At 48.8% G+C, this 57,671-nt stretch carries 50 protein-coding genes (1 of these 50 cut by a window edge); 28 read left to right on the plus strand and 22 right to left on the minus strand.

All coding sequences use genetic code 11. The features are described from left to right. Positions 1–40: 40 nt before the first annotated feature. Positions 41–1,027: a D-2-hydroxyacid dehydrogenase gene (locus tag ACES2G_RS06360; protein WP_374001592.1), complete on the minus strand. Its 987-nt coding sequence runs from the start codon at positions 1,025–1,027 to the stop codon at positions 41–43. Next, positions 1,024–2,190, minus strand: coding sequence for an alanine--glyoxylate aminotransferase family protein (locus tag ACES2G_RS06365; protein ID WP_347359598.1), 1,167 nt, complete (start codon positions 2,188–2,190; stop codon positions 1,024–1,026). The genes ACES2G_RS06360 and ACES2G_RS06365 overlap by 4 nt, the downstream gene beginning before the upstream one ends. A gap of 44 nt (positions 2,191–2,234) precedes the next feature. Here ACES2G_RS06365 and ACES2G_RS06370 point away from each other — a divergent pair, with 44 nt between their 5' ends. Genes ACES2G_RS06370 through ACES2G_RS06380 form a run of 3 tightly spaced genes read left to right on the plus strand, consistent with a single transcriptional unit; the run spans position 2,235 to position 4,173 of the window. Then, entirely contained in the window at positions 2,235–2,816 is a 582-nt protein-coding gene (locus tag ACES2G_RS06370) for an LptE family protein (RefSeq protein ID WP_347359597.1), read from the plus strand. A gap of 28 nt (positions 2,817–2,844) precedes the next feature. Next, positions 2,845–3,858, plus strand: a complete 1,014-nt coding sequence (holA, locus tag ACES2G_RS06375) for a DNA polymerase III subunit delta (protein ID WP_347359596.1) — start codon at positions 2,845–2,847, stop codon at positions 3,856–3,858. A gap of 45 nt (positions 3,859–3,903) precedes the next feature. Then, a complete protein-coding gene (locus ACES2G_RS06380) occupies positions 3,904–4,173 on the plus strand; it encodes a PilZ domain-containing protein (RefSeq protein ID WP_374001595.1) in 270 nt (89 codons plus the stop codon). 112 nt (positions 4,174–4,285) lie between these two features. Here the strand turns inward: ACES2G_RS06380 and rpsT are convergent, their stop codons facing one another. Beyond that, complete coding sequence (gene rpsT / locus ACES2G_RS06385) at positions 4,286–4,549, minus strand: 30S ribosomal protein S20 (protein WP_374001596.1); 264 nt, start codon at positions 4,547–4,549, stop codon at positions 4,286–4,288. A 116-nt stretch (positions 4,550–4,665) separates the two neighbouring features. Between rpsT and murJ the strand changes: the two genes are divergently transcribed. Beyond that, the gene (gene murJ / locus ACES2G_RS06390; protein WP_374001597.1) at positions 4,666–6,174 is read left to right on the plus strand and encodes a murein biosynthesis integral membrane protein MurJ; all 1,509 of its coding nucleotides are present in this window, start codon (positions 4,666–4,668) and stop codon (positions 6,172–6,174) included. Here the strand turns inward: murJ and ACES2G_RS06395 are convergent. The 14 genes from ACES2G_RS06395 to mazG form a co-directional block, all read right to left on the minus strand. Further along, a complete protein-coding gene (locus ACES2G_RS06395) occupies positions 6,146–7,804 on the minus strand; it encodes a methyl-accepting chemotaxis protein (RefSeq protein ID WP_374001598.1) in 1,659 nt (552 codons plus the stop codon). The genes murJ and ACES2G_RS06395 overlap by 29 nt on opposite strands. A 178-nt stretch (positions 7,805–7,982) precedes the next feature. Beyond that, entirely contained in the window at positions 7,983–9,635 is a 1,653-nt protein-coding gene (locus ACES2G_RS06400) for a methyl-accepting chemotaxis protein (protein ID WP_374001599.1), read from the minus strand. A 188-nt stretch (positions 9,636–9,823) separates the two neighbouring features. Further along, the gene (locus ACES2G_RS06405; RefSeq protein ID WP_374001600.1) at positions 9,824–10,471 is read right to left on the minus strand and encodes a hypothetical protein; all 648 of its coding nucleotides are present in this window, start codon (positions 10,469–10,471) and stop codon (positions 9,824–9,826) included. Between the two features lie 16 nt (positions 10,472–10,487). Continuing rightward, positions 10,488–12,608 (minus strand): tetratricopeptide repeat protein, encoded by a 2,121-nt coding sequence (locus tag ACES2G_RS06410; protein ID WP_374001601.1) that lies wholly within the window; start codon positions 12,606–12,608, stop codon positions 10,488–10,490. Positions 12,609–12,631: 23 nt separating this feature from the next. Next, positions 12,632–13,402, minus strand: a complete 771-nt coding sequence (locus ACES2G_RS06415) for an outer membrane beta-barrel domain-containing protein (protein ID WP_374001602.1) — start codon at positions 13,400–13,402, stop codon at positions 12,632–12,634. Positions 13,403–13,417: 15 nt separating this feature from the next. Beyond that, complete coding sequence (locus ACES2G_RS06420; RefSeq protein WP_347357571.1) at positions 13,418–14,887, minus strand: AgmX/PglI C-terminal domain-containing protein; 1,470 nt, start codon at positions 14,885–14,887, stop codon at positions 13,418–13,420. 16 nt (positions 14,888–14,903) lie between these two features. After that, positions 14,904–15,152, minus strand: a complete 249-nt coding sequence (locus ACES2G_RS06425; protein ID WP_284606461.1) for a hypothetical protein — start codon at positions 15,150–15,152, stop codon at positions 14,904–14,906. A 14-nt stretch (positions 15,153–15,166) separates the two neighbouring features. Beyond that, positions 15,167–18,880, minus strand: a complete 3,714-nt coding sequence (locus ACES2G_RS06430) for a tetratricopeptide repeat protein (RefSeq protein WP_374001603.1) — start codon at positions 18,878–18,880, stop codon at positions 15,167–15,169. Between the two features lie 4 nt (positions 18,881–18,884). Next, positions 18,885–19,388 (minus strand): biopolymer transporter ExbD, encoded by a 504-nt coding sequence (locus ACES2G_RS06435; RefSeq protein WP_347357573.1) that lies wholly within the window; start codon positions 19,386–19,388, stop codon positions 18,885–18,887. A 3-nt stretch (positions 19,389–19,391) separates the two neighbouring features. Beyond that, entirely contained in the window at positions 19,392–19,934 is a 543-nt protein-coding gene (locus ACES2G_RS06440; RefSeq protein ID WP_347357574.1) for a biopolymer transporter ExbD, read from the minus strand. Positions 19,935–19,986: 52 nt separating this feature from the next. Further along, positions 19,987–20,694, minus strand: a complete 708-nt coding sequence (locus ACES2G_RS06445) for a MotA/TolQ/ExbB proton channel family protein (RefSeq protein ID WP_347357575.1) — start codon at positions 20,692–20,694, stop codon at positions 19,987–19,989. Next, positions 20,669–21,286: a PilZ domain-containing protein gene (locus tag ACES2G_RS06450; RefSeq protein ID WP_347357576.1), complete on the minus strand. Its 618-nt coding sequence runs from the start codon at positions 21,284–21,286 to the stop codon at positions 20,669–20,671. Before ACES2G_RS06450 ends, ACES2G_RS06445 begins: the two co-directional genes overlap by 26 nt. A gap of 11 nt (positions 21,287–21,297) precedes the next feature. After that, positions 21,298–22,344: a hypothetical protein gene (locus tag ACES2G_RS06455; protein WP_347357577.1), complete on the minus strand. Its 1,047-nt coding sequence runs from the start codon at positions 22,342–22,344 to the stop codon at positions 21,298–21,300. Positions 22,345–22,680: 336 nt separating this feature from the next. Beyond that, positions 22,681–23,499, minus strand: a complete 819-nt coding sequence (gene mazG, locus ACES2G_RS06460) for a nucleoside triphosphate pyrophosphohydrolase (protein WP_347357578.1) — start codon at positions 23,497–23,499, stop codon at positions 22,681–22,683. Positions 23,500–23,600: 101 nt separating this feature from the next. Here mazG and ACES2G_RS06465 point away from each other — a divergent pair, with 101 nt between their 5' ends. The 14 genes from ACES2G_RS06465 (at position 23,601) to ACES2G_RS06530 (ending at position 39,024) form a co-directional block, all read left to right on the plus strand. Next, the gene (locus tag ACES2G_RS06465) at positions 23,601–26,015 is read left to right on the plus strand and encodes an HDIG domain-containing metalloprotein (protein WP_347357579.1); all 2,415 of its coding nucleotides are present in this window, start codon (positions 23,601–23,603) and stop codon (positions 26,013–26,015) included. A 2-nt stretch (positions 26,016–26,017) separates the two neighbouring features. Next, complete coding sequence (gene ybeY / locus ACES2G_RS06470) at positions 26,018–26,470, plus strand: rRNA maturation RNase YbeY (protein WP_374001604.1); 453 nt, start codon at positions 26,018–26,020, stop codon at positions 26,468–26,470. A 279-nt stretch (positions 26,471–26,749) separates the two neighbouring features. Further along, positions 26,750–27,881 (plus strand): peptide chain release factor 2 gene (gene prfB, locus ACES2G_RS06475; protein WP_347357581.1). Its coding sequence is split into 2 segments (ribosomal slippage): positions 26,750–26,830 and positions 26,832–27,881, totalling 1,131 coding nucleotides; the frame shifts between segments, so codons are not numbered across the junction. Then, complete coding sequence (locus tag ACES2G_RS06480) at positions 27,878–29,107, plus strand: ABC transporter permease (protein WP_347357582.1); 1,230 nt, start codon at positions 27,878–27,880, stop codon at positions 29,105–29,107. The genes prfB and ACES2G_RS06480 overlap by 4 nt, the downstream gene beginning before the upstream one ends. Beyond that, entirely contained in the window at positions 29,100–29,783 is a 684-nt protein-coding gene (locus tag ACES2G_RS06485; protein WP_347357583.1) for an ABC transporter ATP-binding protein, read from the plus strand. The genes ACES2G_RS06480 and ACES2G_RS06485 overlap by 8 nt, the downstream gene beginning before the upstream one ends. A gap of 268 nt (positions 29,784–30,051) precedes the next feature. Further along, a complete protein-coding gene (bamA, locus tag ACES2G_RS06490; RefSeq protein ID WP_347357584.1) occupies positions 30,052–32,439 on the plus strand; it encodes an outer membrane protein assembly factor BamA in 2,388 nt (795 codons plus the stop codon). An 88-nt stretch (positions 32,440–32,527) separates the two neighbouring features. Continuing rightward, complete coding sequence (locus ACES2G_RS06495) at positions 32,528–33,028, plus strand: OmpH family outer membrane protein (RefSeq protein WP_347357585.1); 501 nt, start codon at positions 32,528–32,530, stop codon at positions 33,026–33,028. Positions 33,029–33,150: 122 nt separating this feature from the next. Beyond that, on the plus strand, positions 33,151–33,393 hold the full coding sequence (locus ACES2G_RS06500) for a hypothetical protein (RefSeq protein WP_374001605.1): 243 nt from the start codon (positions 33,151–33,153) through the stop codon (positions 33,391–33,393). Beyond that, positions 33,347–33,976 carry an acyl-ACP--UDP-N-acetylglucosamine O-acyltransferase gene (gene lpxA, locus ACES2G_RS06505; RefSeq protein ID WP_374001606.1) on the plus strand — a complete coding sequence of 210 codons (630 nt, stop codon included), beginning with the start codon at positions 33,347–33,349 and terminating at the stop codon, positions 33,974–33,976. Before ACES2G_RS06500 ends, lpxA begins: the two co-directional genes overlap by 47 nt. Further along, positions 33,969–34,898 carry a Gfo/Idh/MocA family protein gene (locus ACES2G_RS06510; protein WP_374001607.1) on the plus strand — a complete coding sequence of 310 codons (930 nt, stop codon included), beginning with the start codon at positions 33,969–33,971 and terminating at the stop codon, positions 34,896–34,898. Before lpxA ends, ACES2G_RS06510 begins: the two co-directional genes overlap by 8 nt. Beyond that, positions 34,898–36,046 (plus strand): lipid-A-disaccharide synthase, encoded by a 1,149-nt coding sequence (gene lpxB / locus ACES2G_RS06515; protein ID WP_347357588.1) that lies wholly within the window; start codon positions 34,898–34,900, stop codon positions 36,044–36,046. The genes ACES2G_RS06510 and lpxB overlap by 1 nt, the downstream gene beginning before the upstream one ends. After that, positions 36,046–37,065: a tetraacyldisaccharide 4'-kinase gene (gene lpxK / locus ACES2G_RS06520; RefSeq protein ID WP_374001608.1), complete on the plus strand. Its 1,020-nt coding sequence runs from the start codon at positions 36,046–36,048 to the stop codon at positions 37,063–37,065. The genes lpxB and lpxK overlap by 1 nt, the downstream gene beginning before the upstream one ends. Continuing rightward, the gene (locus tag ACES2G_RS06525) at positions 37,037–37,921 is read left to right on the plus strand and encodes a lysophospholipid acyltransferase family protein (protein WP_347357590.1); all 885 of its coding nucleotides are present in this window, start codon (positions 37,037–37,039) and stop codon (positions 37,919–37,921) included. Before lpxK ends, ACES2G_RS06525 begins: the two co-directional genes overlap by 29 nt. Continuing rightward, on the plus strand, positions 37,918–39,024 hold the full coding sequence (locus ACES2G_RS06530) for a DUF3108 domain-containing protein (protein WP_347357591.1): 1,107 nt from the start codon (positions 37,918–37,920) through the stop codon (positions 39,022–39,024). Before ACES2G_RS06525 ends, ACES2G_RS06530 begins: the two co-directional genes overlap by 4 nt. A gap of 42 nt (positions 39,025–39,066) precedes the next feature. On the opposite strand, the gene ACES2G_RS06535 is transcribed toward ACES2G_RS06530, so the two are convergent. Beyond that, complete coding sequence (locus tag ACES2G_RS06535; RefSeq protein ID WP_374001609.1) at positions 39,067–40,191, minus strand: cyclic nucleotide-binding domain-containing protein; 1,125 nt, start codon at positions 40,189–40,191, stop codon at positions 39,067–39,069. 258 nt (positions 40,192–40,449) lie between these two features. Between ACES2G_RS06535 and ACES2G_RS06540 the strand changes: the two genes are divergently transcribed. Together ACES2G_RS06540 and ACES2G_RS06545 are read left to right on the plus strand one after the other, a co-directional pair. After that, positions 40,450–41,436, plus strand: a complete 987-nt coding sequence (locus ACES2G_RS06540; RefSeq protein WP_374001610.1) for a glycosyltransferase family 9 protein — start codon at positions 40,450–40,452, stop codon at positions 41,434–41,436. Then, positions 41,369–42,460 carry a glycosyltransferase family 9 protein gene (locus ACES2G_RS06545; protein ID WP_374001611.1) on the plus strand — a complete coding sequence of 364 codons (1,092 nt, stop codon included), beginning with the start codon at positions 41,369–41,371 and terminating at the stop codon, positions 42,458–42,460. Before ACES2G_RS06540 ends, ACES2G_RS06545 begins: the two co-directional genes overlap by 68 nt. Here ACES2G_RS06545 and ACES2G_RS06550 read toward each other — a convergent pair. Together ACES2G_RS06550 and ACES2G_RS06555 are read right to left on the minus strand one after the other, a co-directional pair. After that, on the minus strand, positions 42,447–43,859 hold the full coding sequence (locus tag ACES2G_RS06550) for a sigma-54 dependent transcriptional regulator (RefSeq protein ID WP_347357595.1): 1,413 nt from the start codon (positions 43,857–43,859) through the stop codon (positions 42,447–42,449). The two genes, ACES2G_RS06545 and ACES2G_RS06550, sit on opposite strands and share 14 nt — an antisense overlap. Continuing rightward, entirely contained in the window at positions 43,856–45,724 is a 1,869-nt protein-coding gene (locus tag ACES2G_RS06555; RefSeq protein WP_374001612.1) for an ATP-binding protein, read from the minus strand. Before ACES2G_RS06555 ends, ACES2G_RS06550 begins: the two co-directional genes overlap by 4 nt. Before the next feature lie 128 nt (positions 45,725–45,852). Between ACES2G_RS06555 and ACES2G_RS06560 the strand changes: the two genes are divergently transcribed. The 8 genes from ACES2G_RS06560 to ACES2G_RS06595 all read left to right on the plus strand — a co-directional run bounded on the left by ACES2G_RS06560 (position 45,853) and on the right by ACES2G_RS06595 (position 55,236). After that, a complete protein-coding gene (locus tag ACES2G_RS06560) occupies positions 45,853–46,800 on the plus strand; it encodes a bifunctional riboflavin kinase/FAD synthetase (protein ID WP_347357625.1) in 948 nt (315 codons plus the stop codon). Continuing rightward, complete coding sequence (locus ACES2G_RS06565; RefSeq protein ID WP_347357597.1) at positions 46,778–47,614, plus strand: hypothetical protein; 837 nt, start codon at positions 46,778–46,780, stop codon at positions 47,612–47,614. Before ACES2G_RS06560 ends, ACES2G_RS06565 begins: the two co-directional genes overlap by 23 nt. A gap of 47 nt (positions 47,615–47,661) precedes the next feature. Further along, positions 47,662–49,362 (plus strand): type IV-A pilus assembly ATPase PilB, encoded by a 1,701-nt coding sequence (gene pilB, locus ACES2G_RS06570; protein ID WP_374001613.1) that lies wholly within the window; start codon positions 47,662–47,664, stop codon positions 49,360–49,362. Continuing rightward, complete coding sequence (locus tag ACES2G_RS06575) at positions 49,362–50,405, plus strand: twitching motility protein PilT (RefSeq protein ID WP_347357599.1); 1,044 nt, start codon at positions 49,362–49,364, stop codon at positions 50,403–50,405. The genes pilB and ACES2G_RS06575 overlap by 1 nt, the downstream gene beginning before the upstream one ends. 1 nt (position 50,406) lies before the next feature. Next, on the plus strand, positions 50,407–51,624 hold the full coding sequence (locus ACES2G_RS06580) for a type II secretion system F family protein (protein WP_374001614.1): 1,218 nt from the start codon (positions 50,407–50,409) through the stop codon (positions 51,622–51,624). Beyond that, on the plus strand, positions 51,625–53,202 hold the full coding sequence (locus ACES2G_RS06585; protein ID WP_347357601.1) for an ATP-binding protein: 1,578 nt from the start codon (positions 51,625–51,627) through the stop codon (positions 53,200–53,202). It abuts the gene before it with no gap. A gap of 38 nt (positions 53,203–53,240) precedes the next feature. Next, on the plus strand, positions 53,241–54,647 hold the full coding sequence (locus ACES2G_RS06590; protein ID WP_374001615.1) for a sigma-54-dependent transcriptional regulator: 1,407 nt from the start codon (positions 53,241–53,243) through the stop codon (positions 54,645–54,647). Between the two features lie 160 nt (positions 54,648–54,807). Continuing rightward, the gene (locus ACES2G_RS06595; RefSeq protein WP_347357603.1) at positions 54,808–55,236 is read left to right on the plus strand and encodes a ferritin-like domain-containing protein; all 429 of its coding nucleotides are present in this window, start codon (positions 54,808–54,810) and stop codon (positions 55,234–55,236) included. An 85-nt stretch (positions 55,237–55,321) separates the two neighbouring features. On the opposite strand, the gene ACES2G_RS06600 is transcribed toward ACES2G_RS06595, so the two are convergent. Further along, a complete protein-coding gene (locus tag ACES2G_RS06600; protein ID WP_374001616.1) occupies positions 55,322–55,714 on the minus strand; it encodes a hypothetical protein in 393 nt (130 codons plus the stop codon). A 104-nt stretch (positions 55,715–55,818) separates the two neighbouring features. Then, a protein-coding gene (locus tag ACES2G_RS06605; RefSeq protein ID WP_374001617.1) for a phosphatidylserine/phosphatidylglycerophosphate/cardiolipin synthase family protein crosses the window boundary here: on the minus strand, positions 55,819–57,671 show its 3' portion. The gene runs 349 nt beyond the window's last position; only the last 1,853 of its 2,202 coding nucleotides appear in the window; its start codon lies off the right edge, out of view — the gene reads right to left on this strand; it ends in the stop codon at positions 55,819–55,821.

The raw sequence follows: 57,671 nt of genomic DNA on the forward strand, positions 1-57,671 counted from the left end.
ACCCTAAAAATGTCTCTCAAACAGGGGGATTCAGGCAAGTTTATTCGCCCTTAAATGGAGCCGCCCCATACCATGGCGCCCTTGGTGGGAGGGTGTCAGAGGTCGAACCGTCCACAAAAAACGCCATAAGCTTATTAGCTGCAATCTGGGAGGCTTTAAAGAACGCGTCTTCTGTATTGGCTCCAATGTGCGGAGTCAAAACCACGTTCGGATATTTCAACAAATTTGAGTTTCTATGCAGCGGTTCTTTTTCAAAGACATCCAGCCCCACGGAACGCAGCCAGCCCTTTTCCAAGGCCTCGCACAGATCGTTTTCATTGATTACAGACCCCCGAGACGTATTAATCAGAACAATGCCCCGGTGGATGTATTCGAATTGCGAACGGTTGAGCATATGCTCTGTTTCCAGCGTTTTTGGCACATGGAAACTTAAAACATCAGCGGTCTTTAATACTTCCTCGTAACTTAAGCGCGGAATATGCAATCGTTCAAAGACGTCGTCTTCTTGATACGGGTCGTAGGCTACGACGTTCATGCCAAAGGCTTGCGCTAATTCCGCGACACGGGACCCTATGCGGCCCAAACCAACAATACCGTAAGTGCGGCCGGTCAGCTCCATGCCGGTGATAAGATCACGGTTCCAGTCGCCCGCTTTTACCATCTTGCTGGCTTGAGGAATGTTGTTCACACAATTTAAAACCAAACCCCAGGTCAATTGTGCGGCGGACTCAATGTTTGCAGTCGGGGTGTGCATCACCGTGACGCCCCATTTTTGAGTGGCGTCCAAGTCAATGTGATCAAAACCGCTGGTGCAAGTGACGATCAATTGCAGTTGTCTTGCTTTCTGTAAAAGCTCTTCATTGATTTTTGTGCGACTGCGAATGATCAGGGCATTGGCGCTGACCAAATGCTCCAGTGGCAAATGTTGGGGACTGTCGCTGCGAACCACTTCGAAATGGCTGTGTTGTTGCAAGTACAGATAGCTGTCATGAGCAAAGCGGTCCGTAATCAGAATCTTTTTCTTCATGGATTTTGCTCCAGCCAGTTTTTCGCCTCTGTCGTGATGTTGGAAATATGCTCCAGTGACATAAAGTCCGGGTCAAAGTGACGAAGTGTATGTCCCAGACATTCAATCAGGCGTACCATCTCGTGGTCCTGGATATAACCCATGTGACCCACGCGGATGATTTTTCCTTTGGCCTGATCCTGGCCGCCCATGATGGTGATGTTGTGAACTTCTTCCAGGTGCAGACGGATTTTTTGCCCATCCATTTGCGGAGGCACGGTCAATGCCGTGACAGAATCACTTGGTGACTTGGCATAAAGGACAAAGCCCAGCTTCTGTGCAAAGTGGCGTGTGAACTCGGCACGGCGATGAATGTCATGGAAAAGTTTATCCAAACCTTGCGTGGTAATCAGTGACAGCACCACATCCAGCGCGCGAATGATCGCGACGTTGGACGAAAAGAAAGTTTCCCCGGCCGAGTTGGCTTTTTTCTCTTTACGGATATCAAAATAATAGCGCGGGCATTTGGCGTCGGGAATAAATCTCCAGGCTTTCTTCGAGAAAGAAACAAACGCCATTCCCGTTGGTAGCATAAAGGCTTTTTGTGATCCGGCCACAATACCATCAATACCCCACGCATCCATCGGCAAAGGGTACGCACCCAAGGCTGTGATCGCATCCACCAGCAATAAAGTGTCGGGATAATTTTTTGTCACGGCAGCCAGTGCTTCAATCGGATGCGCCACCCCAGTGCTGGTTTCGCAGGCTTGGCAAAGAACGGCGCGAGTATCAGGATATTGTTTTAGAAGTTCTTCGATGTCGGAAACTTTGACGGCTTCGCCCCAAGCAACATTGTGAGTGATAACCGTTGCACCAAAGTATTGCGCCATATCAGCCCAGCGCTCGCCGAATTTGCCTGAAACAATGGCAATAACTTTGTCGCCCGGCGAAAGGGTGTTCACCAATAAGGTTTCCATCCCGCCAGAGCCGGTGGAGGTCAGAAGGAAGACATCCTGTTCCGTCTGAAAGACAACCTTGATGTCCGCTAAAACTTTTTTCAGGATCTTATCGAATTCCGGCGTGCGGTGGTGGATCATAGGAAGTGCCAGAGCTTTGCGCACCTCAGGATGAATGTTCACAGGCCCCGGAGCTAACAAACTGTAATCGTCTTGAAAAGTTGTCATTTTTCTTCCTTGATTCCTTGCTAATTTTATACTCAACTGGGCCCGTGGACGCAATATTTAAAGCTTTTCGCATCACTCTGATCTTGTCGCTGTTTCTCTCAGGATGTGCCTATCGTTTAGGCTCAGGCACGCGCAGCATCCCTGGTGGTTACAAGCAAATTTCGGTGCCGATCTTTAAAAACAAAACACAAGAGACGGGGATCGAGGTTTCTTTTACGAACTCTTTGATTCAGGAGTTTCAGCGTTCACGCATTGCCCGAATTGTGGACAATTCCCTTTCTGAAGTGGCGGTGATTGGGCAAATTGACAACGTTCAGTACCTCCCAGGCGCAAAGCGTGTGGCCGGGGACTCTTCCGCGCCCTATCTTCCCAATGGCACCGTCATTGCTTCAGAGTATCGTATTTTACTGACTGTCACCGTTAAAGTTGTGCGTCAGGCAGATGGGACAGAGCTTTGGAGTGGGTCCTTTAGCGGGGAAAGAACATACGCAGCTCCGCAAGTAACGCTGGCCGGTGTTAACTCTGTGAATCCTCTTTACAATCTTTCTGCGCGGAGGCAAAACATTGACCTCATGGCATTCGACATCATGGCTGAAGCCCATGATCGTATCACCGAGAATTTTTAAGTCGGTATAGCAAAAGGAACAGGCAACAGTGGCACTCATCGATGCGCAGAAATTTTATCGTGATCTTGAAAAAGGTCAGACTGCGCCACTGTACTTCCTTTTTGGTGAAGAACCTTATCTGCTGAATCAATCTGTTGAGCGTTTCAAATACGCGGTCCTTACTGAGGGCGCCGTGGACTTCAATTACAGTCTTTTCTATGCCAGCGATGCTGACGTGGTGGCTGTACGTGATGCGGTTGAAACCCTGCCGATGATGGCCGCGCGCCGCTTGGTGATCCTGAAAGAAGCGCAAGAGCTGACCGACAAAGAGTGGGCGGAACTAGAGCCTCTTTTTGAGTCCCCTGTGGATAGCACGGTCTTTGTGATTCTGGCTTCTCGTGTGGATAAGCGTAAAAAGCAGATCCGTTTGCTTTTGGATAAAGCCGACTGTGTCGAGTTTAAAAAGCCCTACGAAAATCAAATTCCTTCCTGGATCAACTACATTGCTCAATCCCTGGGTTTGACGATCAGTAATGATGCTATTTTGCTTTTGCATAAGCTGGTGGGTCATCATCTGACGGAAATCGAAGGGGAACTGAAAAAGCTGGGCGAGTACGTCGGCGAACGCCGTATCGAGATGGCGGATGTGGCGCAGGCCGTATCCCGTTCTAAGGAAGAAAACGTATTTGATTTTACCAAAGCCATTGGTGAAAACGACCGTGTGAAGGCGTTGGAGCTTTTGGTCCACCTGTTGGATCAGGGGCAGAACGAGATCGGGATCGTGTCTTTGGTGGCCCGTCACGTGCGTATCTTGCTAACTCTGAAAAGGGGCATGGAAGAAGGCCTGCATGGGGCGAAGCTCGCTCACTATGCGCAGGTACCGCCTTATTTCCTGGAAAGTTATTTGGATCAAGCCCGACTTTGGACTGCAAAAAAACTGGAACAGACCCTGGTGGTTTTGTCTGATACCGATAAGGCTTTGAAATCCTCACCATTGTCCAGTCACATCTGGCTGGAAAACCTGGTTCTGAAAACCTGCGGCACCCAGTACGCCGCTATCTAGTCCATTTGCTTTAGAATTTAATCCAAAAAACCGATAAGTGCCTTAATGAACAAGGCTGTCACGAATTCTCCATTTGAAGATAAAGGCTATTTCCGCCGCCAGTATCCGCGCCGTGCGATGAAACGCAAGGTGGGCATTCTGTGTGATGGGACGTACTTTGTCTGCGATTCAGGGGAAGTCGGTGAGGGCGGTATGTCCATTTTGTCGGACTATGTTCTGACCGAAGGGCATGAACTTGTTGTCAGCTTCCAAGTGCCCGGTGGGGACTTTGTTTTCCTGCGAGGGACGGTTCGATCAACGCAAAAAAGAGGGTGACCAAAGAGTCACCCACGGATTGAGCTTTAATCAAATTGCGTTTTCCACAAAAAGACAAATTCGCGCCTTTGTATCAGCGCGAACTCAAAACGAATCTTTTAATAACTAAGAACTACTTAGTTGCAGTAGCGCGTGTAGAAAGACGGCTGATTTTGCGAGAAGCCGTTTCTTTCTTGATAACGCCAGTTTTAGCAGCTTTCATTACTTGAGAAGTGAACTTCTTCAACAACTCAGGAAGAGCTTTCACATCTTTAGCTTCGATAGCTTTAACAAGTTTTTTCTCAGCTGTTTTTACAGTGCTTTTACGAGCGTTGTTAACAGCAGTTTTACGGATAGACTGACGAGCTCTTTTTGCTGCAGACTTATGATTTGCCAAGGGATAACCTCCACAGTAATCTTTTATAAACGAGTCAAAGGAATTAACATAGGGTGTCTCACGAAGCAAGCGGATTAAAAGAAGATCGCAAAAAGGTCCTTAAAAGGGCTTTTTCTATGGCCTCTGGGACCTTAACGAGCCGCATCTTGGGGCTTTTTAGGGATATAGCGCTGGGGGCTCTTTTTGATCGGGCGGTCACCGATGCGTGGACTGCCGCCTTCCGTCTTCCCAACCTTTTCCGTCGTCTTTTGGGGGAAGGCTCCCTGTCTGTGAGTTTTATTCCCGTTTTTATGCAAGCTCAAGCCGAAGACCCTTCTGGCGTTCGGGGCCGCAATCTGGTCAATTCGATTTACTCCCTGCTTTTGATTGTTCTGGGTGCCCTGACCTTGCTGGGGATTATCTATATCGAGCCGCTGTTCCGCCTGCTTTTGGCCGATGATTATGTTCTTGCTGCCGAAAAGTGGGAACTCACCCTGCGCATGGGGCGGATCATGTTTGGATTCGTTTTCTTTGTTTGTTCCTATGCTTTCTATATGGGGATTCTGAACGCCTTTGGCAGCTTTGGGCTTCCGGCGGCGGCCCCAGCCTTGTTGAATATCTCGATGCTCGTCTTTACATTTCTGCCTCCAGAATGGTTCCCAATGCATGGGGATGGGCTGGCGTGGGGAGTCCTGGTCGGAGGATTCTTGCAGGCTGCTTTGCTGTTGATGGCGTTAAAGGCGCGCAACTATCTGCCATCTTTGAGCTGGCAGTGGGGTGGTGAGGATGTGAAAGATGTCCTGCGCAGGCTGCTTCCGGGGCTTGTCGGGATGGGGCTTTTGCAGTTTTCCACGCTGGTGAACTTGTACTTTGCAAGCTCGCTGTACGAAGGTTCTATTTCCTATATCTACTGGGCCGATCGTCTGTTGGAACTGCCGCTTTCATTGATTTCAGTCAGCTTGGGGGCAGCGTTGTTACCGACACTCAGCGAGTTTGCCGCCAAAGGTTTGACAGAAAAATTCCGCGAAACTGCTGAAGAAAGCTTTCTGATGAATCTGTTTTTGGCCTGGCCTGCCGCTTTGGGGTTGTTCTTTCTGGCAGAGCCGATCATCGAGGTTTTGTTCCTGCGCGGAAAATTCACCGTGGCTGATGTGCAGGCGACCGCCGGGGTTTTAAAAATCTATGCTGTCAGTTTGTTGTTGGTGTCTTGCAGTCGGGTGCTGATGCCGTTGTATTATGCGGTGAAAAACACCTGGGCACCGATGTGTATGGCATTGGTGGCATTGGTAATCCATATTCTTCTGGCACCTCACTTCATGGATCGCTGGCAGTTGCCGGGGTTGATGTATTCCGGAGTGATTTCGGCCTTTGTCAATGCGGCCTTGTTGTTCGTGCTTCTGCCGAAGTTCAGTGTGGGGATGGCGCGCCGACGGATGCTGAAGACCTTTGTGAATTTTTCTGTGGCCGGGGTGGGGTTGGTGGCTTCGTTGCAGGTTTATGATTTGCTGATCGCCAAAATGGGAAAAGGGCTGCAAATACCAGCCCTTTTTGTTGCCATTGTATTGGCGGTGATTGTTTATTTTGGGATTGCGCAACGGCTAGGCTGCGCGGAAGTTTCTAAAATCCGTCGGTCGTCCCCACCTTAGCTCTGTCATCTTCATCAAATGGGATAATATCCTGGGATTCTTTTTTAGCCACTTTTTCCGGGGCTGCTTTCTTCTTTAAAGGGACGACATTGCTTTTGGCTTTGGCCTGCGCTGGAGCCGGAGCCGACTTTTTCTTTTTAGGCGTTTCGGTGTGGTGCTCTGAGGCCGCGATTTCTGCTTTTCCCATCACGGCATCATTTAATTCCACGGTCAGGTTCTGAGCGGTGACCGCCAGATTGTTGATCTCACCACTGGTTGCGGCGATTTCTTCGGCAGAGGCGGCATTGCTTTGCGAAGCCTGATCCAACTGATTCATAGCTTTGCCGATCTGTTGAATACCGGTGGTTTGCTCTGCGCTGGCAGCAGCGATTTCGTTATTCAGATCGGCGACTTTTTTGATAGAGTTGACGATATTGGACAGAGCCGTTCCGCTCTTGTCGGCAGTGGCACTGCCTTCTTCAATCTGGGATACCGAGTCCTTGATCAAAGAGGAAATATCCTTGGCGGAAGCCGCGCTTCGTTGAGCCAGGGTGCGAACCGCTTCGGCAACAACGGCAAAGCCTTTACCTTGTTCGCCAGCCCGAGCGGCTTCAACGGCCGCATTCAAGGCCAGCAAGTTTGTCTGGAAGGCAATGTCGTCGATGACATGAATGATTTCTTCGATTTTTTTAGAGGACTCGGAAATCTGGGTCATGGATGTGATCAGATTGTGAATCTCTTTTTCGCCTTGTTCTGCGGATTCGCGGGAAGACGCTGAAAGGGCCGCAGCCTGTTTGGCGTTGTCTGAATTCATTTGTACCATGGAAGTCATTTCTTCGAGGGCGGCCACAGTTTCTTCCAATGAAGCGGCTGCCTCAGTAGAAGATTGTGAAAGACTGTTACCAGCTTCGTTCAACTGCTCAACCGAGGAGGCCACCTGATTGCTTGCGGTGGTCAGGCGGTCTGCAATGGAGCCTACTGTTTTAGTGATACGCACGGCAATCCAGATAAGTGCGGCAAAGACAAACAGGGCCGTTATTGCAGAGACCGCATAGAGCAGGTTGGTCACATAGGCCTCAGTAGCGTCGGCCTCTTTGTTGCCCTCTTTAGCCATGGCGGAATAGATTTCCGTCACAGCGCCATTCCATTTGCGAACCTGGTTGCCAAGGACGACAAGTTCTCCATCAATCAACGCTTCGGCTTGTTTGATTTTTTGGATATCGCCGGTGCGGATCAGAGTGATCGCATCTTCCATCAGCTTATAGTACTGTGCAAAGTGAGGCTTGACCTCCTGATAAACTTTGTCCTCTTCAGGGGTGCGCGGTACTGGATCATAAGTTTCCTGGGCCTGACGAAGTTCCTTCAAACCGTCTTCGGCGGACTTCAGATAGCTGGTCATCTTTTCAGGTTCCGTGGAATGACCGATCGCAGCCCAGACGCCATAGAAATATTTATTCCGGGCCTGGCGCATTTCGCCCACGATTTCAAAAGTGGGGATGACCTGAGAGTTCGCTGTATGCAGGAGCTCCACCACCTTGGTAAGTCCATTGATGGATAAGCTGCCAAGGACGGTGAATCCGATCAGCGGCAAAATAGCGGCGATAAGAAGACGACCTTTGATTCCTCGAAACCAACTGGATAAAAAAGCCATAACAAGTTCCTTCAACCCGACAGGGTATTATATTTTTTTGACAGCTTTTTGTTCGGAACCTTTAATATCTCGTCAAAGTCCAGAAGTAAGAATGCGAATCCATTCGATGTTTCAACGCAAAAACCCCTCGAAGGTCGAGGGGCTTGTTAAATATCTGTTTATTTTGTCAGTGGTTTTCTTAGAAGCCTTCAGTGGTACCGACTTTTGCCCGGTCATCTTCATCAAATGGAATGACGTCTTGAGACTCGGACTTTTTCGCCTGTGGGGCTGATTTGGTTTTCATGGGAATGACGTTACTTTTCGCCGATTTTTTTGCAGTTGGTGTGGCTTTGGCTCTTTTGGTGGGGGCCGCTTCTTCGGATGGAAGGTCTGTTGATGAGCCCAGGATCACTGCATTGAGTTCCACGGTCAGATTCTGATTGGTGGCAGCCAGACTGTTGATTTCACCACTGGTTGCGGCGATCTCTTCCGCAGAGGCGGCATTGCTTTGTGCGGCCTGATCCAGCTGGTTCATAGCTTTGCTGATCTGTTGAATGCCGGTTGTTTGTTCAGAACTTGCGGCGGCGATCTCATTGTTCAAATCTGAAACCTTTTTAATGGAAGTCACAATGTTGGTCAGGACGGCACCGCTCTTGTCGGCGACTTCGCTTCCGGCATCGATTTGAGAGACGGAGTCCTTGATCAATGAAGAGATGTCTTTAGCCGAAGCTGCACTTCTTTGCGCCAGCGCGCGAACCGCTTCCGCCACGACGGCAAAGCCTTTACCTTGCTCTCCGGCACGAGCGGCTTCAACGGCCGCATTCAGGGCCAGCAAGTTTGTCTGGAAGGCAATGTCGTCGATGACAGAAATGATTTCTTCGATTTTTTTGGAGGATTGGGAGATCTCGGTCATAGAGTGAATCAGGGATTGGATCTCTTTTTCACCGTGTTCGGCAGAGTCACGGGAAGACGCTGACAGCGCAGCGGCTTGTTTGGCATTGTCTGAGTTCATCTGAACCATGGAACTCATTTCCTCAAGGGCGGCCACAGTTTCTTCCAAAGATGCGGCAGCTTCGGTAGAGGACTGAGACAGGGCATTTCCGGCTTCGTTCAGTTGTTCAACAGCCGCAGCAACCTGACCACCAGCCTGAGACAGGCGAGACGCGATAGAACTGACAGAGGAAGAGATTCTTGCGGCAATCCATAGCAGAATACCCAGAATCGTAAGAGTGGAAGCCAGGGTCACCAGTATTGTGAGAGTATTGATACGGGAGGAGGCGGCCGTCGCATTCTTTGCATCAATAGCGGCGGCCTCATTGTAATAGGCCGCGGAGGTTGAACTCATCTTATGCATAATGGTCCCGATTTCCCAAAGACGGCCATCCATTTGTGCCTGAGCTTTTTCAAAGGATTCCGGTGTGCCTTGGCTGACGAGTTCGATATTGGCGTTAAGCAGTTTCAGATACTCGTCACGCACGGCTTTGGCAGGTTCGAAAACTTTTTCCATTTCGGGAGTGAAAGGGGTAGAGGCATAGTCTTCAAAGGCTTTCTTGTACTGCTCTACGGATTCACGGGCGATCTTCAGCCGTTCTTCACGTTTTTCCGGATTCTTCATGCTCATGGCCGCGAAAAGTTGATAGCCATAGGAGTTGCGGGCTTGGCGCTGTTCTGCCAGGGCCTGCAAATTTGGAATGATATTGCCATGAGAGTTTTTTAGGTAGGATTCGAACTCATTCATTCCGGCATGTGAAATGGTATAGACGATCCCAAATCCGACAACTGGCAGTACCGCTGCGATTAACAGTTTACCTTTGATTCCTTTGAACCAGGAACTAATCCCCGTATTATTCATATGTGGCCTCTGATATTTTCAATGTGGTTAGGTTGCTTAACAAATTCAGAAAATATTTCGGAGCTTGTAGTAGTGGGGTGGAGTCCAGATTGTCGAACATATGTATTGTTCACAATAGCGGCGCAAAAAAAATGGGACCCTTCTGTTAAGAAGGAGTCCCTGGGTGGAATCAAAATTTATTCGTGAGTTTATTTTACTTCTGCCAAAGAATTATAGCTGTCGCTGATCTTTTGTTGTCTTTCAACTTCTTTACCCCAGCGTTTTACTTCGCCCTGATAGCCGCGTTGTTTGGCTTTCCATTCATTCTCTTCGCTGGCCAGACTGCGCAGTTTTTGGTTCACCTGTTCGTTCTGCTCTTTCAAAGTGCTTTGACGAGAACTCCAGATCTTCTTTTCTTCGCTAAGCTGGTTAAGCTGAAGTTGATAGTCGCTGACGTTCAACTCACGTTTTTTCTGGTTTTCCCTGATCTTGGCGATCATGGCTTCCAGTTCCTGAATCTTCGCGTTTTCCTGATTCAGTTTGCTCTGCTCATCGGCGATCAGGCTCTGAATTTCTTTTTCCTGGCCTGTCACGCGGCTCATGGCCTGATTATTCTCTTCAGCCTGTTGCAGAACCTGTTTTTGCTGGTTTTCCACCTGAGATTTGGCTTTACCCACTTCCACAAGGTTGGAATCCACAGTTTTCAGATTCTTTTCATACTCCTGAAGATTGGTCTTGGAGTTATTTAAATTGCCTTTGATCTTATCCAAACCCTCTTTGGCAGAGTTTTGTGCCAGAGATGTTGTTGAAAGGCTCATCATAATTGTCAAAGTCGTCATTACTTTAGTGAATTTCATCTTGAAAATCCTTTCCTTATTGTTCAGACAAACCGGCTACGTTGCCATCTTGAGCGCATACATTTTTCAGTGAAGAACGATAGTGACCCACTTCGTCCTCCCAGATTTCGCCTTTAAACTTCCAGTTCAGGCTTTTTTCCTTTTGAACCTTCAATTCTGGGCGGTCCTTTTCGTTGATTTCACCACCGGCCATTTGGTAGCGGATGTGCTCACCAGCACCGGAATAGAGCTCATACTGAAGGACATCATTCTGATCCAGGACCTTATCCAAGCCAGCCAGCATTTCGCCGAAACGGCTGTGCAGAGCTTGGGAAGCCTGAGCACGAAGAACTGTTTTCTCTTTATCGATACGAGCCAGACCCGTAGCACGAAGGTTTTTGATCGACGTACGGGCTTTCTTGGCGATGTGGTACTGGATGCGATAGCTCAGAAGTTTCTGCTCGGCTTTTTGGATTCTTGCAACGTCACTTTCTGAAGGGCTTTGACCTTTCAGACCTTTTTTGGCGTCAGCAAGCTCCTTGTTGGCTTCATTTTGTTTGGCAATCAACTCGCGTTCTTTTTTAACCAGGGTCAAAGCGATGCGGTTGAACTTAACAATTTCATCTTCATAAGCGTTGATTTGCTTTTGCACGCTCATGTAAGCCGGGTGACGGGCCAGTTCCACGATGAACGAGCGAGGCAGGCCGTCAACTTCTTTCAGATCCGAGTTCTTGATCCAGCTCTTCACTGTTTCATAATATGCGGAAGAGTCCTTGTGAGAAACCTTATAGTCCTCAAGTTTCTTTTTCCAAGGGGAGTACTTCTTTTTCATCTCGTTGAGCACCTGCACACCGTCACCATATTGGCACAGATTCAGGTAGCCCACCGTACGAACGACATAGGATTCCGGAGAGAAGGCATTTTTGAAGAAGTCCGTGTGCAAAGAGAACATGTTCCCCGCAGCCCCTTCATAGTCCTCGCCCAAAATTTGGGTCCAAGCACTTTCCACCATGGCTTGCAGCCACAAAGGATTGGACTTGTCCACTTTCAGATAGGACTGGAAAGCTTCTTTGTACTGGCTTTTTTGGAATTGCATGCGAGCCAGCGTCAAAGCACCGACAGAGCGCAACTGGGATGTCTTGTCCTGGTCTGTGGCCGCCATCAGCTTGTCCAGATAGATTGTGGCTTCTTCGACTTTACCCTGGCGATAGTTGAACAGGGCGTTGAGCAACAAGGCCTCTGGATAGCGCGGGGATTTTTCGCCGATAAAGATCAAAGCATCTTCCATCATGCCCAGTTGGCCCTTGTCAGAATAATACTTCGCGCGAGCGATCTGGTAGTCATCGTTTTTGGTGATGTCCATTTCGTACTTGATAACCAAAGGGTCAATAAGCGCGATGTCGGTCGTCTCCAAAACATTGATGTGTTGAACCAGGGCTTCCGTGGCTTTTTGCTGCCATTCTTTTGCTTTGGTTTCCTGAGCCACCTGAATCATATACTGGCGGAATTCAGAATTAAGTCCCAGTCCCTTGGCCGTCATCGCATAGTGGTACAAAGCCTCAATGCGGTGTTTGGGATCTTCGATAAGTTCCGAGAACAGGCCCATGGCCAGTTCATAGTTCTTCTGGATTTCCAGGAAGATCAAAGCCTGCAAAAGTTTGTAGTCATTGGGCTGCAGATCCTCAAGTTTGGTCAATTGAACCAAAGGGTCCTGAGTCACCGGGTCCATCACCGGGTTTAGAACTTTGACGTCCGGAATCTGCTTGAAAGCATCCGCATTGGTCAGGTTCTTTGCTGGTGCCACCACATCAGTGTAAGGCTTCAGGACAAAGTTGATAACAGCAGGTGATTCGCGACGGCGTGTTTCTTTGAGCGCGACTTCGCGGGAAGCGGGGAGGCGGAGAGGACTTAGAGAGGCCGCCTCCACTTCACGCTCTTCACCGACGTTAAGCAATGGAATATTTTTAACCTTGAAGACCTCCGTTTTTCCTTTGACCACGCGTTTTTGATAAACGTCGAAGGTCGGAACTAAACTGGATTTAACCTTAAGGCTGGCGTCCGCAGAACGGGCGCTCTTTTTTACTTTCAGGGCGGGCTCAGCAAAAGCGGAGCTGCCCAGGAAAGATAGTGCTACTAAAATATTAAGTGACTTACTCATAAATCCCCCCACCCTGGAGAAAATTAGTGCCAGTACGTGATACCAATCATCAATGATGTGTCGTTGATTGTTTCAGAGCCCAGGTTGCGTTGGCCTGTGACTGCCGGACCACCTGGAATTGGTGTCGTACCCGGAGCATAGTATTTCATTTTGTCCTGAGTGGACCACGTGTTCACAAGGTCCGCGCGGATCGCGAAGTGCTCAGAGAAGAAGATCTGCTGGAACACACCCAGTTTATAGGCAAAAGTGTTCTTGCTGACATTTCCTTCTTTTTGTGTGATTTCATAGTCCAAAGTTCCTGCTCCGACGGAAATCCCCATGTCGAAATAGATGATGGCTTTGTCAATCACACTCATTTTTGCATAGAAAGGCACCCAGATTCCGGAAAGGAAGTAGGAGGACTTAAAGATATTGTGATCGGGGATAACACCATAGGTGTCAACGAACTGGCCGACCGCATCGTTGTCCTTCATGCTGGCAGAGTTGTAGCTTGCTTCCAGACCCCAGCGTTCGTTGAAGAAATATCCCAGACTTCCGCTGGCGATAGTTCCGGTGCTGTAAGGGTCATTGAACGGGATACCAGCTGCTCCAGTCAGATAAAAGCGCTCTGCTTTTACGTAGCGACGGTTTTGCACGACGCTGAAGTCATCGTCTTTGGCCGCCCAGTATTTCTGTTCCAGTTTTTTGATGTCCAGCTTGTCGCTACCGCGTTGATCAGCTTTGCTGTCTGCCGCTTGTTGTGCGAATGCCTGCGATGCCGTCAAGATGAACATTAGAATTGTCTTCTTCAACATGATATTACCCCCGCCTTAGTTTGTACTCTTGAATAAGAATGGATATGTCACAAGCACGCGAGTTCCCCCCTGTGGAGCAGGAAACTTCCACGCGGCAACCCTATTCAATATACATCCCTCAACGGTTGCGTTCTTAAGTGTTGTGTCACCAATCAGTTGTTGTTCCACTTTGCCTGAAGGCCCAATGGTGAATTTAACTGCGACCTTACCGAACAAGTCCGGCTTGGCACTGAGTTGTCGTTCATAGCAATAAAGGATCTGCCCCAGTTGGGACTTGATGTATTGAGCGATGATCTCGCGATCCAAACCGCCAATAATTTCACTTTCCTCTTCGATCAGGCCGACACCGCCGGAACCAGTTCCGCCGGCAGCCAAGCCTCCCATGCTGGAGGCGCTTCCGCCACCACCACGACCAACGGTGGAAACACCACCGCCAGATCCAGTGCCTTCTCGACCCCAGTCACGACCAGAGCGTTCCATGCTGCCGACAGCAGCCAAGGCTCGTCCGGAAGCGCCGGAACCCGCCTTCACGCCATTGGCAATGACCACGTTGCCACTCTTTGCTGCTTGAGCGGAAACTTTTCCGATCAGTTGAGAGATGCGGCCACCAGAGATGGACTTCATCATCTGAGAAACTTTGCTGCCGCCACCCGTAGGCATTTGTGCCTGCTTTTGGTCGGCCGCTGCAGGAGCTTCTTTCACAACCACTTTTTGAGCAGGTGCAGATTCCGCTTTCTTGCGCTTTGGCTTAATTTCTGTTTTTACAATAATCTTTTGAGCTGTCTTTGGTGGTGTCGCAACAACTTCCAGATCCTGACTTTTTGGAGAGAAGATGCCGACTGTCACCAGCAAAAGAGCGGCGCCCAGAACAACAAACACACCTCTTTTGGAGTCTTCGTCCATCAGTTGGTCTGTGCTCAGGCGGGCCATGCGAGCCGCGTCCTCCAGGGACACAGTTCGTTGTTTGACTTCAAGATCACCCACCATTTGCTTGTGCCATTCCTGAGTGGGAACGCATGCCACTGCCGTCGGAGTCAGGGCAGAAGCGGGTTTGAATTTCTTATTCATCGGAAGGATCTTGGTTTCAAGAACCTGACCATTCTGCTTCACGATGTAAAGCTGGAACTGCTTGCCGGCTTCACGTTGTTCGCGACCGGCCTGTTCCAGGCGCAGATAAAGATCTGTTTCCTTGGCAACCGGAGTGAAGCTCAGGACGCAGTCACCAATGGTCAGTGACTTTTCCTCGTCCAGGCGCAAAGCAGGGGAGTTCTTGTTGGAAGCGCTGGAGTTCATGTCCAGATCGACATACCACCAAGCTCCATCGCGGAACTCAAACATGCCCTGGATGCCCTTGGAGTCTGGAGCGATGGAAATTACATCTGCCAGACGGGAGGACCCGAAGGTGTGAGTTTTATTATTGGATCTTAACTTCCAGGTTTTCGCAGTCCCATTTTTCAGGGATTGACGTACAATCAACGTGAGCATGTGACACCTCATCAAACTAGTTGTTCAAGTAGAGAGCTGATTCGCGGATGCGGCCATCCATATCTTTTTGCACATCGTAAAGAGGCATAAACTTGATACCTCTTTTTTGCACAAGATAGGCGCCGTCAGGGTTACGAATCGTTCCCTTAAGGTTCATCTCACCGAAATTTACTTCCTGGACTTTACGGACTGTTCTTTGTTTGGCAAAGGCAGTCGCTGCTCCCAAGAGAATGAAAGCGATCATCGCTGTGATGAAAGTTTTCACTTGTACCCTCCATACTACAAGTCTCCCGAGATAACGTGCTGACCGACTTTGTTTTGAGTTTTCAAATACTGTATTTTCTTACCTAACCAATCACGCATTTCCAATTGCTGACTGGCTTTAAACGCTTTTTCATAAGAATCCAGCGCAAGCGTTGGACTGCCTTTGTAAGTCTCGAACAAGTGAGCTTGTTGCAAGAGGAAGTCGACATTGTCTTTCTTGCCGCTAAGAAGATCTTTGATCACACTTAGCGCCTTTTCGACTTCACCCTTCTGAGCGTAGGCTTCACTCATCACGGTTCCTACATTCAAAGTATACAATTGTTCTTTCGGCATTGCAGAGAAATTTTCAAGTGCTTTCGTAAAATCTCCCTCTGAGAAAGCCTTCACTGCAGCGAAAGTTTTCATTTCTGTCGAAGCCATTTGCATGTCTAAAACTTTATCGAAAAACGGCATCGCGGAATTCATACCGTCGTCTTTGTAAAGCAGACGGGCCTTTTGATAGACGTAAGGCGAAGCCTCTGGTTGCACTTTCAAAGCGGCTTCCACCATCCATAAAGCTTTGTCATTGAAACCGCGGGCTTCGGAGCCAACGCTGACATAGAACAGGCCTATGGCGCGCGTGTCTTTGCTTTTCGCAAGCTCAAGACCCAGCTTTTCCACCATTTCATACTGTCTAGAATAATAACAATTTCCTGCAACTTCGGTGATGCTCAGATTTGCCAGTTGCCCGGTCATGATTGCGCTCTTATTGCATGCTTTCGGAGTACGGGTCTCAAAACGAGACACCTTGCCGATAGTCATGTCCGTGGAAGCTGGAAGGAAGGCCGCCATTTTTTCCGGAGCAGGGTACTGCACTTGGGGCGGTACGGTCTGATCCACACGGATAGAGGCAAAACTGCGCTCGCTGGAAGCTGTCTGACCTTTTGAAGCCGCCAGAACTTTCAGTTTCGCTTCATTTTCATTCTTCTTGTCCTGGATCGGGGAAGTCAGTTTTGCGATTTCACCACGCAAAGCCTCCTGATCCTGCGGACTCAAAGAAGCTGGTAGCGGCATCGTCGTCAGGCTGTCGATGAAATTCGCATAGCAGCGGTCGATGCCACGCATGGCTTCCAACTGCTGGAAAGGATCTTTCGACATTTTCAGTGTGGTGTAGTAGGCCGTATGGGCTTTGTCCAGCTTCTCGGTCTTCATTGCCAGAACCATCGCGAACTTTTCTTCGCGGGCTTTCACGCTTTGTCCAACCAGCTCTTTTTCCAGAATGCGGGCTTGGATCAGGCGAGCTTCGGCGCGGATTTCCGGAGCCACGTCTCGGCCATTGGCTTTCATTGCCAGATCAAAGGCGGCAGAGCTTTTGCCGGAATCCAGCAACGCTTTTGCACGATCAATCATGATCTGAGTTGTGAACGGTTCGATGCCTTTTGCCAGAATCTGATTTTGCAGCTTTTCCAGCTCGCCAGAACGGGGCTCGTTCTTATAGGAGTCCATCAACTTGCTATAGATTCTTTGCAGAGTTTTGTTGTCCGCTCCGGCAAGAATGCCATTGTAAGCAGCACGGGCTTCTTTGTTTTTCTTTTCCAGGATATAGATGTCAGCGGCAAGCTCCAGGTGAGAGTTGCGGCCCTTCTTGTCCAGATCTGCCACTTTAACCAGAGTCTCAGCGGACTTGGAAATCTGACCGACATCCGCATAAGCCTTGGCAGCTTCTTTCAAAGCATCCAGGTTGCGTTTGTCTTCCGGATATTTCTGCACGAACTTCATGGAAAGTTCCGCAGCATCGAAGACTTTGCCTTCTGTGTACTGCAGGCTTAGAGCTTGCCACAAAGCGTCCTGCGAAAGTTTGGAGCCTTCATGTTCTTTGGCGAAGGCGATCAGCTTGTCAGAAGCCTGATTCTTATCCCCCGTTTTTGCAAATTCCTGAATCTCAGTGAAGTGGGCCTCTTCCATGATTTTGTTCATGTTCTTCTTGCGGCCTTCATCAGCACTGGATGTCATTACTTTCTTGGAGAAAGCTTTGATTCCTGCATAGTCTTTGCGGAGGTTCAGCATATCCAGGATCAAGTCTTCGGACTTGCGCTTGATGTCGGCATTTTCGCTGCCTTTCAAGGAAGCCAGCGGAGTCAGCCACTTTTCAGCTTCTGGATAGTTGGACTCTTCGTAGGCAATGTGGCCCATTTTGAATTTAACCAAAGTGGCAAATTTACCGTTGGCGTGTTTGGCCAAATAGTTGGCTGCCAGCTCTTTGCGTTCAGCTTCTTTAAGTGCATCTTTTTTCTTTTCGATGCTTTTTTCCTTGGAATAAAGAGCCGCATAGTTGGCGTCGTGACGCAGAGGTTCCTCGACGGATTTGTCGCCCACCATTTTGTACTGGCTGCTGGCTTCGTCAAACTTTTCCAATTGGAACAGAAGTTCGGCATAGGCGAAGCGGGTTTTCAGATCCGGTTTGGCAGGATCTTCATTTTCCAGAATTAGTTTGAACAAACGCTGGGTCAGGTCCGAGAACGCAACGTTTTGTTTGTTCTTCAGCCAGATGTCCCACCATTTTTTTGCCATATCCAGGCTGGTGCGGCGGAAACCTTCCACGCAGGAAGTTTCAACAACCTCCACTTTTTGCAGACCTCTCCACGCAGAGTCCTTTTTACAAAGGTCGCTGGCATATTGAAGATGGTCGATAACTTTATCTCGTTTTTTCAAAGTTTCATTGGCATCCACCAGGAACAGGTGCGAGCGCACCACATCCGGACCGGAAGAGCGCTTGTCGATGTATTCTTCCAGGAAGATGTTCATTTCTTTTTGACGACTGTGGGATTCATACAGTTTCGCCAGGTCAATCATGGATTGGCCCAGTTCGTCTTCCGTGGTGATATCTTCAAAGAAGGAATAGAGTTTATTGGCTGGGTAGTGGTCCCCAATAAAGATAGTCAGATCTCGCATGGCCTCGCGGCGCAAGTTGTGACGGTTGGTGGGAACTTCACCGTCAGCCAAAGCCGGATTGCTTCTGACAACCTGAACCAGCTTTTTGATGCCGTTTTCACTGTCGCGCATATTATAATAAGCCCAGGCGGCTTTATACATGCCGTAAGAATAAACACGGTTGTTCGGGAATTTTTCCACGCGCAGGAAGTGCTCCAAGGCTTGTTCGAACTTGCCTTGATCATAAAGCAATTCACCCACCGCCAAAGTACCATCGGCAATCAGGGGGGACTTTGGAAACTGGGCCAGAAGTTTGTTATAGAGAAGCTCGGAGACTTTAAATTGACCAATCTGCTGATTGGCGAAAGCGTTATTGAAAAAGACCGCGTCCATCTGTTTGAACTTCGGAAATTCCATTTCAATTTTTGTATAGATCTTGATGGCGCGTTTGATGGCTTCGGCACCGCGCTCATTAGGTACGGGAAATGGCGAAAGCTTCAGCAGAGGAGTGTTCTGGTGAAGGTCAAAGAAACGGCCTGATTTTGAGCGTCTCATGTAAAGTTCGGCCAAGCGATACCACAGGTCAGCTTCGTTCGGGGCACCTTTATTTTTCTTGATAATTGTTTGCAAGGACTCAATAGCTCTGTTTTCAGAGCGAGTGATCATGATCTCGCTGCTGAAGGCCTTTTTTTCATTTTCACTTTCGCTGCCGTTATCCATGCGCACTTCAGGCAGGAGCCCTTTTGCATTCTTTTCGGCGGCGAAGCAGTACAATGAAAACAGATGAAATGCTAGAAGCAGAACTATTGTGCGAATCATAAACTTATTCTCCGACCATGGTAACAAGTTTTAACTGAGGAAAGCCTGCCATGGATGCCGTATACATGACTTTTCTCAGAGTGGCGTAAGGAAGGTCCTTGTCTGCCTGAAGAAGGATTCTTCCTTCTTTTACGTGTGCCTTGTCTTTCTGGTCCTCGGCCTTTGCAATCTTATCCAGCTCCTGGAACAGGGGCTTGATAAAGTTGGTGTCTTTGTCTTCCAGATCCTGGGGCAGGAAGTCGGCGTTCTTAACGTCGGCAATTTTGGTTTGATCAAGCTTCAGCGCGTTTCCGCTTAGTGAGATCTTGATGGATTCTGTGGCGTTAGTCATGGATGCGGATGACGGAAGACGGATGTCGTTTTCCGGGTTAATCTGAACTTCAGACGTCGAATAGCTTTGCAGCAGGAATACCAGCATGATGGTAAACATGTCTGTCATTGATGTGATGTTCAGACCAAAGGTGGAGTTCTTTTTTGTTTTCGGTTCGTATCTGCGACGACGTGACATGTGTTAGCCCTCCATGGTGTTCGCAAAGACGATCTCTGGGAACATATAGTTTGTTTCCACGTTCTTACCCTGTTTGGTGTCGAAAACGGGGAATTTGACTTTCGCATCACGAGCCTGACGAGCCTCATCCATAATTTTTACGATGACGTCGTAAGGAACTTTACCATCCGGGTTGAGTTCAATTTTGAAAACTTCCGGGTGTGCTTTCTTGATGTCGACAAGCTTGTTGTGCAGTCCTTGAAGATCGTAGACACCATCCTTCATCGCGATGGTTTCCACTTTTTCCTGACCCTTTTCTGTAATCACGATGCGAATAGCCTGAGGATCCACTTCCAGTGCCACATTTGTGGGTGTCTTTTGGTCTTCCTGGCGTTGAATGGCTTCATTGACCACCTGAGGCAACTCGGTTTCAATGACCATCATCTGTACGAAGGCCGAAGAAACCAGAAGTACGGGCACCAGCTTGACCATCACGGCCAGCAGTGGTGCCAAGTCCAGCTCGAACTCACTGTTATGATCTACTTGAATCTTGCGTGCGCGTCTCATATTTTATCCCATCCTTAGTTTATAAGGTCCACCACTTCGGGAAAGGTCTCCGTTAGGAGACCTTCTGGCCTGGAGATGGAGGAGTCACTGTCGGAGTTGCCAGGTGATCAGGGAACACATTCTGGCGGGTCAGATTTGGGATGTGAGCGCTTGTAAGAAGCTCTGTCAGTTTGGAAGTCTTCTCAGAGATCTCTTCGATCAATTGATTCTGACGGGCAGTCAGGAATGAGAAGAACACCATCGCTGGGATTGCCACTGCAAGGCCCAAGGCTGTTGTATACATGGATACGGAGATACCATGTGCCAACAAAGCTTGCTTTTGAGCCGGATCGGCCGTCGCAACCGCTTGGAACGAAAGGATCAGACCGTGGATCGTACCTAGCAGACCCAACAAGGTTGCTACGTTGGCCAGCATGGAAAGATAGTGAAGACGCTTGGTGTACAAAGGTACATTTTCACTCAAAGCGATATCATGCGCCTGGAAGATTGTATCGTCATCGCGATCCGCCTTTTCCAGGATGGTCTTAAATGCGGAAGCAAGTGGCTTCTTTTCAAGTTGAGCGCAAAGCAGAAGAGCTTCATCCAGCTTTTTGGCTAAAACCAAATTCTGAACCTTGCCCATGAACTCGTCGACATTCATGCCGTAGTCTTTATAAAGTGCTTTTGCACGCTCTGCTACGAGAACCAATGAGCCGACGCCGACCAGTAGAATGAACCAACCGACTACACCGGAATCATTCATGAACTTTAAGAATGCCATTTGTTTCCTCCTTGGAAACGCCACCGCGTGTCCATTTTGTTAATTGAGCCATACCGATTTCTTGCACCGAGAGGAAACGAACAGCGTAATGCAAACCGGATTTAACGTTGAGTCTTTGCTTTGAGTAATTCTTGCGAATAATTTCACAAAGCGCGTTGAATGTCTGAGGGTTTTCCTCAGAAGTTCTAAAGTTGAGTAGGATCTTTTGACCGGGCAGAAGCAGGGGATCGTTCAATAGAACCAACGCCCCGTTTTCGCTCACACTCAGGGTGTGGCCGTCAAAAAAGTTGTGATCGTTGTGGGCATAGACCGGGGTGACCAGATCCACGCGTGGACATTTGCGATCTTTAAAAGAACCAGACAAATGGTCTTTGGTTTCGATCAATCTGCACAGACGATCTTTGGAAAAATCCTGAAGATCGCCCAGCAGTGTCCAGTTCTCCAAATGGGAAGCCCAGACATAGTTGTAGTCATAGAGCTCGCCATTTTGGATCATCGTGATCAGTGATTTATACTCGTAAGGGCCGTATTTCATTTCCCCGCGCAGAATATACCACTGCTGTTGATTAGTTGCTGTCTGTACCCCACCCATACAACATCCTTTTACAGTTTGATCGACTTAGGATAGAAGTCGATGGTGATGTTAGCATCCGCTGCCGGCACCGCACTTCCGTGGAAGGTGATGGTCAGGTTGGATGCATCGTAAGTCCATCCGTTGACGGGATCGTTCGGCACAGAAGCTCCGTTTACTGTGATTGCGATCGTGTCTTCTTGCGGCTCACGATTTAGTTTAAAGACGCTGGAAAGCTGGATGATAGAGTCCGAGATGAGTTCCAGAGATTCTCCGAAGTTAGAGCACAAGGAGGCCTTCACGCCGCCAGTCAGGTTGGACATCTCAATCAGGCGGCTGGCGATTTTGCGCTCTTTGAAAGTGTTGTTCAAAGAAGTTCTGCAGGCGTCATCCAGGATGCCGATCGTGTTGACGGAATAGTTACGGCTGCCGACATACTGATCCATGAAGTCCACATAGCTTTGAACTGTGTGCAGATTTGGATTGGAATAACTTTCATTGAACTGGCCGGAAGAGGAAGAGAAGTCTTCTTCGTCCGTAACAATGATCACTGCCAAAAAGGCTTCAGGACGACGGAACCCCAGGGTGTTGTTGTGTGCATCCAGCAGTGTTTCCTTGATGCTGGAAAGAGCACGCTCGTCACCGTTACCATTGATGCCCTGCTTGGCATTGATAGCGAAAACGTCACCCAGATTCTGAGTATTCTTGTTCATCACGAACACGCCCGAATGATTGGTACCCGCACCGTCCTTGATGCGTGCAAGAGTTGAATTTGAATCGAACTGTTTTCTCCAGGCTTCCGTTGTCGTTACCGCCATGTTGAAGTCATAGTTGTATGTCTGGAAGCGGCTGATGAAGGACGCGAAGTTCTGAGTCAGGTTAGTCTGAGAAGTTTCCATGGAGCCGGAGTTGTCGATAACCCAAAGGATGTCGATTTGTTTTGGGATGAAGACAGCCTGCTGTTTGTAATCAGCGCCATCATCCAGCAGGGAATAAGAACCTGTTCCCTTGCTGCACCCTGCGATTAGTGCCATAGCTGAAGCCATCATTATTGCTTTGCTTGCCACTGTTTTTCTCATACGGTTATGCCCTCCTGAGCCCCACCACGCTACTTGATGGATTCAGTTTCGTTTAAAACAGGGCAAAACTGAAATTTGCGATAACTGTGTGAATTTGTTTTTTAATTTCTAAGTGGTCTCAGGCTGAGACAAGCTAAGTATCTGAAAGAACAGGGAGTTATATAATCAATCATTTTCAAAAAAAAATTCTTGTGTCGAACCTCTCAACACTTTGCGAAGCTTTGGCGCCCACTTAAGGTCCTAACTACGCGTCGAAATTAGAAGATCTGTGTAAGTGACGAACTTCTTTTCAGCGCACAGAGCCGGGTGGTCTTCGGCTCGCTTTGTCTTGTCGGGCTATTTCTTCTTCAGAAGTGCTTTGGCCTTTTGCCAGTAAGATTCTTTTTCTTCAAGTGTGATGGCGCTGAAGTCTTTGCTGTCAGCATGCACAAGTTCCACCATCTTGTTAAAGCGTTCTTCAAAGCGCAGGTTGGCTTTGCGAAGCACTTGCTCGGGTTCCATCTCAAGGTGTCGTCCCAGTTGAGCTAAAGAGAACAGGGCATCGCCGAGTTCATGTTCGATTTCGGCATCAGACCCATCGTCCAAAGCTTCGTGTAATTCATTGTACTCTTCGTCCACTTTGGTCATGACTTCATCCACCGAACTCCAGTCAAATTGCAGCTTCTCGGTGCGTTTGCCGATTTTGTAAGCTCTTTGTAGTGCGGGAAGGGGAGGAACATTCAGGGAATAGGGCGCAGGTGCGGCAGAGGAGGCCTTTTCCTGTTTTTTGATTTCTTCCCAGTTGCGAATGACTTCCTGAGTGTCCGCAACCTTGGTGTCAGAGAAAACATGCGGGTGGCGACGGACCAGCTTTTGCGAGATTTCTGCAATCACATCTTCGAGAGTAAAAGCTCCACGTTCGGCGGCAAGCTGAGCATGGAGAACCACTTGGAAGAGGACATCCCCCAATTCTTCTTTAATTTTTTGGTCTTTGCCCTGACCGGGCTGTGGGTCTTCCAGCGCTTCCACCAACTCGTGAGTTTCTTCGATAGCGTATTGAGTCAACGTTTCGTGAGTTTGTTCTTTGTCCCAAGGGCATCCGTCCGGGCCACGCAGGTGAGCTACGATCTCGACTAAGGACTCAATATGACGTAAGTTGGATGGTGCTTGTGGCATGGGGACCCCTCGACTTTCTGATGGAATCTCTTTATTGCTAGCACAAATGCATAGTGATTTCGACAATTTTCGCATTATGGGGTAACGTAGAAAAACTAGATATGCAACGAGGTAAGAATCAGAAAAAGGGCGAAAGCCCAGCCACGCGTGTGAACTATGAGGATCACAGTCTTAAGTTTTTAGACTGGGTTGATTCCATCGGATTGGAGAAAACTTTCTTCGGCCGCATCGTGCAGCTGATGGAAGAAAAATTCTTCATTCGCCGGGCTGCTTTGATCTTTTTGTACTGCGTTCTGTTGTCTTACACGATCTTCTATCAGTTCGATATTCCTTACAACTTTACTGTCGGTGACGTCGCGAAATTCGATGTGGTTTCGCCGATGGGCTTTGAGATGACCGACGAGGTCACAACCGAAGAAAAACGCCTGAAGGCCGAGTATTCTGTTCCGATTGTTTATGACTATGACACCAGTGTTTTCGAACGTGTGTCGGTCAATCTGATTCATTCTTTCCGCACCATGCGCGCATACTATCGTGAAACCAAATGGCCGACGGCTTCCGCGCAGTACCGGGTGGCGGTGAAGGATTTCTTCCAGTACAAAAAGCAGTTTGAAAAAGAACTGGGTGTGGGTGTTTCCGACTTCATGTTTGAATGGCTGGTGGATTTAAAATTCAGTCCGCGCATTGAAGCCATTGTGATCCGCAACCTTGAAAACTGGTATGACCGCAAGGTGGCGGAAGCTCCGGATCGCTTTATTCCCGCCAGTCAGTCCGCCGTTCTTGGACGGGTGGTTCATAAAAACAATCTGGGGAAAGAGTTTTCCATCCCGCGCGAAGAAATCCTGGATCTGCAATCGCCGGAAAACTTTGAATTGGATTTGAAAAAAGACCTGCATCGTTTCTCGGAAAGTGATCAGGCCAATATTCTGTATTTTGCAAGGTCCCTGGTTGTACCAAATATGACCTTGAACAAACAGGAAACAGCCACTCGCCGTCAGTCGGCCCGCGATGCGGTCATTCCCGTAACGATCACAATCAAAAAGAATCAAAATATCATCGCTCAAGGGTCGGTGGTTCAGCCGTTCCAGATGGCGGTGATCAAGCAGATCGAAAATATCCGCGCAGACAAGCGCAAGGACATCATGTCCTTGTCGATGGCATTGATGCTGTCCGTGGCGATTCTGGTATTCTTCTCTTACTTAAAGCGCTTTACCATCAACAAAGTTAAAATCGAATTCAAAGACGTGTCGGTAATGATGCTGATTGCTTTCGGGATCATCTTCTTCACCAAGATTTATCTGTTCATTACGGATGCGGCCTTTGCCTCGAAATTAGGCCATTTCCTGCCACCGTCGATCTTCCTGTTTGCCGCCCCGGTGGCCGCTGGTCCGATGCTGGTGGGGCTTTTGATCACTTATGGCGAGATCGTCTGGCTGTTCACGGCCTTCCTGTCTGTCTGCCTGGGGATCATGGTGGACTATAACTTCAGCTTTATGTTCGTCAGCCTGGTGGGCGGTATTGCTGCGGCTCGCGGGGTTTACAACTGTAAAACTCGAAATGATGTTTATTTCGCCGGGGTTCGTACCGGACTTGTGAATGCCGCGATGATTGCCTTTATCCTGACCATGACCAAGTTTGATCAGGAAGGCGGGGTGAAAGAGATTCTTCTGTCCATCCCGGCGGGCTTTATTGGCGGGATCTTCTCGGCTCTGGTGGCAATGATGTTTGTTCCGCTTCTGGAGTCTGTGTTCAGTTATACCACCGACGTGAAACTTCTGGAGCTAAGCAATCTGAACCATCCGTTGCTGAAAGAGATGATCGTAAAAGCGCCGGGAACCTATCATCACTCGATGATGGTGGGTTCAATGGTGGAAGCCGCTGCGGAAGAAATCGGTGCCAATCCGCTTTTGGGTAAGGTGATGTGTTACTATCACGATATCGGCAAGATGGAGCACGCCAACTACTTCATCGAAAACCAAAAGCCGGGCCATAATCCGCATGATCATATTTCTCCGTTCATGAGTAAGACCCTTTTGATCGCGCACGTGAAAGACGGGGTCGAGATGGGGATGGCCTACAAGCTGGGTAAGCCTATCATTGATGGGGTTTTGCAGCATCACGGAACCACTTTGATTTCTTATTTCTACAACAAGGCTTTGGATTTGAAGAAGGAAGACGATCCGGAAATCAGTGATCAGGACTTCCGCTATCCGGGGCCGAAACCTCAGTTCCGTGAAGCCGCCCTTTGTATGTTGGCAGACAGCATCGAAGCGGCCGCACGTTCTTTGGATGAGCCGACACCGACGCGTTTGCAGAACATCGTGAAAAACATCACGCAAAGAAAGTTCTCGGACGGGCAGCTGGATGAATGTAATCTGACACTGAAAGATATCTCCAAGGTCGAAGCCGCGTTCATCCGCATTCTTCTGGGGATCTATCACCAGCGTATTGATTATCCACGCAGTGCGGGGGGCGGTCTTGGTGATGTGGCCCAAAGTACTCCTTCCCAAGGTTGATCATGGAAGTTTTGATTGTTAATGAATCCAAACATGCGGCTCCACGAAAATTCATTCAAACGTGGATGGAGCTTCTGACGGCAGAGCTGAAGAAGCGTAAGGTTTTGACTGCCGATCAGGCGCACCGTGAGCTGACTATGGTGTTTTTGGATAAAAAGCCCGCACAGAAAATCAATAAAGAGTTTCGTGGAAAAGACTACGCCACCGATGTGTTGAGCTTTGATTCGATGGACCCGTCTTCTTTGGGGGAGCTGGTTCTGTGTCCCGAAGTTCTAAAGCGCCAAGCGGCGGAACACAGTCTGACCTATCAGCAGGAGTTGGGTTACATGCTATTGCATGGAGTCCTTCATTTATTGGGCTATGATCACGAGACCAATGAAAAAGACGCCCGGGAAATGTTCGGCATTCAGGATGCGGCCTTTGAAGTTCTATTGAAAAAAATCTCTGCCCGATAGGGGCTCTATTCCTTGTAAAATTGAATTGAAAGTGGAATTCCCCTCGGAAGGACGGAAAAGGTCCTTCTGCGGCAACGGTTTTGTCGAAGCTTTAAGCAGTTTGTGGGTCGTTGGCCTTGAATTCGCGCTATATCGCAAATAGTCGAAGCTCGGGGGTGTGGCATCGCCTTTGTATTAGGGATCTGTGATGTCCCTGACTTCCGCCTTCGAGAGATATCCCCTCCCTTCTCTCGAAGGCGTTTTTCTTGACAGACTGGGCTTGGCGATTACACTGGGCCTATGTCTATCGTTACTGAAGCCTCTGAAATTAAAAGTAAAATCGTTTCTCTCGAAGCCTTCTCCAAGGAGCTTCGGGGGTATCTTTGACTTAGATCGCAAGAAAAAGCGCCTGGAAGAAATCTCCATTCAGGCTGAAAATCCCGCGCTCTGGGAAAAACCTGCTGAAATGCAAAAACTCAACAAAGAAAAAACCCTGCTGGAAAGAGCCGTGGGGGAATTCGACGCGTTTGCGGGTCGGTTGAGCGACGCCAAAGTCCTTTTGGAAATGGCGGAAGAAGCCCAGGACGAGGGCAGCTTTGCCGAGGCTAAAGCGGAAGTGACGGCTCTTGAAAAACTCGGGCAGGATCTGGAGCTGAAGCGAGTTCTGAACGGCGAGCTGGATAGCAACAGTTCCTATTTGTCGATCAATTCCGGTGCTGGTGGAACCGAGTCCTGTGATTGGGCTTCCATGTTGCTGCGTATGTACACGCGCTATGCGGATAAGCACGGTTTCAAAGTTCAGATCATTGAGATGACCGAGGGCGAGGGAGCGGGGATCAAGTCCTGCACGCTTTTAGTTGAGGGCCCTTATGCTTATGGATACCTGAAGGCTGAATCCGGCGTGCATCGTTTGGTGCGTATTTCTCCGTTTGATTCCAATGCCCGTCGGCATACGTCCTTTGCCTCTGTCTTTGCCTGGGCCGAGGTGGATGACGACATCAATATCGAAGTGCGCCCGGAAGATTTAAAAGTTGATACCTTCCGTGCCAGCGGGGCCGGTGGGCAGCACGTCAATAGAACGGACTCGGCAGTTCGTATGACGCATATTCCGTCGGGAGTGATCGTCACCTGTCAGGTCGAGCGTTCGCAGATTCAGAACCGTGAAAAAGCTTTGAAAATGTTGAAGGCCCGTTTGTATGAAATGGAAATTGAAAAGCGCAATGCTGAAAAAGATGCGATGAATTCCCAGAAGAAAGCCAACGAGTGGGGCTCGCAGATTCGCTCTTATGTGATGCATCCATATCAGATGGTGAAAGATCACCGCACCGATTTTGAGACCAATCAGGTTGATGATGTGATGGACGGGGATCTGGATGGCTTTATCATGGAATATCTAAAGTCCACATTGCAGGCAGAAAGCCAGCCTTCGTGAAGTCTTCACTTCCTTGGATTGCCGCAAGATTGTTATTCTCCCGCCAGACTTTGTTTGGGGGCTCGGCGCCGTTGGCCCTGCTAGGGTTGGTGCTGGGGGTGGCAGCTTTGGTGGCATCTATGGCGGTGATGAGCGGATTTGAAAACACGCTGAAAACAGCCATGGCGGAAGTGTCAGGTCATGTGCAGGTGGTAAAGCGCTCGCGTTTTCCGGATGACTGGAAGGAATTGGAAGAGCGCATTCGTAAAGCCGAGCCGACATTGGTCAGCTCGACGCGGTTTGTGTTTATTGAAGCGGTACTTGCTCACAAAGGGCAGATATCTGGTGTCTTGATTCAGGGTGTGGACACGGATCGGGTGAATGAGGTTTTAAACTTTAAGCGTCGGATTATGTCTGGATCCGACAATCTTTCCGAGCCCAGCGACATCCCTTTGGCACTTTTGGGCAAAAATCTGGCGCAGAAAATGGATTTGAAAGTCGGTGACACCTTCCGTGTTGTGGTTCCGGTGGCAGACAGTGTGGACCCTTCCAAGTTTCAACGTCGGGTGGGGGCTTTCAAAATTCAAGGTATTCTGGATCTGGGGAAGCACGACTGGAATGAACGTTTTATTCTGGCGGATCTTAAGGCCACGCAGACGTTGGCTGATATCGGGGACCGCTATTCCGGCCTGATTTTGCGCATGGAGGATGTGGATCATGCGCGCGAGGCGGCCTTTAATTTAAGTGCCACGTTGGGGCCTCCGTACTGGGTGCGAGACTGGCGTGATTCCAATGAAAATCTTTTTGAAGCCATCAATGTCGAACGTCCGGGGATCTTCTTTGTGGTTCTGGTGATCACTATCGTGGCGGCTTTTAATGTTTCAGCGACCTTGTCCATGAATGTGCTTCGTCGTTACAAGGATATTGCCATTCTAAAAACTGTCGGTCTTTCGCAAAAAGACATCCAGAAGATCTTCATTTTCCAAGGTCTTTTCATGGGCACCGTGGGGTTGATTTTGGGTTTCCTGGCTGGGGTGGGAATTGCTTACCTGTTTGAATGGCTGCAAAGCAGTCTGAATCTGATTTCCGGTGAAGTTTACCGTCTGGAAAATATTAAGCTGCAAATTCGTTTTGTCGATAGCATCGCCATTTGCGTTGCGACACTGCTGGTTTGTTTGATCGCAACCATCGCGCCCGCTCGTCGTGGTGCAAAGTTGGATCCGGTGGAGGGCCTTCGAAGTGAGTGATGAAAATATTCTTCTGCGCGCCATTGATATCCATAAATCCTATGCCCAGGGCGTGGGGGAGCTGGAAATTCTTCGCGGTGTTAGTTTGGATATCCGCCAGGGTGAGGCCTTTGCGATTCTGGGGGCTTCCGGAGCTGGTAAGAGCACGCTGTTGCAAATTATGGGCACCCTGGATCGTCCAAATAAAGGTGAGCTGTATTGTGAAGGCCGTGATTTGCTGGCGATGAATGATGAAGAGCTGTCCCGCTTCCGCAATGCTGAAATGGGTTTTGTTTTCCAATCCCACCATCTTTTGACGGAATTTACAGCGCTTGAAAATGTCATGATCCCTTGTCGGGTTGGTGGCGAGTCCATCAAAGCCGCGCGCGAAAAAGCCATGCAACTTTTGGAATTTATGGGACTGGCAGATCGCCGTGACCATCACCCGAATCAGCTTTCTGGCGGGGAGTTGCAGCGTGTGGCCATCGCTCGTGCCTTGGTGCGGCATCCAAAGATCCTGTTCGCGGATGAGCCGACGGGAAATTTGGATTCCCATACCAGCGGCAAGATTCAGGAGCTGTTCTTCCGCCTGAAGGAAGAAATGAAACTGGCGCTGGTGATTGTGACTCATGATCTGACTTTCGCGACACGATTTCCGAAAGTATACCGAATGAAAGACGGCCAATGGCAATCCTAGCCTGAGGGCCGATAAGGGTCCATCCGACGGCGTTGTCGGGGGACCACTTTCGCTCCGACGTGCATTGAGCACGCCTCCGCTTCAGCGGGACCCCTCCGCCTTGCGGCTGAACCCTTCTCGCCCCTTAGGGGTTTTTCTTTTTTTGAGGGGGTTGTGCTTTGCGGCTTTGACAGGACCTTGGTCTTAAGTTACGATTCTTCATCGAAATTGTAAGTACTTAGAAATCTTATAGATTTTTAAAAATCCGGGCCGGGCCCGATGATGGGGAATGGGAACTTTGAGTAAGCTTCTTTGTGCACTGTTAATCACATTCTTAACTTCTACGGTTGTGGCGGCTCCTGCCAAAAAGAAAACCACGAAGACGAAAGCTCCTGTTCAGGCAGCAGCGGAAGTGTCTTCGGGTCTGATTGTTAAAACCATTGAAGTCTCTGGCAACCGCAAGATTGAAAAAGACGCTATTCTTGCAAAGATCACTACAAAAGTAGGCGAGCAGTATTCAGCAGATCATATTCGTGCTGACGTTCTTTCTTTGTTCAATCTTGGATTCTTCAACGACATCGAAGTCAGTCGTCAAGTCACTGGCAAAGAAGTCACTTTGACTTACAAAGTGCTGGAAAAGCCCTCCATCGTGGAAATCACTTACGAAGGCAACAGCGAAGTCAAAGCTGAAGACATGGCCGATGCTTCCGGCATCAAGGCCTATCAGCTTTTGAATATGGCCAAAGTCAAAGAAGCGGTAGAGAAGATCCAAAAGCTTTACGAGGACAAGGGCTTCTTCCTGGCGAAAGTGGATTACGAAGTTCAGGAAGTGACCAAAGACGAAACAGTTCGTTTGGTTTTCAAGGTTCGTGAAAATGATAAAGTGAAAGTGAAGAAGATCACTTTCCTGGGCAATAAACATCTGGGCGATAGCGCCTTGAAATCCAAAATGCTGACGTCAGAAGGTGGTTTCTTCTCGGGATTGAGTGGTTCCGGTCAGTACAAACAAGAGATGTTCGAGCGTGATGTGCAAATCCTGCGTTTCCTTTACTGGAACCAAGGTTACGTTCAGGCTAAGGTCGATCGTCCTCAAGTGACGGTGACTCCGGATAAGAAGAACATCTATATCACCATCCGTATCGAGGAAGGTGAACAGTACAATGTCGGCGACGTGGATTTTGCCGGGGACCTGTTGTTCCCGAAATCCGAACTGCGTGAAGTGATCAATATCGATGACAACGGTGTGTTTGCATACGACGTCCTGCAAAAGGACATCAGCGAGCTGACCGCAAAGTACGGGGATCTTGGTTACGCTTATGCCAACGTGATTCCGCGCACACGCTTTAATGACAAAGAACGCCGCGTGGACCTGGTGTTTGAGTTCGACAAGGGCAACAAGGTTTACTTCGGTAAGATCAACATGATCGGCAACACCAAAACTCGCGATAAGGTTATCCGTCGTGAGTTGAAGGTGCACGAGGGTGAGCTTTACAACGAAACCCGTCGTCGTCAGTCTTTGGAAAATATCCAGCGCCTGGGCTTCTTTGAGGAAGTGAACTTCAAGACGTCGATTGATCCAGAGCGCACGGAAGTCATGAACGTGGACATCGCGGTGAAAGAGCGTAACACCGGACAGATCCAAGTGGGTGCGGGTTACGGGACATCTCAGGGCTTTACTTTGCAGGGGTCTGTGAATCAGGCCAACTTCCTGGGTAAAGGTCAAAATCTGGGCGCGTCCTTGAATCTAAGCAACACCGGCAGCTACTACAGCTTGTCCTTCACTGAGCCGTATTTCCGCGACACCTTGTGGTCGTTGGGTGCGGACATCTATCAGAGTGCGAACTCCGGTCGTGTGGACTATGACGAGAATCACCGTGGTGGTGCGATCCGTTTGGGCCATCCTATCGCTGAATACACGCGCGGTTTCCTGAAGTATAAGTACGATGACACCGAGCTTGAGGAAAAGTACGAAAACGGCAAGTTGATTACAGATCCGGACTTGTTCCCATTAAAGACCGCATCCGGCGTGACCAGTTCTTTGACCGCCAGTATTGAATTCGATACGCGTAATGACCGCCAAATGCCAAGCCGTGGTATTTATACGAGCGGTTCTTACGAATACGCCGGTCTGGGTGGAGATCTGAAATACACTCGCGGAACTGCGAACTTCCGTTACTATAAGAATTTGTTCTGGGATGTAGTGTGGCGAAATAACATCCAATATGCCCGCATTGATTCTTTGGAAGGCCAGGAAGTGCCCTTCAGTGAATTGTATTTGCTTGGAGGCCCGTACTCGCTGCGTGGTTACCGTTCCTACCGTGTGGGAAAAATGAAACAGTCCCAAATGATCTATAATGACCTTGTTGGGAAGTTGGGACCTGAGAAGGCCAAAGAGCAGTCCATGCGTTTCTATGGTGGTGTTCAGCAGGCGATGTACCAGACGGAATTACAGTTCCCTTTGGTGAAGGAAGCTGGCATCATGGGAGCTGGATTCTTCGACGTCGGTGCTGCGGATGACATCCTTACAGAAGGGGACTTCTTCGCAGACGTTGGTTTCGGTATCCGTTGGTACTCTCCAATCGGGGTCTTGCGCTTCGAGTGGGGCTTCCCACTAAACCGCAATTCCATCTACCACGACGCCACCGTCTTCGAATTCTCCATCGGCCCGTCGTTCTAACGGCGGCAGCCGCAGATGCTGAGGCGCCGACAGGCGCGTAAGCTGGATTTAGTTAAGTTTTAAAAATACCTTTAAGGAGGATTTGGGAATGAAAAAAATGTTGATCGTGCTAAGCATGCTACTGACGGCATCTTTGGCGCAAGCAGAAGCAAAAGTTGGTTTCGTTGATATGCAAAAAGCGATTCAATCCACTTCTGCAGGTAAGAAAGCAAAAACGGAACTTGAGTCTGATTTCAATAAGAAGAAAAAAGAACTTGAGAAAAAAGAAGCTGACTTGAAAAAGATGGGCGAAGACTTGGAAAAGAAAAAGTCTGTTCTTTCTGAAGAAGCTCTTGGTAAAAAACAAGCTGAGTTCCAAGAAGAAATGCTGAAGTACCGTGATGTGGTTGGAAAAAGCCAGATCGAAATTCAGAAAAAAGAGCGTGAGCTGACTGCTCCGATCTTGGAAAAGATGAAAAAAGTGATCTCTAAGTTGGCTAAAGAAAAAGGCTACACTCTGGTGATCGAAAATTCTCAAATGGTTCTTTACGCAACTTCTGATGCAGATTTGACAGAAGAAGTGATCAAGGCCTTTGAAAAAGAAAAGTAGTTGATAAGAAAACGAAAAAGGGGCCTACCAAGGCCCTTTTTTTGATTCGGCTTCGCCGAGGAGGCTGAAGCGTCGGCAGACGCGGAAGCTGGACTTGGCAGCAGTATTAGGGATTATAGACCATGGCAAATTATAAAATTCATCCAAGCAGTATTATTTCTCCAGACATCCAAGTCGCCGACGACGTAGAGATCGGTCCTTACTGTTTGATCCAGGGTAAAGGTTTTATTGGCAAAGGCACGTTCGTTGAGGGCCATGTGACATTGGGTTCACGTCACGGGATTATTGAAATCGGCGAAAACAACCACTTCTGTCCAGGTGCTGTTATCGGGGGGGGCTCCTCAGGATCTTTCCTACAAAGGTGAACCAACCAAATTGATTATCGGCAATAACAATACCTTCCGTGAATTCTCCACCGCCAACCTGGCAACAAGCAAGGGTGACGGGAAAACGGAAATCGGCGACAACGGTTACTTCATGGCGTACACGCACATTGGGCACGACTGCAAAGTTGGAAACAATGTGGTCATTGCCAACAACTCGCATCTGGGTGGTCACTGTGAAATTGAAGACGGTGTGACGATCGGTGGGGTCTGTGCATTTAATCAGTTCACGAAAGTGGGTAAGGGCGCCTTCGTTGCGGGCTCTTCCATTGTGAACAAAGACATTCTTCCATTCTGTCGTGCGCAAGGCACGTATGCGACGATCCGTGCGACCAATAAGATCGGTCTGAGCCGTAAAGGTTACACGCGTGAGGAAGTTGCAAACGTTCATAAAGCAATTCGTATCATCATCATGGGATCTCACACGGTGGAAGAGGGTATCGAGCGCATCCTGCAAGAGTGCACCATGAGCCCGAACATTGAATACTTCATCAATTTCATCAGAAGCTCCAAACGTGGTATTGCCGTTGATAGAAGTCCAAAAGGATGGCAGGACGATGAGTAATCAAAAGCTTCGTGGTGCCGTGGTCGGGGTTGGATACCTGGGTAAATTCCATGCTCAGAAATACAAAAACAATCCGAATGTGGAGTTGGTGGGGGTCTGTGACCATTTCCCGGCTCAGGCGGACAAAATTGCCCTGGAATTGGGAGTCAAAAGCTTCCACAAACCGCAGGATCTGATTGGTCATGTGGATTTGGTGACGATCGCGGCAAGTACATTGAGCCATTTTGAACTGGCGAAAATGTTCCTGGAAAACGGCATTCACGTGAACGTGGAAAAGCCGATCACTGCCACTGTGGCACAGGCGGAAGAGCTTTTGGCTTTGGCGCAGGCGAAGAACTTGAAAGTGGCCGTGGGGCATATCGAAAGATTCAATCCGGCCATCAATGATCTGCAAAAGCATCTTAAGAATCCAAAGTTCATCGAGCTGACTCGTTTTGCACCTTACAATAAGCGTGGTTCGGATGTCAGTGTGCTGCATGATCTGATGATCCACGATATGGATCTGCTGTTCTGGCTGACGGGTTCTGAGATTGAATCCATGACTGGAACCGGAACCAAACTTATCTCCAAAGAGCTGGATACAGCCTCTGTGTCGTTCAAAATGAAAAACGGCATGCAGGTGATGATCAATGTCAGCCGGGTGGCTCCGGTGGCACAACGATCCATTCGTGTGTTGCAGGATGGCTGCACGCTGTTTGCCCAGACGGGCACTATGGAACTCGAAAAAGTGGTTCCAGGGCCGGGCGGTGATGAGTTTTTGACTGTCACGAAATGGAGCGTTGAAAAAGCCGATGCCCTGCAAAGGGAAACGGACGCTTTCATCGACTGTGTCTTGAATAACAAACAACCTGTCGTCACAGGTCTGGATGGGTTGAAAGCTCTGAAGGCCATTGAAGACGTGCGAAGAATGATTGAGGGTTGATGGATCAGGTCTTGATGGTGGCGGCGGAAGCCTCCAGCGTAACGTATGCTCAAAGAATTCTGGAATCCTGGAAGAAGCAGGGACGTAAAGTTCATGCGTTTGGAGTGGGCAGTCAGGATATGGAAGACATCGGATTTGAACGATTGGGCAAGTCCGAAGAAATGGCTGTCGTTGGCGCCGCTGAAATTATCAGTGCCTACAGTCACCTGAAAGGTGTTTTTGACAGTCTGGTGGCGGAAGCTGAAAAGCGCCGTCCGAAAGTGGCCATTGTGATGGACTATCCGGAGTTCAACCTGATGCTGGCAAAAAAACTGCACGCCTTGGGTATTCCGGTTGTTTATTATATTTCTCCGCAGGTCTGGGCATGGCGTAAGGGCCGTGTGAAGACGATCAAAAAGTACTGTCAAAAAGTTTTTGTCCTGTTCCCGTTTGAAGTGCCCTTCTATGAAGAGCATGGTGTGCCATGTGACTTCGTCGGACATCCCTTGTTGGATGAATTGGACGAGCGCTTGATCGACGATAAAAACTATCTGAAAACTCATCGCAACCAATGTGGTATTCGCGATGATGAAATCGTTCTGGGCTTGATGCCGGGAAGTCGTCGTTTGGAAGTGAAGCAGCACTTCCAAATCCAGTTGGATACGGCTCGTATCTTGTCGAAAAAATTCCCGAATCTGAAGATTCTTATTTTAACCGCGCCGACCTTCAGCAAAGAATACATGCAGGATTTGTTGGAAGATTTCCGTCTTCCATACATGCTTTTAAAAGACGAACCTTTCCGCATGATTCATTTGGTGGATATGATGTTGGTGGCTTCTGGGACGGCGACTTTGCAGGTGGGCTTGCTGAAAAAGCCGATGGTCATCATGTATAAAATGAAATGGCTGACCGGAGTTTTTGCAAAGCTCTTCGTGCGTGGGACCAAGTATTTTGGCCTGGTAAATCTGATTTTGAACAAACAGGCCGTGCCTGAAAGATTCCAATCCGAAGTGACACCTGAACATCTGGCGGCTTTGCTGGAACGCTATATCGTGGACAAGCAGTATCACGATTCTGTGGTGTCTGAGCTAGGACAGCTTCGTCAATATCTCGGCGACAAAGGGGCCACTCAGCGAGTGGTGAAGGCCCTTGATGAGTATTTCACCTGATGAGATTTTATCTTCGTCCACTTTCTTTTCTGTATGACCAGGTCGTAGGGGTAAAGAACAACCTCTACGATAAAGGTGTGATCGGGGCTTATAAGGCTCCCGTACCTGTGGTGAGTATCGGAAATCTGACAGTGGGTGGAACCGGAAAAACACCAATCACGGATTTCTGTCTCAAAGAGCTGGTGGCCCAGGGGAAAAAAGTGGCGGTGATCAGCCGTTCTTACCGGGCGGATGCCTCTTCACCTTGTTTGGTGGATGTGGATCATCCCTTTGCTGCTCGTTATTTCGGTGATGAGCCGGTCTTGTTGGCGCAAGCCAATCCTCAAGTGTCTGTGTATGTCGGCCCCAGCAAATGGCGAACGGCCAAGTACGCTGTTGAAAAAGGCCAGTACGATCTTCTGATTGTGGATGATGGTTTTCAGCACCGCCGCTTGGCGCGTGATCTGAATATCGTGATTTTGGATGCGACTGAAAGTCTTGCCAATTACGAAGTTCTTCCCGAAGGACGAGCCCGTGAATCCTGGCAGGGGATTGGGCGTGCGGATGTTCTGATTCTTTCCAAATGCAATCTGGCACCGGAAGAACAGTTAAAGCAACTGGAAGCCCGTCTGCCTAAAGATAAAGAAATTCTTTACTTCGGTTACGAGATTCAGCAGTGCCGCAATCAAAAGACTCAAGCCACGGTGTCGCGCGCGGATCTTAAAGGAAAGAAACTTTTCCTGGTTTCAGCTATTGCCCGTCCGGACGTGTTTGAAAAAATGATGGGGGAGCTTGGGGAGGTGTCGCCAATGAGCAGGCATTTCCGCGACCATCATCAGTACACGGCCGACGACGTGAAAAACCTGGAAACTCAGTTTAAAAAATCCCAGGCCGATTATTTGATCTCTACCGAAAAGGATGCGGTCAAGTTGCGCCAGTTGTTCAATGATGCTTCTTTGCTGTGGAGTGCCTCTTTGGAGGTCGCGGAAGTGGGCAAGAAGGGACGTCTTCATGAAATTATTAATCAAGTTCTTCGTTAGTGTGATGGTTTTCTTCAGCTCTTTGATTCCGCGCCAGTGGTTGCGCAAATCCGGGTCCTGGGTGGGCTTTTTGTGGTTTGATGTCTTCGGTTTCCGTAAAAAGATTGTGTTGGATAATCTGGATATCGCTTTCCCGGAAAAGACTGCGAAAGAAAAAAAGAAAATCGGCCGCGAGTCGGTTTATCAGTTAGGATATAATTTTGCGGAATTCTTCTTCATTCCTTCGGTCACGCAAGAATGGATTCAGAAGAACGTGGTCTTTCATGGGTGGGAAAATATTGAAAAGGCCCGGGCTCAAGGCAAGGGGATGTTCTTTTTGACACTTCATTTGGGAAACGGGGACCTGGCCTCCAATGCTATCGTGATAAACGGGCAGGACGTCAATATCATCACCAAAAGATTCAAAACAAAATGGTTTGATGATCTGTGGTTCTCGGTGCGAGGAGCAAAAGGTGTGAAATACATCGATGCCCACGCTCCCAACAACGCCTTTGAAATTCTGAAAGCTTTGAAAAGAAACGAAGCCCTGGTTTTTGTTCTGGATCAGTTTATGGGTCGCCCTTTTGGGATTGAGACCACCTTTTTTGGCAAGAAAACAGGCACAGCCTATGGTCTAGCTTTGTTTGTGCAAAAAACCAAAGCCCCCGTGCTTCCTATCTATACCTATGAGGGGGAAGATAAGAAACTTCATGTCGTTGTCGAGCCAGCGATAGACACGGCCTCCTGTGTGACTGATGATAAGGATCAGACGACTCTCAATATGACTCAAACGTTCAGTGATAAGCTTGAGCAGATTGTGAGAAAGCACCCTGAACAATGGATGTGGGTGCATCGACGTTGGAAGGATTTCCGGTGAATTTTAAACTGCTTCTTGGTGCTTTGACTTCAGCTTTGTTGTTTTCAGCTTGTTCGACTTCGTTCTTGAAGTACGAGAAGGCAGATCAGCTCAAAAAGAATGAAGAGTTCGAAGAGGCTGTTAAGATTGTCAAACAACCAGAGAAAGCCGAAGAGCCTTCCGCGCCTGCTCCGACTGCGGAAAAGACCGAGCCCGCCAAAGCGGTTAGCAGCTCGGCTCCAGCAAAAACGACAGTAAAAGCTCCGGCAAAACCGGCGGCTGCCGTCAAAGCTGCAACCCCAGCAAAGAAAACTGACAAAGCTAAGGGAAAGAAGATGGAAGAAAAATCCAACGCTTCTGATGTGGCCGTCAGACAACCGGAATTGGAAGACTCCACTGGTTTTAACGGACGTCGTCCGATTTTAGACCCCTTCCGTGAAGGCGAAGAAGTCGTGCATGACGTGCATTACTTCAAGGTCTCTGCCGGAGAACTGCGCATGAAGGTCGAACCTTTTGCGACAGTGAACAGTCGCAAGGCTTATACCTTTGCTGTCGAAATCAAAACCAGCTCTTTGTTTTCGACCTTTTACAGTGTCGAAGATCGTGTTGAGACCTTTGTGGATTTTGAAGATCTGGTACCACGAGTGTTCCAGTTGCACGTCAAAGAATCCGGTCAGTTGAGAGAAGCAAAAATGCTGTTTGATACTGACAAGGGCGTGGCCACTTTCTGGGAAAAGAAAGTGACGAAAGAAGACGGCGAAAAAGAGAAAAAAGAAACCTGGGATATTCTGCCCTACACTCAGAACGTCTATAGCGCGATTTTCTATATGCGAAACTTCCAGTGGGAAACGGGGAAAGAGTATTCATTCCGCGTTGGGAACGACAAAGAAAACCTGGTGTTTTCCGGCAAGGCCATCCGCCGCGAAGTTTTGGAAACAAAGCTAGGGCCGATGAAGGCAATTGTGGTTCAGCCTAATATCACTCTTAAAGGAAAATTCAAACCTATCGGGGACAACTTCATCTGGTTGTCGGATGATGATCGCAGGTACATCCTGAGAATCGAATCCAAAATTAAAATCGGAACACTCATCTCCGAAGTCGTCGAAATCAAGCCCGGCCGCTGAAAACGGCCCATCTCCTTCGTTGTGCTGCGGGGGAATTTCCTTTTAGCGTTGTTGGTCGGCTTGCAGACGTTGGGCGGCGAGGGTTTCGATTTCTTTTGCCAGGAACAGGTTTTGAGACAGCACTCGATAGAAATCTTTTTGTTGGATTTCAAGCAGAACCGTTTCATGTTGAGTTGTCGCGCTGGCGGTGCGCTGACCACCGCTCATAAGCAGCGAAATTTCCCCAAAGCAGGCACCCTGTCCCATCACGTTGATGTTTCGTCCTTGCTGACTGATCACGACGCTACCTTGAACCACTATGTAGCAGGTATTCGCCGGTTGGCCTTCATTGAACAGCCTTTGATGGGCAGGAGCCTTCACCAGGCGGCCTGAGAAAATCAAACTGTCCAGACAGTCGCCCGGAAGTTTTTTAAATACATTCGAGGACTGCAGGGCCTGCAAAATCCAGAAGCGATGTTGCAGGCTTTGCGCTTTTTCGGTTTTAATCAGCTGATCAAACTCCGGCAGGTGACGCACGCGCAGGATCTCGCAGGGGGTCAAGGTGATCACATCAGCGGTGCGCGGTTGATTCAGCAAGAACCCACTTTCACCGAATAATGCTCCAGCCTCCAGGGCTGCCACCAACTGCCGATGTTGGGCATCCATCACACGATAGATTCCAGCCTGACCTTTCAGAAGGATAAAAAGATCACGATCGTTCTTGCCGGACTGGATGACTTTGATGTGGGCCGGAACTTGGAAGCGTTCGGCCTTTTGTAAAAGGAACTGCGCCAGGTCTGCATCCAAAGAACGAAAGAATGGAAGGCTTTGAGGGGACACCGAAGGGCCACCTGAGACTTGTGGTCCCAAGCCAGAACCTGCCGCCTGGGCTTGCGCCGCCGCTTTGCTGAAATAATCGCGAATCACCGGGTTTAGCAGAATTCCTTCATGAACCAGAAACTCCAGCAGGGCAGAGAGTTCCCGGAAGTTGACCAACCACCCCTGGCCCAGAAAGAACTGCACTAAGCCTTCGACCGAAGTTCCATTCTTCAAAATATCGAGATAGGAATACTGCAAAGGACTCAGGCGAAAGCTTTTTCGGGTGGGAAGAACAGTCACCAGTCCGCCGTCAGAAGCGGGTTGCAGTTGAAGAGGCTGAAGCTGGACCTGTTCTTTTTCAAATCTCATAAAATGATTCTGGCATTCAAAGGCTGACAATACAAAGGTCTTAAATGCAGGGCTGGACCTGTGCGCCGCTTTCACCTGACATAGAATCAGAATATGGCCATTGTGGATTGTCGATATTTCTCAGGTTATAAACCATGCTCAAAAAGTGCGTCCTGCAACGCCAGTTGCCAGCATAAAGACATTCCATCGCTTTCAATTTTAATTGTTCACTTAGGTGCTCTGGGGGCGGTGGTTCGTAGCACCAGTTTATTGCGGGCCATGAAACGTAAGTATCCGTCTTCCATGATCACCTGGGTTACGGATGCACCAGCTCATCATCTTTTAAAGAATCATCCTGCGATTGATCGGGTGTTGACGACCAGCGAAGCGGATCTGTTGCAACTGTCCTCTTTGGATTTCGAAATCGGCTTTGTCGTTGATAAATCTTTAAAGGCCTGTGGAGTGGTGAGTCGAACAAAGGTGGATCAGCTTTTCGGTTTCAAGGTTCAAGGCCGCAATGGCGCTATTGTTCCGGCGACAAAAGCGGCGACCGAACTTTGGGAGCTGGGTCTTGATGATCACAAAAAGTTTTTCGTGAATCAAAAACCCGAAACGCAGTTGATGGTTGAAGCTTTGGAAATTGGCCCCTATCGCCGGGACGAATATTGGCTGCCATTGACCGCCACCGAAGAAAAGAGTGCGTACAGTCGTCGTTCCGAATGGCTGTCGCTGAATAACAGGCAAATCATCATTGGTCTGAACACGGGTTGCAGTAATGTGATTGCAGCAAAAAAGTGGACAGTCGAATATCACCGCCAGGTGATAGCAAGAATTCTTAAGGAGCTTCCGCAAGCAGAGATTGTCCTGTTGGGCGGCCCCGAAGATACTGAACGCAATCAGAGAATTTCTCAAGGTCTGCCGGTGATTTCTTCCGCGACAGAGTCAGGTTTGCGTGATGGCTTGGTCAGTGTGGCGGCCTGCGATGTTATCGTGACGGGCGACAGCTTGGGTATGCACATGGCCATCTCTCAAAAAAAACAAGTTATCGCCTGGTTTGGTCCAACCTGTGCTCACGAAATTGATATCTATGACAGAGGATTTAAGCTTCTGGCGCAAAGCCCTTGCAGTCCATGCTGGAAGAGGACTTGTGAAAAGTCGATTATGTGCTACGATCAGGTCTCTTTAGAGGAAGTTCTTAATGCCCTTAAATCTTGTTGTGCAAACCGCCTTTCTGGGCGACTTACTGCTGTCGATCCCGCTCCTTAAGAAGTGTCGGGCCCTGTGGCCTGAGCACAAATTGGGATTGGTATGTCGTAAAGGTTTGGGCGATTTCTTTCTGAAAGCGGGCATTGTCGATCAGATTTATGAAATCGAAAAAGGCAAAAAAGACACTTACAGTCATATTCTGCAGCTGCTTAAAACAGAACAAGTAGATCACCTGATTTCCCCGCATGAGTCCGTGCGCACAGTTTTGTTCTGCGCGCAGATCAAAGCTCAACATAAGATCTCTTATAAAAACGCCTGGAACTTTTTTGTCTTTGATGAACGGGTAGTGCGTGATGTGCGCTTACCAGATGCGATGAGACAACTGAGTCTGTTGACACCTTTCGATGCTGAGCTGGAAAACAATCTAAAGAACTATATCCAAACGGCCAAACCCTATCTGCCTTCCGAGCAAGGACAGCTGTCGGCGCCTCCGGTATGGGCCTCCATGTCTCAGCGTGCGCAGGTGTTGAAGCATCAAGAACTCTTTGAGCAGTTAAAGAATAAATTCAAGCTGGAAGGCTTCGAGGACGGTAAGGCCATTCTGATTTTCCCGGGCAGTGTGTGGGCCACCAAACGCTGGACGGAAGAGGGCTTTGTTGGCACAGGTAAGGCCTTGCAACAGCAAGGTTATAAAATCTATGTCATGGGCGGGCCTGGGGAAGAAACCCTGGCAGAACGAGTTGCTGATCAGATTCCGGGCTCGGCATCCCTGGCGGGCAAAACCAAGATCATCGAGTCGGCACAATTGATTGCGCGAGCGGCTTTATTGATCGGCAATGACAGTGCATCGACACATTTAGCAGCGGTCTGTGAAACGCCTTTGATTGCGGTGTTTGGTCCGACGATTCTGGAGTTTGGCTATCGTCCTTGGTCTGCGGAAAGCTACGTTGTACAAAAAAGTGAGCTTCGTTGTCGACCTTGCGGCAAGCACGGCCACAAGGTCTGTCCGATTAAAACCCATGTATGCATGAAGGACATCCCGGCAGAGGAAGTCCTTCGCGCTGCCGGATTTATTCTTCGTTAGTATATTCCTTCACGTTGATGCCGTACTTACGGATTTTTCTCAGCAATGTGTTCTTTGGAATATTCGCCTGTGCGACTGTCTGATTGATTCGACCGTTGTTGGCTTTCAAAGCGCTGATGATAAATTCCTTTTCCATCTCTTCCTTGAAGGCGTCAAAGTCCAAAGGACCTGAATAGCCCACGCTGGCGGTTTTATCTGCGCCCTCTTTCGGAGCCAGCTTGATAGAATCCGGCAGGGAATCCACGGTGATCTGGTGGCTGTTTTCCACAATAAACGAACGTTCAATGATGTTTTCCAATTCACGAATGTTCCCCGGCCAGCGATAGGACTTCAGCATGTCCAAAGCTTCCGAAGTGATGCTGGTGATCTGACGACCATGTTGTTTGGAGAATTTTTTAATAAAGTTGCCAGCCAAAGCCTCGATGTCATCCGCACGTTCGCGCAAAGGCGGCAGGAAGATAGGCATTACGTTCAGGCGATAGAACAAGTCTTCGCGGAACTCACCCTCTTCCATCATCTTTTCCAGATTGCGGTTGGTGGCGGCAATGATACGAGTTGTGGTTTTTACCTCGCGGTTGCTGCCCACCGGGGTGAATTTACGCTCTTGCAGGACGCGCAGAAGTTTCACCTGCATATCCGGGCGAAGTTCACCGATTTCATCCAGGAACAAAGTTCCGTTGTTAGCCAACTGGAATTTTCCGATCTTTCTTTCTACCGCTCCGGTGAAAGCACCTTTTTCGTGACCGAACAGTTCGCTTTCCATCAAGCTTTCGGGGATAGCACCGCAGTTGATCGCTACAAAGGCCCCGGACTTGCGAGGGGAGTTGAAGTGGATGGCACGTGCCACCAGCTCTTTACCCGTTCCGTTTTCACCACGTACTAGAACTGTGGTATCCACTTTGCACAGGCGATAGATCAGGTTGAAGACCTCTTTCATTTTAGAGGAACCGCCGACGATCTCGCTTTCGATATCGTCATCAAAAACCGGATTGGACATGGCAAGGCTTGAAATCAGGTCGCGGGCTTCCAGGCATTTACGTACGATTTCAGTCAGGCGCTGCGGTTGAACTGGTTTTTCAACATAGTCATAAGCACCTTCTTTGATCGCGATAACCGCATCATTCAGATTCGAATGTGCCGTCATCAAAACCACAAACGTGCGGGGATCGTGTTCTTTGATGGCGGTCAGGGCCTCAAGACCATTCATTTCCGGCATCTTTACATCCATCAGAACCAGATCCCACTGTTGTTCTTTCACTTTCTCGAAGGCTTCGCGGCCGGTAGCCGCTTCTTCAACGGTGAACTCGATTTCCGGCATCGTGGACTTCAGGATGGAAATTACTGAACGGCGCAGTTCCGCCTCGTCATCGACAATCAGTGTGTGGAGTTTTGTCATCATAGCAGCACCTCATCTTCTTCAGATTCCAGCGGCAAAGTGAAAGAAACCGTGGTGCCTTGGCCCACTTTACTTTCCATCAAAACTTTACCGCCGTGGAGTTCAATAAAATATTTAACCAGATAAAGACCCAGCCCCGTTCCTTTGGTGCGCAGATCCTGATCGCTTCCGCGAGTGAACTTACCCCAGACTTTTTCCATGTCTTCAGGTTTGATTCCCTCTCCGGTATCTTTGACCAGAACATGAATGTCCTCTTCGGATTCATGGGAAATCACTTCGATCTGACCGCCGCGAGGCGTGTACTTGATCGCATTTTCAATCAGATTGATAACAACTTCTTTCAGTAGCGTGGTGTCGAATTCGGCCGAGAACATCGGCTCCAGCGCAGTGTGGATTTCAATACCACGTTCGCGCGCCAACGGACGCAGATGCTGCAAAGCCTCTTCGATGATCTCGTTGATGTCGGCCACTTCTTTGTTGATCTTGAAGTCCCGGGATTCCACACGCAAAACCTTCAGGATGGACTGGATATAACGGTTCAGCTCATCACTGAACAGACGCAAAGATTTTAAATCCTGTCCCAGTTCTTCTTCCTGCGAGTGCTGAGTCAGCAGTCGATCCACGATGGCCTGAATCTTCGCAATAGGGGTCTTTAAGTCGTGGGAAATCAAGCTCACAAAGTTGTTTTTAAGCTGTTCCAGCTCGGCCAGATATTCTTGTTCCTGTTGCAGGCGGAAGTTCTGTCGTTCGATCTTCGTGGCTTGATAGCCGATGAAGATGATCCAGCTTGTTCCCAGCAGAATGAACGGAGAAAAGGCCGGGGACCAGAAATAGAAACTGTCAAACACCCACGCTGACAAGGCCGCCAGCAAGGTCCCGATCCACACAATACAGAACAGGGCCACTGATTGCGGATAGGTGGTGATGACAAAGACTGCCAGCAGCATCAGGATAAAGAATCCGGCGGCATACCAGATAAAGGGCAGGCGTTGAATCCATTTGTTGCCCAGAACAGTGTCGGTGATATGTGCCAGGATTTCAGTGCGCGACAAGGTCCCCATAGGTGTCATATAGACGGGTGCTGCCGATGTTTCTGCACCGATCAAAATGATCTTGTCGGTGAAGGCATTGGCGGGAAGCTCATCATAGATGATCTCGCTCAAAGTATATTGCTTAAAGACCCGGCTTGAGCCGCGATAGTTGATCGGAAGACCAGCCAGCTGGGTCGGGAACTTCTTGCCCGTGATTTTTTCCACCAGATGTGGCATCTCGGCTCTTTGCGGGAAGACCCGGCGCACGACACCGTCTTCATCCCGACGCACTTCATTGCTTCCCAGGTTGGAGTGTTCGCGATTGGTGAATACCGGCATCAGAATGCGTTCCAGGGAATTGGTGGTGGACGCCCAAACCACGCGAGGGTCCAGGAACAGGCGTTGCTCCTCGGGAGTCATCCGCACGGTGCCGACGTTGTCACCGAAGTAAAGAGTCACGCCAACAGACTTGGGGTTCTGGCGAAGAATGCGTAAAAGCAATTCGGACCACAGTGGCTTGTTCCAGAAAAAGCTGTCGGTGATGTCCGTCACTTCGCTCATGTTGTCCAGGAAGTTGGTGCGCGAATCGTAGATCATCGAGAAGTCCGACTGACGAATCGTGATCAAAACAATCTGTGAAGAGGTCTTTTGGTCACCACGCAGTTGGAAGCGCTGGTCGTAAGACGTGATTTCGTCATTGGACAGTGCCAGACAGCCGATCAGCCAGCACAAGATGCAACGAAGCCAAAAACCCCGGCGTCGGGAGAAGAAACGAAGCAGGACTTCGAGTCGGAATTTAAGATGCTGAATTAGGTCCTTTTGCACGCGTCGCAACATAGCAAATTTATTAAAAAATTCAAGGTTTAACCGGGATGTGAACGAAGTATTTGAAGGGTCGGGGCAAGGGTCCCAGAAGGCGGCAAAACGATTTACCGGATGGAGGGGATGGGGGTATATTGAAAAATATGCATGTTTATCAAGGAGCCAAACACCTAAGTGCGCCTTTGGCCGCTTCTGTTGTCACTATAGGGAATTTTGATGGGGTCCATTTGGGCCATCAGCAACTTATCGAGAATGTCGTTCGCGAAGCTCAGTATTTCGGTGTTCCCTCGGTGGTCTATACATTTCACCCTCACCCTGTGAAGGTTCTTCACCCTGAACGGGCAACCTATCGCCTTTTTGATCTGAAGGATCAGCAGGAACAGTTTGAAAAAAGAGGTGTTGAAAACGTCATTATCGAAGAGTTCACCAAGGACTTTGCCAAAGTGACGCCTCAAGAGTTTTTGGATCAGTACATTCTTGCACAGCTTCACCCAAAAACGCTGGTCGTGGGGCATGATTTTAATTTCGGTGCGGATCGGGCTGGTAACATTCCTTTTCTGGAAAAGTACTGTGCGGAAAAAGGCATTTGTTTGATCATCATTCCTCCTTTTCAGTTGGCAGGCCAAGTGGTGTCATCGACGCGCATTCGCGAATATCTGAAAAACGGCGAGGTCGGGAAAGCCAATGAACTTTTGGGGCGCACCTACTATGTGCGTGGCCATGTTGAAAAAGGCTTCCAGCGGGGACGCACTATCGGGGTGCCCACGGCCAACATTCATCCTGATGTCGAATTTGTGCCTCGTCAGGGAGTGTATTGCACACTGACTCGCATTGGGTCGCACATGCATCCGTCGATCACGAATATTGGGGTGAATCCAACCTTCCATGAAAATGGCAAGGGGCCTGTCAAGATTGAAACTCACTTGTTTGATTTCGATGCTCATCTTTATGGTGTGGAGGTCGAGGTTTATCTGAAGCACTTCCTGCGCGACGAAAGAAAATTCTCGGGCATCGAAGAACTGAAAAATCAAATTCACCTTGATATGGCTCAAGCCAGAAAGTACTTCGATGAGCACCCTCAGAATACATGAGATTCGCACTTCAGGAACTCACGGTCAGTTGGTCGGATTCCTGCAACATCTTTCAGCGGAAAAAGGCTGGGGTTGGGACTTTGCGATCTTCACCGAGTTTTCAGAAGAATCCCTGCGGGGCGCGGACGCAGTCAAAGTGGAGCCTAAGCTGTCTTCGGCTATTTTGCCGACGATGAAGGTTTCCACCACGCAAGTGCGTTCGGTGGATGTTTTGGATTCCTTCTTTCTTGAAGATGGATCCTGGTATCCCCGGGTGTTGTTGCACGAGGCTTTACGTCAGGTGTTGGTGGCGCAGGCCCGGGATTTGGATATCCGGGCTCCGGCTTTTGTTGTTGGGCATGCGGAAGAAGCTCGTGTTGTGGCCTCTGTCTTGGCCTTGATGGGTATCAGTGATATTTATCTGGTGGGCGAACGTGACGGACTGGCAGAGCACCAGCAGGCTCTGCAGCGCTCACATCTGGGGATCCGTTTTCATGCCTTGCCGACAGATGAACTGACGATGCAGGCGGTAAGTGCGGGAATCGTCGTGAATACAGTGGATCTTTCAACGCAACAGGCTTTGTTGGCCGATCTGTCTTACTTCAATTATATGAATGGAACGGGGTATGCTCTGGATTTGAATCTTCTGCCGCTGCAGAATCTTCTTTTGGAAGAAGCTGAAAAGGCAGATCTGCGGGTTTTGCATCCGATTCTTGTGGCTGAAGCTTTGACCTTGTTGTGGTTGCAGCGCCTAAAACCAGACCATGACCTAAGTAGGGAAGAGATTCACGACAGGTGGAATCAGTTTTTGAAACAAAACTCTCCCTCCGTCTAGTTACAAAAAATGGCACCCTGGAGTAAATTTAGTCCAGGGGAGTCCTAATGTCTTCACTCAAAATCGGGGAAATTTTAGTTAAGCAAGGTTTGCTGAAGCCTGACCAATTGCAAGCTGCAATGGAAGAGCAAAAGAAAACCGGCCAAAAATTGACCAATTCCATCATCCAGTTGGGATTCTTAAAAGATAACCAAATCCTTCGCGCTGTTGAAAAACATTTCGCAGTTCCGGGGGTTGAAGTTAATACTTTTGAGATTGATCAATCTGTCATCGCAATGATTCCCAAAGATGTGTGTGAGAAGAACACATTGATTCCTTTGCAAAAAGCAGGGAACACGCTGGTCGTGGCTTTTGCTGATCCCAGTAATATTATAGTTAAGGAAGATTTGCGCTTTATCACCCGCTGCCGTATTCAAGCGGTGGTCGGAACCGAAAGTGCCATTGCCTCTGGTATCGAAAGGTACTATGGCGGCAGCATCAACACCAAATCTTTGAACACCATGAGTGCGGTTGATGATGATGATCTGATTCTGGGGGTCGGACCTCAGGCCGAGATCATTGACCAGGATTCCGGGCAGGAAGATGCGCCGATCATCAAGTTCGTGAACTCGATTCTGGCGGATGCAATTCGCAAAAAAGTTTCTGATATTCACTTTGAGCCTTATGAAAAGAAATACCGCGTGCGTTTCCGTATTGACGGTAACTTGGTGGAAGCAACGGCACCTCCGGCGGGTACGGCGGCAGCGATCGCCTCACGTATTAAGATCATGTCCAAGTTGGATATCGCAGAAAAACGTCGCCCTCAGGATGGACGTTTGAAGGTTCGTACCAAAGCCAAAGAGATGGACTTCCGGGTCAGTGTTCTGCCGACGTTGTGGGGTGAAAAGGTTGTTCTGCGTCTTTTGGATAAATCGAATTTGCAACTGGATATGACCAAGTTGGGGTTTGAGGAAGACGACCTGAAGATTTTCAAATCGACAATCAATCTTCCGCAAGGGATGGTTCTGATCACCGGACCGACAGGTTCTGGTAAGACCACGACGATTTATTCTGCCTTGGCGGAATTAAATCAGCCTGATGTGAATATTTCCACAGCGGAAGATCCGGTCGAGTTTAACTTGGAAGGTATCAACCAGGTTCAGATGAATCCGGATATTGATTTGAATTTCTCCAGCGCTTTGAAGTCATTCCTTCGTCAGGACCCTGACATCGTTATGGTGGGGGAGATTCGTGACTTTGAAACAGCAGAGATCGCTTTCAAAGCGGCCTCCACGGGGCACTTGGTTGTAAGTACGCTGCATACGAATGACGCTCCGGGAACGGTGATACGTCTGACGGAAATGGGCGTGGCTCCTTATATTATCACTTCCACTGTTAACTTGATCGTGGCCCAGCGTCTGGTGGGTAAGGTTTGTGAATCCTGTAAAGCTCCTGTAGAGGTCCCGGCGCAGACCTTGTTGAATTTGGGAGTTCCTCAGGCCGAGATCGGCGACTACAAGCTGATGCGTGGTAAAGGTTGTGCGAATTGCAACAACACCGGTATCAAGGGGCGTCTGGCGATCTATGAGTTGTTGGCGATGACGGAAAAGATGAAAGAGGCCATCCTGAAGGGGGCCTCCACCGGACAACTTCGTTATCTGGCTCGCGAGCAGGGAATGCGAACTCTGCGCCGAAGTGCGCTGTTAAAACTAAAACGTGGCGTAACAACTATTGAAGAAGTGCTCAATGCATCAGTGAAGGACACCTAATGAGTTTGACTGAGCTCCTTTTGCAGGCCAAGGCCAAGAAGGCGGAAGAGTTTTTATTCATCGTCGGCAGTGAGCCGCGAATTCGCGTTCCGTCCGGCTGGACTAGTTTACGCTCGACTCCGGCTTTGATGACCGAGTGGAATCTTTTGCAGCAAAGTCTGCTAAGCACTCAGCAAAAAGCGGTTCTTGAAACCACAGGGGTCGTGCAGGGTGAAGCTGCACTGGACAGTCTGCGCATTGGTTTTTCATTCTTCCAGCATGACACCACGATGAAGGCTGTTTTGGATATGGATCTTGACGGCGGAAGGCAGGAGATTCAGCTTCCACCATCTTTGATCGAAACCTGCCTGCGTATGAAAGGGCTGGTTTTGCTTTCGGGTCCGGGAGAGGCCGGACAAGTCTGGGCCTTGCATCGTATTTTGCAGAAACTTTCGGAGGAAAAATCCTTCCTGGGAGTTGTCTATTCGCGCAAAGCCTTCCCGCAAGTGAAGGAAGCCAAGTCCTGCTATATCTACCACAATGGTGAATTCGCCCGTCCCGAAGAACGAGAATGCCTGATGTCCGGTGTGGATATGGTGGTGTTCGATGGTTTCGCGGATGAGGAATCCTTGCTTGAGGCCATGTCTTTGGCAGAGCAGGGCACCTTTGTGATTTACTCCATGAAAGCACCCTCTGTGACGAATGCCCTTCGTCGTGTGCTGTCCACTTTGGGAGAGCGCTTTGCAGAGCATGGAGCGCCAAGATTGGCGGAAGTGCTGACTCTGGCCTCGGGCCAGTATCCTGTTGCGGGACTGAGTGGTGAAAAGATTTTTGCGCACGAAGTGCTGCTGATGAAGCCGCAGGTTCGTGCCCTGGTTGAAGAGCAGGATTTCAAGGCTCTGGAAAATCTGCTGCTTCAGGCCCCGGAAAATTCCGGCATCCTGACTTTGAATCAGTCTTTGTTACAACATTTGATTCGCCGACGTGTGGACCTGAAAACCGCATTTGAGGTGTCCCGACAACCTGACAACCTGGATCAGCTTCTGAAGAAGGTAGGTATCTAAGATGGCAAAGTTTCAGTACCAAGCGAAAAATGCAACCGGCCAAATGGTCCAAGGCGAGATCGAGGCCGCTTCTCAGCAGGAAGCCATCATCCGCCTGCGTGCTCAGCAGTTGTTGCCGGTGCGAGTGGTGGCCTTTGGTGCGACCCGTAGTTCAGCAGGAAAAAGCACCAGCCTTTTTGCGCCATCGGTTAAGGGGAAGGACTTGCAGATCTTCACCCGTCAGTTTGCCACTTTGATCAATGCGGGTATTCCTGTGGTGGATTCATTGAAGATTCTTTCTGAAGGTCTGCGACCGGGTTTGTTGAAAGAGGCTTCGGCACAAGTTAAAACTTCCATCGAAGGCGGACGCCGTCTGGCAGACTCTATGGCCCAGGTGCCAAATGTCTTTGATAAATTGTATGTGAATATGATTCAGGCGGGTGAAGAAGCCGGTATCCTGGATGGTATTCTTCAGCGTTTGGCCAGCTATATGGAAAAATCTGAAAAAATCAAAGCGCAGGTAAAAGGGGCGTTGGTTTATCCGGTTGTGATCATCATTGTGGCGATGATTGTTATTGCTGGTATTTTGGTCTTTATCATTCCTAAGTTTATGGAGTTCTTCGCCGGTTCAGGTAAAGAACCACCAATGTTGACGATGATGGTGGTTTCCCTGAGTAACTCGATGATCACCAATTGGTACATCTATATCGGTGTGGCTGTGCTTGGGCCGATGGCTTTGATGCAGTGGTTGAAAACGGACGCTGGAAAAGACACCTTTGATCGCTTCATCATGAAAGCGCCGGTCTTCGGCGAAGTGGTGCAGAAGTCTGCGATTGCCCGTTTGACCAGAACCTTGTCAACATTGTTGGCGTCGGGCGTGGGTTTGATTGAGGCGATTGAAATTTCAGCAAAGACGGCCGGGAACGTGGTTATCGAACAGTCTTTGTTGCGTTGTAAGGAATCCGTGACGGCCGGACGCACCTTTGCGTCTCCTCTGGCCAAAGAAAAAGCATTCCCAGAGATGGTCGTTCAGATGATCTCCATCGGAGAGCAGTCCGGTACCATGGATATCATGCTGGGCAAGATTGCCGACTTCTATGAAGATGAGGTGGAAACAGCAGTAAAAGCCATGACTTCTTTGCTTGAGCCTCTTTTGATGGTGGTTCTGGGTGGTATTATCGCGGTTCTGGTTGTGGCGATGTATCTTCCTATCTTCAGCATGGCGGATGTGGTTCAATAGATGCGTTTAAGTTTTGCTCTGCAGAACAGTAAGAATCAGGGGCTGACGGTGGAATTTGCACGCGTCAGCCTTTTTGCGTTGATTCTTCTGATCAGTGTTATTTCCAGTGTGTTTCAGGAAGGCTTCGTCAATTGGCAAGTCTTGGGGCCGTTTTACGGTATCTTGAGTATTGCCTTTGGTATGCACCTCATGTGGTTTGCCGAATGGGAACGACTGCTTAGGAATCCAAGCTGGTTGTTTGTTGGCTTTGTAGTTGATTCGTTGCTGATCTCGCTTTTGATCTACTATTCGGGCATCAATCAGTCCTTGTTCCTGTTCATGCATTTGGTCAACATTCTGCTTGCGGGGATCGCATGCCGGGGTGTTGGTGCGGTGACGTTGGCGCTGTTCACCAGCATTTTCTTTACAATTGCAGCTCTGTTTTCGCCAGAAATGAAGGCGTTGAACTTCTTCTTCCTGTTGGCATTGAATAATATCGCCTTCTTCTCGGTGGCTGCTTTGTCCGGATATCTGAGTGAGCAGCTTCAGTCGGTGGGTAAAGAGCTGACTGAAACGGGTGCCAGCCTTCGCTCGGCCCAGGAACTGAATGAAGTTTTGGTCGAGAACATTCCTACTGGAATGGTGTCTTTCACTGAGGCCGGTGAGGTGGTGAAGGCCAACTCTTCCGCGGCGGAGATCCTGGGTTTCCCGGATTTGCTGAGTCAGAATTGGTATGCCTTGTTCCCCGAGACAAAAAGAACCGAAGGCTTATTCAAGGGGGATGTGAAGTACACATCCCCCAATGACAGCAATCCGAAAATTTTGGGTATGACGTTGTCCAAAATCTACAGTCCGGAACTGCAGGCTCATTTGTCGATCGGTTTGTTTGATGACCTGACTAAGATTCGTCAGCTTGAATATGCCGCGCGCCAAAATGAAAAGCTGGCTGCCGTGGGTGGGTTGGCAGCGGGGATTGCCCATGAAATCCGCAATCCTTTGGCGGGTATCAGCGGCAGTATTGAATTGCTGACTCAAACTGTGAATAACGATGACGATCGTCGGTTGATGAAGATTATTCTGCGGGAAATTGATCGTCTGAATAATCTGATCACAGAGTTCCTGGATTATGCGCGTCCGGAAGTTCCGCCCACAGATCCCGTGGATCTTTCGGCGTTGCTGACAGAGATTCTGGATTCCATGAAGCTGAATGCACAAGTGCGTGCCGACACTGCGCAGGTCCGTGAGTACGCTGATGGACTTAAAATCTTGGGTCGTCGGGATAAACTAAAGCAGGCCTTTTTGAACATCATCATCAATTCCTATCAGGCTATGAATGATTCTCAGAATCCACAGATTGCGGTGAAGGCACTCGCCACGGACAAAGAAGTGCGTGTGCGCATTCGCGATGCGGGTTGTGGGATGAGTGAAGCAACGAAAAAGAAAATGTTTGAACCGTTCCACACGACGAAGCCCAAAGGCACGGGCCTTGGTCTAGCTGTGACTCATAAGATTCTTGAAGGGCATGGGGCGCAGGTCTTTGTCGAGAGTGAAGTGGGCGTAGGTACTGAGTTTATTTTGACTTTTCCAAGAGCAAACTGAGAGAATAGTTTTTAACACAAGGACGTGGGAGCGCATAAATGAAGTCGAGAATTCTTGTTGTCGATGACGAAGAATCAATCCGCGAGTTTTTAGAGATCATGCTCAAAAAAGAAGGCTATGAAGTCACTTTGGCTGAGGATGGCCAAAAAGCGAAAGACCTTCTTACTAAAAAAACTTTCGACATGATCATCTCCGACTTGCAGATGCCTCATGTGACGGGGATTGAGCTTTTAAAGCACGTCAAAGAATCTTACCCAGACACAGTGTTCATGCTGATCACAGCTTTCGGTACAACGGAAACTGCGGTGGAAGCCATGAAAATGGGTGCTTATGATTATCTGACCAAACCATTTAAAATTGATGAAGTTCGTTTGAACATTCAAAACGCGCTTCGCTCCCGCAATTTGGAAGTGGAAAACCGATCCCTGAAAAAGGAATTGGTGAAAGAGTACTCCTTCCAGAATATGGTGGGGAACTCTCAGGCGATGCATGCAATTTACGATATGGTAAAGCGCGTGGCACAGACGCCAACCAACGTTTTGATCACAGGGGAATCCGGTACCGGTAAAGAGGTGGTGGCCAAAGCGATTCACTACAACGGTCCTTTGAAAGATCGTCCGTTCGTAACAGTGAACTGCGGTGCCATCCCTGAGAACTTGATGGAATCAGAAATGTTCGGTCACAAAAAAGGTTCCTTCACGGGGGCCGTGGCTGATAAAGCGGGTCTGTTTGAGGTTGCTGACGGCGGCACACTGTTCCTGGATGAGGTCGGTGAGTTGCCTTTGACGATTCAGGTGAAATTGCTTCGTGCGATTCAAGAGCGCGTGATCCGTCGAGTGGGTGCCACTGATGATATGAAAGTGGATGTTCGTATCATCGCTGCAACCAATCGTAATCTTGAAGAGATGGTGCAAAAAGGCGGCTTCCGTCAGGATTTGTTCTATCGTTTGAATGTTATCAATATCAGAACTCCTGGCTTGCGTGACCGTCGTGACGATATTCCATTGCTCGCAAATCACTTCTTGAAGAAGTACAACGAGCGTTTGAATAAGAACATCGGCGCGATCAGTGCGGAAGCGATGGAAATCCTGAAAAAGTATGACTACCCAGGAAACGTGCGTGAGCTTGAAAATATGATCGAGCGCACAGTGGCGTTGGAAGGTGGCGCGACGATTCTTCCGGAATCCTTGCCGCCGATGGTGAATACGTCTTCAGGTCGTAAAATGGCTTCTTCCAATGAAATCGAAATCGGTGACGATGGGGTTGATTTGGATAAGGTGATGGGGCAGATCGAAAAAGAGCTTTTGATCAAGGCCATCCATTCTGCAGGCGGGGTGAAGAAGAGAGCTGCTAAATTGCTTCATATCTCCTTCCGATCCATGCGTTATCGCATAGAAAAATACAATCTCGGAGTCGTTGGCGATGATGAACTGGACGATGAATAGACCTTAATAGAACTATAGAAGGGAGCTGTTGAGCTCCCTTTTTTTTTGCCCGGACTTTATCGAAAACGATAATCAAATTTGGTTATTCTCAGTATGTTTTCATTTGTTGCTTTGACCTCGGCTTTCTGCAATCATTCCTATGAATGAACAGGGAGGTCTTATGACAGATAAAAATAAAATTGTTGTTGATCTATTGAATGAAATTATCGAGATGGAGATCTCTGGTGTGGTTCGTTATCTTCACTATGCATTGATGGTGAAAGGGCCAAACCGTATTCCTATTGTTAAATGGTTCCACGAGCAGGCCAATGAAGGTTATCAGCACGCCTCCATTATCGGTGAAAAGGTGACAGCTTTGGGTGGTCACCCTACGTTGCGTGTGTCTGCAGTTCCAGAGACTAAAACTCACAAGGTTTTGGACATCCTTAAAGAAAGCCTTGAGTTTGAAGAGGCAGCTTTGGAAAAGTACAAAGCTGTTTTGAAACATTGTCATGACGATGTGGCATTGGAAGAGCTGATTCGTTCTATGGTGCGTACGGAAACTGAGCATATTGAAGAAGTGGTTAAAATGCTCGACACCACTCACTAAGAGCTTACTAGTAAGAAAAAGTAAAAACCCACAATCTGTCAGGATTGTGGGTTTTTTATTTTTCAGAATTGAGCTGGCTTCGTGCTTATTTGCACTCAAGGTCGTGAACCAACTCACTGGCATAGGCATGAACCATATCATATTCGCCGTCGAACTCTGAGCGAGAGAACATCATGCCGGCCACCAGTTCTGTGGCATGACCGCTTTCACGGAACTCCGGGATGCTGATGTCATGAACGCGGTAAGTTGTCAGAGCTTTTCCGGTGACTTTATGTTTCTTTTGGCCTGGGTTGCGACCACCGAATTCGCCACCGTTCAATTCTTTTTTGTTGTCCAGCATAACCAGAACATCTTCGCCGGCCTGAACCACCTTCAGGGTGTGAGTTTTTGAAGCTGAGTTACATTCAGTCACAGCCACGAAAGATGCTTGAGCAGATGTGGCGCTAAGTAGGATCAGGGGAAGGATCAGTTTTAACACGAAAGGCCTCCTGTTATTTTCAAGGCCTTAGTTCTAACAGAAGGGGGCGAGAGCCCCCAAATTTCATTTAGGTCATTTTCGGATTTTAATAAAAATTTCCAAAATTAGAATTCAGTGTCAAAAATTCCGACAATCAGAGCCTTGAAATAGTTCCTTTTCAGGCGCTCTTCAATCAGGCGGGAGTCACGTTTGTACTGATTATAGATATCGGTCATCTCACGATTGTAGGCGGCGCCATAAATCATGGTGCCGTTTTCCATGTCGTGGAAGAAGCTGCGTTTATTCCAGTTGACCGACCCCAGGAAAGAGAACACGTCGTCAATCAGCACAATTTTCGAATGCAGAATCACCTTGGGTTCTGTGTATTCGTAAAGTGCGATCTTCTGATAGAGCTTGTTCACAGTGGGCTTATTGGACTCACTCAAGATCCAGTCCACAGTATCGCCCTTAAGGTCCAAGCGCGTGATTACTGCCACATCCACGCCACGGGCAGCGGCACGTTCCAAGGCCTCAAAGATCGGCTTGGGCGGGCGGAAGTACGGGGTGGAAATCATAATCTTCTTTTTCGCGCTGTCCAGCATTTCCACATAAAGATCGATCAGGCGCTGCTCGTCTTTGTAAGGCACAGAGACATAATGGCGAATCAGGGGTTCGCGGTTGTTGAAATAGGCCGGAGAGGCCTGCGACGCCAGCGGCAGATTGATGTTGATGCTGCGGAACTGCATGGTCTTCGCATCACGATCCCATATTGTCAGGAAGTGTGCGGCCACTTTTTCAGTGAAGTCCTTCGAATGAATTTTAAATTCAAAGTCCCGCCAGTGGACGAAACTTTCATCTCCTTTGACATAGTTGACCATGTCCGGATTGGAGTAGTCGTAAGGGGTTTTGAAGATAAAACCATCGTGAATATTACGACCTCCGATAAAGGCCACGTTGTTCTGAGGCTGGGACTTGGACATCGTCAGCAGAAGTTTGACATGCATGGAGCGGTGCAGGCGATCGAAGCGATCTCCCAAAGAGCCCCCGGCGGGAACCTGATACTTCAGCTCTTGCAGCTGTATGTTGGGATTGCGTGCGACCAAAGAATGTAACATTTTGACGTCTTTATCCAGTGTGATCACGCCCGCAATCATAATTTTAATTTTGGAGCCCCGCTGAGCATGGAATTCCAGCAGACGGCTCATAAAGGTGCCATAGTAATCCGCGCGGAAAACCAGATACGAGACATAGATACTGTCAAAGAAAGGAGCCTTTGAAAAATCCAGTGGCGCCAGGGGATCACGCAGATCCATAAAGCCGCGTGGCAAAGGCTGGCCTAATAGAGTTTCGGCCTTGGATTTCAGTGAGTCTTCAGCATCCGGCAGATTGATGACGGCAGGGACCGCCTCCGGGCAGGTCATGGAATCAAATTTATCCGTCAGGAAGAACTTCTGAATGCCAGAAAGGTTATCGGTTCGAGGCATCAGACAGCCTTCCACCAGACTGTGCAGCTCCAGGTAGGGATTGGCTGGCTCAACAAAGCGCGCGCCGTAAAGAGGGGCAGCTCCGGCTTCTCCAGCCTTAAACTCACACTCCTTGACATAGGAACTTGGGATCAGGCGCAGGTTGTCGCCATTGTATTTGCTGTCATACAGACGGAAGGTGGCCGTCTGGCGAGCCCCGTACTTTTTGTCCGAGAACGTGCGCTTAATACTGAATGGGGCATCGCAGGTGATAGAAGCTTCGAGGAAATCGTTTTTTCTGTCCTCGTGAGGATCGTCATAGCTGAGCAGATAGTTTTTGATACGCACTTCAAAGGCCGTGCTGCGAACGCGGTCAAAGTTAAAGACATGATTCGGGCGGCCTTGAGCCAGAGCGAAATCAGCCGGATTTTTAAGTTCTACTTCCTGGTTCTGCTGGCGCCATGGTGTAGCATCCCGGACCAGAATGGAAACCGGAGTGTCGCTGCGAACCGAGG

The sequence above is a fragment of the Bdellovibrio bacteriovorus genome, from assembly GCF_041888015.1.
GTDB lineage: Bacteria > Bdellovibrionota > Bdellovibrionia > Bdellovibrionales > Bdellovibrionaceae > Bdellovibrio.

Coding starts and splice junctions, on each gene's coding strand:
- ACES2G_RS06550 (WP_347357595.1), bottom strand. CDS start 43,859: ATGATGACAAAACTCCACACACTGATTGTCGATGACGAGGCGGAACTG.
- ACES2G_RS06540 (WP_374001610.1), top strand. CDS start 40,450: ATGAAACGTAAGTATCCGTCTTCCATGATCACCTGGGTTACGGATGCA.
- bamA (WP_347357584.1), top strand. CDS start 30,052: ATGGGAACTTTGAGTAAGCTTCTTTGTGCACTGTTAATCACATTCTTA.
- ACES2G_RS06555 (WP_374001612.1), bottom strand. CDS start 45,724: ATGTTGCGACGCGTGCAAAAGGACCTAATTCAGCATCTTAAATTCCGA.
- ACES2G_RS06590 (WP_374001615.1), top strand. CDS start 53,241: ATGAAGTCGAGAATTCTTGTTGTCGATGACGAAGAATCAATCCGCGAG.
- ACES2G_RS06450 (WP_347357576.1), bottom strand. CDS start 21,286: ATGGGTGGGGTACAGACAGCAACTAATCAACAGCAGTGGTATATTCTG.
- ACES2G_RS06575 (WP_347357599.1), top strand. CDS start 49,362: ATGAGTTTGACTGAGCTCCTTTTGCAGGCCAAGGCCAAGAAGGCGGAA.
- lpxK (WP_374001608.1), top strand. CDS start 36,046: ATGAGATTTTATCTTCGTCCACTTTCTTTTCTGTATGACCAGGTCGTA.
- ACES2G_RS06510 (WP_374001607.1), top strand. CDS start 33,969: ATGAGTAATCAAAAGCTTCGTGGTGCCGTGGTCGGGGTTGGATACCTG.
- ACES2G_RS06380 (WP_374001595.1), top strand. CDS start 3,904: ATGAACAAGGCTGTCACGAATTCTCCATTTGAAGATAAAGGCTATTTC.
- ACES2G_RS06435 (WP_347357573.1), bottom strand. CDS start 19,388: ATGTCACGTCGTCGCAGATACGAACCGAAAACAAAAAAGAACTCCACC.
- ACES2G_RS06525 (WP_347357590.1), top strand. CDS start 37,037: ATGAAATTATTAATCAAGTTCTTCGTTAGTGTGATGGTTTTCTTCAGC.
- ACES2G_RS06585 (WP_347357601.1), top strand. CDS start 51,625: ATGCGTTTAAGTTTTGCTCTGCAGAACAGTAAGAATCAGGGGCTGACG.
- ACES2G_RS06595 (WP_347357603.1), top strand. CDS start 54,808: ATGACAGATAAAAATAAAATTGTTGTTGATCTATTGAATGAAATTATC.
- ACES2G_RS06395 (WP_374001598.1), bottom strand. CDS start 7,804: ATGGCTTTTTTATCCAGTTGGTTTCGAGGAATCAAAGGTCGTCTTCTT.
- ACES2G_RS06465 (WP_347357579.1), top strand. CDS start 23,601: ATGCAACGAGGTAAGAATCAGAAAAAGGGCGAAAGCCCAGCCACGCGT.
- ACES2G_RS06430 (WP_374001603.1), bottom strand. CDS start 18,880: ATGATTCGCACAATAGTTCTGCTTCTAGCATTTCATCTGTTTTCATTG.
- ybeY (WP_374001604.1), top strand. CDS start 26,018: ATGGAAGTTTTGATTGTTAATGAATCCAAACATGCGGCTCCACGAAAA.
- ACES2G_RS06560 (WP_347357625.1), top strand. CDS start 45,853: ATGCATGTTTATCAAGGAGCCAAACACCTAAGTGCGCCTTTGGCCGCT.
- ACES2G_RS06500 (WP_374001605.1), top strand. CDS start 33,151: ATGGCAAATTATAAAATTCATCCAAGCAGTATTATTTCTCCAGACATC.
- ACES2G_RS06580 (WP_374001614.1), top strand. CDS start 50,407: ATGGCAAAGTTTCAGTACCAAGCGAAAAATGCAACCGGCCAAATGGTC.
- ACES2G_RS06495 (WP_347357585.1), top strand. CDS start 32,528: ATGAAAAAAATGTTGATCGTGCTAAGCATGCTACTGACGGCATCTTTG.
- mazG (WP_347357578.1), bottom strand. CDS start 23,499: ATGCCACAAGCACCATCCAACTTACGTCATATTGAGTCCTTAGTCGAG.
- ACES2G_RS06535 (WP_374001609.1), bottom strand. CDS start 40,191: ATGAGATTTGAAAAAGAACAGGTCCAGCTTCAGCCTCTTCAACTGCAA.
- ACES2G_RS06445 (WP_347357575.1), bottom strand. CDS start 20,694: ATGGCATTCTTAAAGTTCATGAATGATTCCGGTGTAGTCGGTTGGTTC.
- lpxB (WP_347357588.1), top strand. CDS start 34,898: ATGGATCAGGTCTTGATGGTGGCGGCGGAAGCCTCCAGCGTAACGTAT.
- ACES2G_RS06565 (WP_347357597.1), top strand. CDS start 46,778: ATGAGCACCCTCAGAATACATGAGATTCGCACTTCAGGAACTCACGGT.
- ACES2G_RS06455 (WP_347357577.1), bottom strand. CDS start 22,344: ATGAGAAAAACAGTGGCAAGCAAAGCAATAATGATGGCTTCAGCTATG.
- ACES2G_RS06360 (WP_374001592.1), bottom strand. CDS start 1,027: ATGAAGAAAAAGATTCTGATTACGGACCGCTTTGCTCATGACAGCTAT.
- ACES2G_RS06545 (WP_374001611.1), top strand. CDS start 41,369: ATGCCCTTAAATCTTGTTGTGCAAACCGCCTTTCTGGGCGACTTACTG.
- ACES2G_RS06420 (WP_347357571.1), bottom strand. CDS start 14,887: ATGCTCACGTTGATTGTACGTCAATCCCTGAAAAATGGGACTGCGAAA.
- ACES2G_RS06405 (WP_374001600.1), bottom strand. CDS start 10,471: ATGAAATTCACTAAAGTAATGACGACTTTGACAATTATGATGAGCCTT.
- ACES2G_RS06365 (WP_347359598.1), bottom strand. CDS start 2,190: ATGACAACTTTTCAAGACGATTACAGTTTGTTAGCTCCGGGGCCTGTG.
- pilB (WP_374001613.1), top strand. CDS start 47,662: ATGTCTTCACTCAAAATCGGGGAAATTTTAGTTAAGCAAGGTTTGCTG.
- ACES2G_RS06440 (WP_347357574.1), bottom strand. CDS start 19,934: ATGAGACGCGCACGCAAGATTCAAGTAGATCATAACAGTGAGTTCGAG.
- murJ (WP_374001597.1), top strand. CDS start 4,666: ATGGCCTCTGGGACCTTAACGAGCCGCATCTTGGGGCTTTTTAGGGAT.
- ACES2G_RS06410 (WP_374001601.1), bottom strand. CDS start 12,608: ATGAGTAAGTCACTTAATATTTTAGTAGCACTATCTTTCCTGGGCAGC.
- ACES2G_RS06400 (WP_374001599.1), bottom strand. CDS start 9,635: ATGAATAATACGGGGATTAGTTCCTGGTTCAAAGGAATCAAAGGTAAA.
- ACES2G_RS06415 (WP_374001602.1), bottom strand. CDS start 13,402: ATGTTGAAGAAGACAATTCTAATGTTCATCTTGACGGCATCGCAGGCA.